This window comes from Mucilaginibacter kameinonensis, from assembly GCF_003675385.1.
Taxonomy (GTDB): Bacteria; Bacteroidota; Bacteroidia; order Sphingobacteriales; family Sphingobacteriaceae; genus Mucilaginibacter; species Mucilaginibacter kameinonensis.
Genome location: NZ_RCWZ01000004.1, coordinates 865,072 through 922,742 on the forward strand (window position 1 = coordinate 865,072; position 57,671 = coordinate 922,742).

Annotated in this window: 50 protein-coding genes and 1 riboswitch (2 of these 51 only partly in view); of the genes, 22 read left to right on the top strand and 28 right to left on the bottom strand. The window is 43.0% G+C overall.

What is annotated here, in order from left to right; genetic code table 11:
* Both trhO and EAH55_RS21915 read right to left on the bottom strand, forming a co-directional pair.
* Positions 1-907: the 5' portion of an oxygen-dependent tRNA uridine(34) hydroxylase TrhO gene (gene trhO, locus EAH55_RS21910; protein ID WP_121811748.1), read on the bottom strand. The gene continues 50 nt to the left of window position 1, outside the view; only the first 907 of its 957 coding nucleotides appear in the window; its start codon is at positions 905-907; its stop codon lies off the left edge, out of view.
* A 168-nt stretch (positions 908-1,075) separates the two neighbouring features.
* A complete protein-coding gene (locus EAH55_RS21915; protein ID WP_121811531.1) occupies positions 1,076-3,556 on the bottom strand; it encodes a DUF5686 and carboxypeptidase regulatory-like domain-containing protein in 2,481 nt (826 codons plus the stop codon).
* Positions 3,557-3,686: 130 nt separating this feature from the next.
* On the opposite strand from EAH55_RS21915, the gene kbl reads away from it, so the two are divergent.
* From kbl to EAH55_RS21935, 4 genes are all read left to right on the top strand, one after another.
* Positions 3,687-4,877 carry a glycine C-acetyltransferase gene (gene kbl / locus EAH55_RS21920; RefSeq protein ID WP_121811532.1) on the top strand — a complete coding sequence of 397 codons (1,191 nt, stop codon included), beginning with the start codon at positions 3,687-3,689 and terminating at the stop codon, positions 4,875-4,877.
* A 102-nt stretch (positions 4,878-4,979) separates the two neighbouring features.
* On the top strand, positions 4,980-6,014 hold the full coding sequence (gene pheS, locus EAH55_RS21925) for a phenylalanine--tRNA ligase subunit alpha (RefSeq protein ID WP_208644903.1): 1,035 nt from the start codon (positions 4,980-4,982) through the stop codon (positions 6,012-6,014).
* Complete coding sequence (locus EAH55_RS21930; RefSeq protein ID WP_121811533.1) at positions 6,011-6,424, top strand: Rieske (2Fe-2S) protein; 414 nt, start codon at positions 6,011-6,013, stop codon at positions 6,422-6,424. The genes pheS and EAH55_RS21930 overlap by 4 nt, the downstream gene beginning before the upstream one ends.
* On the top strand, positions 6,424-7,005 hold the full coding sequence (locus tag EAH55_RS21935) for a TetR/AcrR family transcriptional regulator (protein ID WP_091220479.1): 582 nt from the start codon (positions 6,424-6,426) through the stop codon (positions 7,003-7,005). The genes EAH55_RS21930 and EAH55_RS21935 overlap by 1 nt, the downstream gene beginning before the upstream one ends.
* Here the strand turns inward: EAH55_RS21935 and EAH55_RS21940 are convergent.
* Complete coding sequence (locus tag EAH55_RS21940) at positions 7,002-7,442, bottom strand: hypothetical protein (protein ID WP_121811534.1); 441 nt, start codon at positions 7,440-7,442, stop codon at positions 7,002-7,004. The genes EAH55_RS21935 and EAH55_RS21940 overlap by 4 nt on opposite strands.
* Positions 7,443-7,623: 181 nt before the next feature.
* Here EAH55_RS21940 and creD point away from each other — a divergent pair, with 181 nt between their 5' ends.
* The 6 genes from creD (at position 7,624) to EAH55_RS21970 (ending at position 12,606) form a co-directional block, all read left to right on the top strand.
* Complete coding sequence (gene creD / locus EAH55_RS21945; protein WP_121811535.1) at positions 7,624-8,958, top strand: cell envelope integrity protein CreD; 1,335 nt, start codon at positions 7,624-7,626, stop codon at positions 8,956-8,958.
* A gap of 543 nt (positions 8,959-9,501) precedes the next feature.
* A complete protein-coding gene (rlmD, locus tag EAH55_RS21950; RefSeq protein ID WP_121811536.1) occupies positions 9,502-10,914 on the top strand; it encodes a 23S rRNA (uracil(1939)-C(5))-methyltransferase RlmD in 1,413 nt (470 codons plus the stop codon).
* Between the two features lie 132 nt (positions 10,915-11,046).
* Positions 11,047-11,442: a hypothetical protein gene (locus EAH55_RS21955; RefSeq protein WP_121811537.1), complete on the top strand. Its 396-nt coding sequence runs from the start codon at positions 11,047-11,049 to the stop codon at positions 11,440-11,442.
* A gap of 85 nt (positions 11,443-11,527) precedes the next feature.
* Positions 11,528-12,040 (top strand): phosphoribosyltransferase family protein, encoded by a 513-nt coding sequence (locus tag EAH55_RS21960; RefSeq protein ID WP_121811538.1) that lies wholly within the window; start codon positions 11,528-11,530, stop codon positions 12,038-12,040.
* A gap of 31 nt (positions 12,041-12,071) precedes the next feature.
* Positions 12,072-12,308, top strand: coding sequence for a hypothetical protein (locus EAH55_RS21965; protein WP_121811539.1), 237 nt, complete (start codon positions 12,072-12,074; stop codon positions 12,306-12,308).
* Positions 12,301-12,606, top strand: coding sequence for a hypothetical protein (locus EAH55_RS21970; RefSeq protein ID WP_114936509.1), 306 nt, complete (start codon positions 12,301-12,303; stop codon positions 12,604-12,606). Before EAH55_RS21965 ends, EAH55_RS21970 begins: the two co-directional genes overlap by 8 nt.
* Here the strand turns inward: EAH55_RS21970 and EAH55_RS21975 are convergent.
* From EAH55_RS21975 to EAH55_RS21990, 4 genes are read right to left on the bottom strand one after another with little or no spacing between them, the layout of a single operon-like run.
* Positions 12,593-13,102, bottom strand: coding sequence for a shikimate kinase (locus EAH55_RS21975; protein ID WP_121811540.1), 510 nt, complete (start codon positions 13,100-13,102; stop codon positions 12,593-12,595). The genes EAH55_RS21970 and EAH55_RS21975 overlap by 14 nt on opposite strands.
* A 10-nt stretch (positions 13,103-13,112) precedes the next feature.
* Positions 13,113-14,171, bottom strand: a complete 1,059-nt coding sequence (locus EAH55_RS21980; protein ID WP_121811541.1) for an ABC transporter permease — start codon at positions 14,169-14,171, stop codon at positions 13,113-13,115.
* A gap of 1 nt (position 14,172) precedes the next feature.
* Entirely contained in the window at positions 14,173-15,339 is a 1,167-nt protein-coding gene (locus EAH55_RS21985; RefSeq protein WP_121811542.1) for a BT_3928 family protein, read from the bottom strand.
* Between the two features lie 5 nt (positions 15,340-15,344).
* Positions 15,345-15,836 carry a DUF1599 domain-containing protein gene (locus tag EAH55_RS21990; RefSeq protein ID WP_112572565.1) on the bottom strand — a complete coding sequence of 164 codons (492 nt, stop codon included), beginning with the start codon at positions 15,834-15,836 and terminating at the stop codon, positions 15,345-15,347.
* Positions 15,837-16,019: 183 nt separating this feature from the next.
* Here EAH55_RS21990 and folP point away from each other — a divergent pair, with 183 nt between their 5' ends.
* Positions 16,020-16,892 (top strand): dihydropteroate synthase, encoded by an 873-nt coding sequence (folP, locus tag EAH55_RS21995; RefSeq protein WP_121811543.1) that lies wholly within the window; start codon positions 16,020-16,022, stop codon positions 16,890-16,892.
* Positions 16,893-17,081: 189 nt separating this feature from the next.
* Here the strand turns inward: folP and EAH55_RS22000 are convergent, their stop codons facing one another.
* From EAH55_RS22000 to recJ, 3 genes are all read right to left on the bottom strand, one after another.
* Entirely contained in the window at positions 17,082-18,602 is a 1,521-nt protein-coding gene (locus tag EAH55_RS22000; protein WP_121811544.1) for a GH3 auxin-responsive promoter family protein, read from the bottom strand.
* 6 nt (positions 18,603-18,608) lie between these two features.
* Positions 18,609-19,349, bottom strand: a complete 741-nt coding sequence (lptB, locus tag EAH55_RS22005) for an LPS export ABC transporter ATP-binding protein (RefSeq protein ID WP_112572569.1) — start codon at positions 19,347-19,349, stop codon at positions 18,609-18,611.
* 151 nt (positions 19,350-19,500) lie between these two features.
* On the bottom strand, positions 19,501-21,198 hold the full coding sequence (gene recJ, locus EAH55_RS22010) for a single-stranded-DNA-specific exonuclease RecJ (RefSeq protein ID WP_121811545.1): 1,698 nt from the start codon (positions 21,196-21,198) through the stop codon (positions 19,501-19,503).
* Positions 21,199-21,281: 83 nt separating this feature from the next.
* Here recJ and EAH55_RS22015 point away from each other — a divergent pair, with 83 nt between their 5' ends.
* Positions 21,282-22,052 (top strand): MBL fold metallo-hydrolase, encoded by a 771-nt coding sequence (locus EAH55_RS22015; protein WP_114936503.1) that lies wholly within the window; start codon positions 21,282-21,284, stop codon positions 22,050-22,052.
* Here the strand turns inward: EAH55_RS22015 and EAH55_RS22020 are convergent.
* The 3 genes from EAH55_RS22020 to gcvP all read right to left on the bottom strand — a co-directional run bounded on the left by EAH55_RS22020 (position 22,049) and on the right by gcvP (position 25,981).
* Positions 22,049-22,468 carry a response regulator gene (locus tag EAH55_RS22020; RefSeq protein WP_091172136.1) on the bottom strand — a complete coding sequence of 140 codons (420 nt, stop codon included), beginning with the start codon at positions 22,466-22,468 and terminating at the stop codon, positions 22,049-22,051. The two genes, EAH55_RS22015 and EAH55_RS22020, sit on opposite strands and share 4 nt — an antisense overlap.
* A gap of 203 nt (positions 22,469-22,671) precedes the next feature.
* Complete coding sequence (locus tag EAH55_RS22025; RefSeq protein ID WP_121811546.1) at positions 22,672-23,034, bottom strand: antibiotic biosynthesis monooxygenase family protein; 363 nt, start codon at positions 23,032-23,034, stop codon at positions 22,672-22,674.
* Between the two features lie 55 nt (positions 23,035-23,089).
* Positions 23,090-25,981 (bottom strand): aminomethyl-transferring glycine dehydrogenase, encoded by a 2,892-nt coding sequence (gcvP, locus tag EAH55_RS22030; RefSeq protein WP_121811547.1) that lies wholly within the window; start codon positions 25,979-25,981, stop codon positions 23,090-23,092.
* 401 nt (positions 25,982-26,382) lie between these two features.
* On the opposite strand from gcvP, the gene EAH55_RS22035 reads away from it, so the two are divergent.
* Positions 26,383-28,737, top strand: coding sequence for a gliding motility-associated C-terminal domain-containing protein (locus tag EAH55_RS22035; protein ID WP_121811548.1), 2,355 nt, complete (start codon positions 26,383-26,385; stop codon positions 28,735-28,737).
* Here EAH55_RS22035 and EAH55_RS22040 read toward each other — a convergent pair.
* A complete protein-coding gene (locus EAH55_RS22040; RefSeq protein WP_112572403.1) occupies positions 28,734-29,450 on the bottom strand; it encodes a pyridoxine 5'-phosphate synthase in 717 nt (238 codons plus the stop codon). The genes EAH55_RS22035 and EAH55_RS22040 overlap by 4 nt on opposite strands.
* 111 nt (positions 29,451-29,561) lie before the next feature.
* On the opposite strand from EAH55_RS22040, the gene EAH55_RS22045 reads away from it, so the two are divergent.
* Positions 29,562-30,560 carry a polysaccharide deacetylase family protein gene (locus tag EAH55_RS22045; protein ID WP_121811749.1) on the top strand — a complete coding sequence of 333 codons (999 nt, stop codon included), beginning with the start codon at positions 29,562-29,564 and terminating at the stop codon, positions 30,558-30,560.
* Positions 30,561-30,643: 83 nt separating this feature from the next.
* Here the strand turns inward: EAH55_RS22045 and EAH55_RS22050 are convergent, their stop codons facing one another.
* The 4 genes from EAH55_RS22050 to EAH55_RS22065 form a co-directional block, all read right to left on the bottom strand.
* Positions 30,644-31,240 (bottom strand): hypothetical protein, encoded by a 597-nt coding sequence (locus EAH55_RS22050; protein ID WP_121811549.1) that lies wholly within the window; start codon positions 31,238-31,240, stop codon positions 30,644-30,646.
* Between the two features lie 421 nt (positions 31,241-31,661).
* Complete coding sequence (gene ahcY, locus EAH55_RS22055) at positions 31,662-32,978, bottom strand: adenosylhomocysteinase (protein WP_121811550.1); 1,317 nt, start codon at positions 32,976-32,978, stop codon at positions 31,662-31,664.
* A gap of 263 nt (positions 32,979-33,241) precedes the next feature.
* Positions 33,242-33,625, bottom strand: coding sequence for a bactofilin family protein (locus EAH55_RS22060; protein ID WP_112572413.1), 384 nt, complete (start codon positions 33,623-33,625; stop codon positions 33,242-33,244).
* A gap of 140 nt (positions 33,626-33,765) precedes the next feature.
* Complete coding sequence (locus EAH55_RS22065; protein ID WP_121811551.1) at positions 33,766-34,635, bottom strand: M23 family metallopeptidase; 870 nt, start codon at positions 34,633-34,635, stop codon at positions 33,766-33,768.
* A gap of 200 nt (positions 34,636-34,835) precedes the next feature.
* Here EAH55_RS22065 and EAH55_RS22070 point away from each other — a divergent pair, with 200 nt between their 5' ends.
* Entirely contained in the window at positions 34,836-35,246 is a 411-nt protein-coding gene (locus EAH55_RS22070) for a BrxA/BrxB family bacilliredoxin (RefSeq protein WP_112572417.1), read from the top strand.
* 243 nt (positions 35,247-35,489) lie between these two features.
* Here the strand turns inward: EAH55_RS22070 and EAH55_RS22075 are convergent, their stop codons facing one another.
* The 4 genes from EAH55_RS22075 to EAH55_RS22090 form a co-directional block, all read right to left on the bottom strand.
* Positions 35,490-37,883 (bottom strand): ABC transporter permease, encoded by a 2,394-nt coding sequence (locus tag EAH55_RS22075; protein WP_121811552.1) that lies wholly within the window; start codon positions 37,881-37,883, stop codon positions 35,490-35,492.
* Positions 37,884-38,004: 121 nt separating this feature from the next.
* Positions 38,005-40,365, bottom strand: coding sequence for an ABC transporter permease (locus EAH55_RS22080; RefSeq protein ID WP_121811553.1), 2,361 nt, complete (start codon positions 40,363-40,365; stop codon positions 38,005-38,007).
* A gap of 89 nt (positions 40,366-40,454) precedes the next feature.
* A complete protein-coding gene (locus EAH55_RS22085; protein WP_121811554.1) occupies positions 40,455-42,884 on the bottom strand; it encodes an ABC transporter permease in 2,430 nt (809 codons plus the stop codon).
* A gap of 158 nt (positions 42,885-43,042) precedes the next feature.
* On the bottom strand, positions 43,043-45,826 hold the full coding sequence (locus tag EAH55_RS22090; RefSeq protein ID WP_244228296.1) for an ABC transporter permease: 2,784 nt from the start codon (positions 45,824-45,826) through the stop codon (positions 43,043-43,045).
* Between the two features lie 331 nt (positions 45,827-46,157).
* On the opposite strand from EAH55_RS22090, the gene EAH55_RS22095 reads away from it, so the two are divergent.
* Complete coding sequence (locus tag EAH55_RS22095) at positions 46,158-47,204, top strand: sterol desaturase family protein (protein ID WP_121811555.1); 1,047 nt, start codon at positions 46,158-46,160, stop codon at positions 47,202-47,204.
* Positions 47,205-47,255: 51 nt separating this feature from the next.
* Here the strand turns inward: EAH55_RS22095 and EAH55_RS22100 are convergent, their stop codons facing one another.
* Entirely contained in the window at positions 47,256-47,810 is a 555-nt protein-coding gene (locus EAH55_RS22100; RefSeq protein ID WP_121811556.1) for an arylesterase, read from the bottom strand.
* A gap of 13 nt (positions 47,811-47,823) precedes the next feature.
* On the bottom strand, positions 47,824-48,033 hold the full coding sequence (locus tag EAH55_RS22105; RefSeq protein WP_091175047.1) for a hypothetical protein: 210 nt from the start codon (positions 48,031-48,033) through the stop codon (positions 47,824-47,826).
* 101 nt (positions 48,034-48,134) lie between these two features.
* Here EAH55_RS22105 and EAH55_RS22110 point away from each other — a divergent pair, with 101 nt between their 5' ends.
* Positions 48,135-48,884 carry a YdcF family protein gene (locus EAH55_RS22110; protein WP_121811557.1) on the top strand — a complete coding sequence of 250 codons (750 nt, stop codon included), beginning with the start codon at positions 48,135-48,137 and terminating at the stop codon, positions 48,882-48,884.
* On the opposite strand, the gene EAH55_RS22115 is transcribed toward EAH55_RS22110, so the two are convergent.
* Both EAH55_RS22115 and EAH55_RS22120 read right to left on the bottom strand, forming a co-directional pair.
* Positions 48,885-49,109 carry a hypothetical protein gene (locus EAH55_RS22115; RefSeq protein ID WP_121811558.1) on the bottom strand — a complete coding sequence of 75 codons (225 nt, stop codon included), beginning with the start codon at positions 49,107-49,109 and terminating at the stop codon, positions 48,885-48,887.
* Between the two features lie 69 nt (positions 49,110-49,178).
* Complete coding sequence (locus tag EAH55_RS22120) at positions 49,179-50,183, bottom strand: nucleoside hydrolase (protein WP_121811559.1); 1,005 nt, start codon at positions 50,181-50,183, stop codon at positions 49,179-49,181.
* A gap of 751 nt (positions 50,184-50,934) precedes the next feature.
* Here EAH55_RS22120 and EAH55_RS22130 point away from each other — a divergent pair.
* The gene (locus EAH55_RS22130; protein ID WP_121811560.1) at positions 50,935-51,672 is read left to right on the top strand and encodes a peptidase; all 738 of its coding nucleotides are present in this window, start codon (positions 50,935-50,937) and stop codon (positions 51,670-51,672) included.
* Between the two features lie 4 nt (positions 51,673-51,676).
* Positions 51,677-52,525 (top strand): transglutaminase-like domain-containing protein, encoded by an 849-nt coding sequence (locus EAH55_RS22135; protein WP_121811561.1) that lies wholly within the window; start codon positions 51,677-51,679, stop codon positions 52,523-52,525.
* Positions 52,526-52,910: 385 nt separating this feature from the next.
* Here EAH55_RS22135 and EAH55_RS22140 read toward each other — a convergent pair whose 3' ends face one another.
* Positions 52,911-53,315 (bottom strand): transmembrane 220 family protein, encoded by a 405-nt coding sequence (locus EAH55_RS22140; RefSeq protein WP_121811562.1) that lies wholly within the window; start codon positions 53,313-53,315, stop codon positions 52,911-52,913.
* 238 nt (positions 53,316-53,553) lie between these two features.
* Here EAH55_RS22140 and EAH55_RS22145 point away from each other — a divergent pair, with 238 nt between their 5' ends.
* The 3 genes from EAH55_RS22145 (at position 53,554) to EAH55_RS22155 (ending at position 57,644) form a co-directional block, all read left to right on the top strand.
* Positions 53,554-54,999, top strand: coding sequence for a DUF3943 domain-containing protein (locus EAH55_RS22145; RefSeq protein ID WP_121811563.1), 1,446 nt, complete (start codon positions 53,554-53,556; stop codon positions 54,997-54,999).
* 154 nt (positions 55,000-55,153) lie between these two features.
* A riboswitch (SAM riboswitch) is annotated at positions 55,154-55,268 on the bottom strand.
* Between the two features lie 461 nt (positions 55,269-55,729).
* On the top strand, positions 55,730-56,491 hold the full coding sequence (locus tag EAH55_RS22150) for an SDR family oxidoreductase (protein ID WP_121811564.1): 762 nt from the start codon (positions 55,730-55,732) through the stop codon (positions 56,489-56,491).
* A gap of 217 nt (positions 56,492-56,708) precedes the next feature.
* Complete coding sequence (locus tag EAH55_RS22155; RefSeq protein WP_121811565.1) at positions 56,709-57,644, top strand: DUF72 domain-containing protein; 936 nt, start codon at positions 56,709-56,711, stop codon at positions 57,642-57,644.
* Here EAH55_RS22155 and EAH55_RS22160 read toward each other — a convergent pair.
* Positions 57,636-57,671: the 3' portion of a hypothetical protein gene (locus EAH55_RS22160; protein ID WP_121811566.1), read on the bottom strand. It continues 468 nt past the right edge of the window; only the last 36 of its 504 coding nucleotides appear in the window; its start codon lies off the right edge, out of view; it ends in the stop codon at positions 57,636-57,638. The genes EAH55_RS22155 and EAH55_RS22160 overlap by 9 nt on opposite strands.

Below are 57,671 nucleotides of genomic sequence, written 5' to 3' on the forward strand. Positions count from 1 at the left end.
CTTTTACATAATAACCGGTGCCATCATAAACACGTTTGCGCGGATGCTCTTTACAAGCGTCACTGCAGCAGCCATCCATGGCGGTGCCACATTCATCGCACTGGGTAAAATGCTCATTGCACTCAGGGTTGGCGCAATTGATCATTTTTGGCGTTGTTTTACCGCAATTGAAACAGGTTGAAATAACAACCGGGTTAACGTTGTTCACATCTACCGAAAGGCGATTATCAAACACATAACATTTGCCTTCAAAGTCCTCGCCGCCCGCTTCCTTACCATATTTAATGATACCGCCATGCAACTGGTACACTTCAGGGAAACCTTCGTGCAGCAACAAGGCAGATGCTTTTTCGCATTTGATACCACCTGTGCAGTAAGTCAGGATCTTTTTATCCTTGTACTGGGCAAGCTGGTTGATCATATCCGGAAAGTCGCGGAAGTTATCGATATCAAGCGTTACCGCGTTTTTGAATTTGCCTAATGAATGCTCGTAATTTGACCGTACATCAAGCACAACCACATCGTCCCTGTCTTTCATCGCCAAAAACTCTTTTGGTTCCAGGTGGATGCCGGTTTTTTGTTTAGGGTCGATAACGTTAGGATCGCGCAGACCTGAGTGTACGATCTCTGATTTATAACGCACATGCATTTTCACGAACGAAGGAGTATCTACCTCGTCGATCTTAAACTCGGTTTTGGCAAAACGCTCGTCGGCGTGTATGGTATCCATATAGGTTTTGCAAGCCTCAACAGAACCCGAAACGGTACCGTTAAGTCCTTCGTCCGCCACAATAATGCGCCCGGTTAAACCTAAGCTTTTACAAAATTTTAAATGATCGGCAGCAAATTGCTCCGCATTAGCTATTGTTGAATAACAATAGTATAGTAGGGTATTATACATTTCCATAAAATCATTGATACTGCTGCAAACAGTGTTAAATGAGCGGCGCAAAGATACATTTTTGAGCTGAAAGCTCAAAATGAGGTGAAAGGCAAAAGGTTAAAGGCGAAAGGTAGCTGCGACTTTCTGGTTTAGATAAAAAAACCTTTTACCTTTCGCCTTTATCCTTTCACCTTATCTTATCCCGTAAAATATCCTGAAGCCCTGGATGTATTTTTGATTGCCGGCATAGGAGATACCATAGTCGACACGAAAGATGAGGCGCTGCACACCTATGTAAAACTCGCGGTAATTGCGGTTGTTTTTTGTGGTGAGGTAGTTGGCGCCTATGATTTCTTCCAGTTTGGCCTTGCGTAAAAAAGGAATGTGATTAAATAACGATCCGGCAAAGTTATGTTGATAGTGTGCCTCTAAAAACGCGCCGTTGGTGCTGTAGGTATAAAACGGCAGGAAATGGAAGCTGCCCACATAGGTAGGGTCGAATGTTGTACCCTGGTTACCTAAAAAGTGGTTGTAATCCATGTAGTACAATTTTTTATTGTTAAAAAAACCGCCACCTGATATTTTAAACGACGAATAACCAGACAAGCCAACCTGTATATGATCCTGCGAAACATCAACAGAGGCAAAGTCATAATCCACATCCGAGCCTAAGATATTCTTAAAACCTTTACGGTAATTAACTTTTACCATGGGGTACCTGGACGGCAGATTGAACTTGCCGGTTGGCCGGGTTTCATACCGCTGATCGAACGTAAATAAAGCTGAAGCGTTAAACACCAAAGCCTGGTTGTCCGGAAAAAGGAACGAATGGTCATCGGCCGGGGTACCCGGAGGGGCCAGCGGGTTATTGGAGGTAAACTCCCGATCTTTAATATCCTTTATCTTACTAAATGATGTATTATACAATTGCGAACGGCTTGAATAAGATAGCCCGCCTTTTAATAAAACCCCGTTTACCACTTCGCGCTGATACCCAAAATCGCCGTAATGGCTGCGGTAATATTTTACATAGTTGTTTTCGCTCAGCAAGGTACTCAAGGTATTGAAATATAATGAACGCGTACCCACGTTGTTCAAATCAAGCACATCGCTGCCGAAATCGGCATAAAACTTAGCTGCATGGAAAGGATCATTCAGATATTCCGTAGCCACGTTGGCGCTGAATATCTTGTTAGAGAAGCCGTAGCGTACCGCCGGCGTTATAGTAAGCGAATGAAAATCATCATAAGTACGAATATAACTTACCTTGGCGTTGATACCAAAACCCTCAACCGTGTTGTAATAAAAAGTTTGGATAAAAGGGAATATGTACAGCGAGTCGCGGGCGCTTTTGTTACTTGCGGCATAGCCAAAAATTAGGTATCCCGGGTAATTGATACGATTTTTATGATGCTGTAATGAGTCGATGTACCTATCGGTTTTCTTGTATTCTTCAAACGCATCCTTCTTTTTATAATCGCGCGTTTCATAAGCCGTTAAAGGGATAGGGCGTGCATTTTCCCAATACTCGGGCTTTTTACTGTTTGCCACAGTATCAATCTTTAATATCTCGCCGGTAAAAAACCCATCCGGGAAGGTGGGATTAATTTTATAGTTGTTGTATACAGCGGCGTAGTATCCGCCAAACTTAAAGCCTAATACCGCTCCCTTAAAGTTATACTGGGTTGAGGCTGGCATCCAAACACTATCGGTAATGGCAATGTATTGCTGCCTGATATTTAAAGTATCTACCAGGTTAAGGTTACTTACTTTGTTATCGATAAAAAAATCAACGCTGTAAATACGCCAATCGCCTTCAACAATATAAATATCGCCCTGAAAATACTGCCCGTGGCTGTGTTTAGGCGTAATACGGATCTTATCGATGGCATGCCCGTTCTCGACAGAAGTCCCCAATAATTTATAATTGTAAAACCGCGGGCCATAAGCCGCTACCGGCGATACGAAGCCCCTTGAAGCTAAACCGGGAATAGTAAAAACATTTTCGTAAAAATTAGCCTGCAGATCAGATGCTTTTTTATAGCCGAAAGCTGTGTTCTGACCGGCCATTCTATTGGCAATGGTTATTTCCCTGATCTTATCGGGCTTTTGAAAGTTATATTCGGACAATGATTCGGACTGATAAAGGATACCGCGACCATTGGAGTCAAGATCAAGTGTTCGCTGCACCTCCTGCCCTATCAGTGATTTTGGCACGCCCAGCAATTTTTGCACACCTTTAATATAAACCGCGCATGAAAATGAGGTGGCCTCTTCCATGTAATACTTGCGTTTTTTAATTACCTGCTTAATGATGGTATCCGCGGCATCACGATTTTTCCTGTAAGTTTCCGATACTCGTTCTGTGCTAAACTGTTCATCTGCCATTTGTACGTTATGTTCCTGGGCATTATCGCCTATGGTAACCTCTTCAATTTTTTCGGTATAACCAACGTAGCGGTAAATCACATTATAAGTACCCGGGTTAAGCTTAAGCTGATAAACACCATTTTCGTTTGCTGTGGTGCCGTAGGTTGAGTTGCGGATATAAATAGAAACGAAAGGGATAACCTGTCCATTTTTGTCGGTTATCTTCCCTGTTAAAAGGGATTGCTGTGCAGAGGCTGTTATTACGCTGAAAGCAATGATTAATAGTAGTATATATTTTCTCATATGTTACTTATGTGTAATGCTTTATGGCTTAAAAATGTTTTATTATGTACTTAATAATTATTTAAGGTTTAATAAACCCCATCAAGTGCCTGCGAATGCTTAATTTTGTACCCTTTAAAACACGCACACTATGTACAACACACTACAGCCGGTTTTACAGCAGGAATTAACCGACATTGAAAATGCCGGGTTATACAAAAAGGAACGGATCATTACTTCGCCCCAGGGTGCCGATATCACCGTACAAAGCGGTGCCGAAGTAATTAATTTTTGCGCTAACAATTACCTTGGCTTATCAGGTAATGCCAAAGTTATTCAGGCTGCCAAAGATGCTATGGACACCCATGGCTATGGCTTGTCGTCTGTACGTTTTATATGTGGTACTCAGGACATTCACAAGGAACTTGAGAAAAAGATTGCCGAATTTTTAGGTACCGAAGATACCATTTTGTACGCCGCAGCATTTGATGCCAACGGTGGTGTGTTTGAACCTTTATTTAACGACCAGGACGCTATTATCTCTGACGAGTTGAACCACGCCTCGATCATTGACGGTGTGCGCCTGTGCAAAGCACAACGCTATCGTTATAAACACGATGATATGGCCGACCTGGAAGACAAGTTAAAAGCTACCCAGGAGCTTCGTCACCGTATTATTGTAACCGATGGTGCTTTCAGCATGGATGGCACTATTGCTCAACTGGATAAGATTTGTGATCTGGCCGATAAATACAACGCGCTGGTAATGATAGATGAAAGCCATTGCTCTGGTTTTATGGGCAAAAGCGGTCGCGGAACACATGAGCATCATAATGTAATGGGAAGGATTGATATCATTACCGGTACATTAGGTAAAGCATTGGGTGGCGCGTCGGGTGGTTTTACCTCTGGCCGCAAAGAGATCATTGATATGCTGCGCCAGCGCTCGCGTCCGTACCTTTTTTCCAATACATTAGCGCCTGCTATTACAGGGGCTTCAATTGCAGTGCTGGATATGTTGAGCGAAACCACCGAATTACGCGATAAACTGGAAACCAATACGCAATACTTCCGTAAAAAAATGACGGAAGCAGGCTTTGACATTAAACCTGGCGTGCATCCTATAGTCCCAGTGATGTTGTATGATGCCAAGCTGGCCCAGGAGTTTGCCGCAAAAATGCTTGATGAAGGTATTTATGTGATAGGTTTTTACTACCCGGTAGTACCTCAGGGTAAAGCAAGGATCAGGGTACAGATCTCAGCAGCGCATGATATGCACCACCTGGATAAAGCTATCGCGGCGTTTACTAAGGTTGGTAAGGAGTTAGGAGTGCTTAAATAGTCGTATATTTGCCGTCCTGCGTGTAAAGATCAACTCATATATCTCTGAATCCGGCCAGGAAGCAGCGATGACAACAAAAAGAATTACAAACAATACATTATAATGCAAGCTCAGATAGACCAATATACCGCCGAGATCAACGCCTTTTCGCCAGCCAATGCCGACGAACTGGAAGCGTTCCGTATTAAGTTTTTAGGCACAAAGGGGATCATTAAAGACCTTTTTGAGCAGTTTAAAAGCGTTAGCCCGGAAGAGAAACGCACCTTTGGTAAGGTACTTAACGAGTTTAAACAACTGGCCGAGGCTAAGTATAACGAACTGAAAGAAAACATTGGCGCAGGTGATCAAAGCAAAGGCAATGATCTTGACCTTACTTTACCAGGCGATGGCTTCACCGTTGGATCACGCCACCCGCTATCACTGGTTCGTAACGAGATCATTGACATTTTTAAGCGTTTAGGTTTCGTTGTTGCTGAAGGCCCGGAAATTGAAGACGACTGGCATAACTTCTCGGCACTGAACTTCCCCGATGAGCACCCGGCCCGTGATATGCAGGATACCTTCTTCATTAAAAAGAATAATGGTAAAGACGATATTGCCCTGCGTACCCACACCTCATCGGTACAGGTACGCATGATGGAAGCAGGTAAACCGCCGTTCCGCGCTATTATGCCCGGCAGGGTTTACCGTAACGAGGCTATTTCGGCCCGTGCGCATTGCTTTTTTCACCAGGTTGAAGGTTTATATGTTGACGAGAATGTATCTTTCTCAGATCTGAAACAAACCCTTTACCACTTTGTGCAGGAGCTTTACGGCGAAGGTACGAGGGTACGTTTCCGTCCGTCATACTTCCCATTCACCGAACCATCGGCCGAAATGGACATTTCATGTACCATTTGCGGTGGTGCCGGCTGTAACATGTGTAAGCACAGTGGTTGGGTAGAGATTTTAGGCTGCGGCATGGTTGATCCTAACGTTTTGGAAAACTGCGGTATCGACAGTAAAAAATACACAGGCTTTGCCTTTGGTATGGGTATGGAACGTATTGCCAACCTTAAATATGTGATCCGCGATTTGCGCCTGTTCTCAGAAAACGACGTGCGCTTCCTGAAACAGTTCCAAACTGAAATGTTATGAGGAAACTCACAATAATATTACTGGTAGTTATCAGTTGCTTTTCGTGCGGAAAGGCATCTGATAACGTACCAAGCATACCTGTTAACTTTCAGGCAGCATTAGGCACACCGGCTTTAAGCCCGCTTAACGTTTCGGGCGGGGCGGTAGCTATTAACGGCTATGGCGTAGCCGGGTTGATCATTTACCGTAAAGTAAATGGTACTTATGCCGCGTACGACAGGTGCAGCAGTTACCAGCCCGAAAAAAAATGCGCGGTAACAATTGATAATACAGGCTTTACAGTAACCGATCCCTGCAGCGGTTCAAAGTTTAGCCTTGAAGACGGCACACCGGTAAAAGCTCCGGCAACAAAAGCATTAAGGTCATATAGGGTAGCCGTTACCCAGTTTGAAATTCAAGTAACTAATTAATGGAAGCCGATAAAATAAAAGATAGTATTAAGCGGGCAGCACAGGAACTTTTCCGCAAATTCGGGTACCATAAAACCAGTGTTAATGAGATTGCAAAAAAGGCTAAAATAGCCAAGGCAACTATCTATAAATACTTCGATAGCAAAGAAGCCGTGTTACACGTGCTGCTTATGGACTATATTAAAGCCAGTGTTGACGACCTGGTACAGGTCAATTCAAACGATATTGATGAAGAGGCTTATCTCAACAACCTCATCATGAAAACCTGCCGCCTCTCCTACACCGTTTGTAATGAGTTTATCGGCTGGGATTTCATCCGCGAATCAACCAACTCCCAGGATTTTTTAAAGAACCTATCTAACGAGCTGGAAGAACTGTTGATGGCATCGTTTATCCAGTTGCCCGGTATCCGCAAACACGAAACTTATCAGCAACGCTTACGCTTTCTGATCAAATGCAGCAAAAGCATCGTGTTCAGTTTCGCTTTTACCTCGGTAAGCGATTCGGACGTGAGGAAAAATTTTGTTTCTTTTCAGAAAGAGATCCTGCCTTATCTGGTGAAGGCTGCGGTTTCGGTTTAAGCGTTTAATTGGCAGCACATTAACAAGGCATTGTGCAACAAATTATGTGCATAACCATCATATGTGTGGAATACATACCTATTGTTTTGTTTATCTGATATTGTCAATTCATCCCATTCTAACTTATTCTTCTTCGTTATCTGAAATGGATAGGTCTCAATTTCAGATATATCCTGAAAATTGAGGCCGAACACATTTTCCCCTGAGTAACCCACAACACGTTTTGTGCAAAGCAAAGTCCATTGATTTGAGGGTTTGGTAAAGAAAATCACAGGTATGCCGCTTAAATCTTCATTAAGATTAGATTTTAAATATCTTTTTATTGATTCAGGAAGCTCATCGAAGAAAAATGTGTAACCATTTGATCTCTTAGGAAATCCATGCTTGACGGCTTTCCATTTAATTCGATTCAACATGTATTCATCTGTCTTTTTCATTAATGATAAAACTATCAAAAAATAATAATCTGATATTATCAAAGTACTGAACTCACCATACAAAAATTTATCATTTACTTTGAAATACAAAGTGCTTTATACATATTTGTCACGGGCTTAACCAAGCCTATCTTTTTAAACAATAACTTTGAAAAACAAAGTACTTTATATCTAAACAATCATGATCGGGGAACAATTTCCAAAACAAACAACAACAGACTGGCTCAAGGAGTCGGCGACTTTTAAATTGATCTTTATCGGGGTATTGGCGCTTTTATTGTTAATCCCTTCGGCCTTCATCCAAAACCTTGTAACCGAACGCACCAGCAGGCAGGATGAAATGGCCAAAGAGGTATCAGACAGCTGGTCGGCCAGCCAGATCATTAAAGGCCCGGTGTTAGTTATCCCTTATAAAAAAGGAATAAACATAACTGACACCACTAAGCAGGCACCTGTCGAAAACCTGTACATACTACCCGATAATCTGCACATCAAGGCGGGCCTTGCAACTCAGGTCCTACACCGGGGTATTTTTGATGTAGCAGTATACAATACCCAGGTAAAAGTGAGTGGTAGTTTTGCCAAACTTAATCTTTCATCATTGGGCATCAATACAAATCAGCTTCTTTTAAATAAAGCCAGATTTGAGTTTAGTGTAAGCGATCTGAAAGGTTTAAAAAGCAACCCGGTTATCAAAACAAATCAACCTATACTTAACACCGAGCCCTCGTTTGAATCTGTATTTGGCAACGGTTTGCAGGCCCCTGTTGATCTTTCATCTGTAAACGATAATGAAATTCCTTTTGATTACACGCTTGATTTAAAAGGTAGCGAAGGTTTAAGCTTCCTGCAACTTGGCAAAACTACCGATGTGCAGGTAAATGGCAACTGGAGCAGCCCCAGCTTTGACGGAAACCACCTGCCCGACGAGCGTAAAATTGATACCGGCGGTTTCAGCGCCGGCTGGCGAATGATGTATTACAACAGGCCTTTTCCCCAGCAATGGGCCGGTCCGCAAAAAACATTGGATAACGACAAGAAACTTGCAAACGCTACTTTTGGCGTAAAACTTCGCCTTCCGGTTGATCAATACCAGAAAACCATGCGTACCAGCAAGTATGCCATATTCATCATACTGCTCACCTTTATCTCTTTATTTTTAACGGAGATTATCCGCAAGCAGCCGATACATATGTTCAATTATATATTGATTGGCGCCGCTATGGTCATTTACTATACCCTGCTGCTATCCTTTTCGGAGCAGGTTGGTTATAACATGGCTTACCTCACAGCCTCTGTATCAACAATAGCGCTGATATCCGTATTTATTTCCTCCCTGTTAAAAAACAGCAGGGCGGCCTTGCTATTCGCTTTTATTTTGGCCGTGTTTTACGCGTTCATCTTTGTTATTATCCAGTTAGAAGACCTTGCTTTGATGGTTGGCAGTATCGCCCTGTTTATCATTATAGCAGTGCTGATGTATTTTTCGCGCAAAATAAACTGGGATAAGAATTAAGCATTGCATAAGCTAACCGGCAGAGGATTCAGTATTCTTTGTCGGTTAATAAATATACCTTATACTATTTTGGTTTTTAGTTTAAAAATTACTATGTTAGCATAGTAATTTTTTATTTTATGAGCCGCGAACTAACAGAACTTTCCGACCTGATTGATGAGCAATTTGAAATAGAAGATATTGATGTTGACGACAACGTGGTTAATTATCTGCTAAGCCTTTTTGCTTAACAATCTTACTTCGACATGTTGACGCCTTTTAAAGGCGACCGGGTATCTTTTGCGCTTCCCCGGGCGATTCGCTTTTAGAACGAGGCACCTACGGAGCCCCCGATGTTGCGTTTATCCAAGCTATAAACACGGGACTCCGCTGGAGTCACTCATCTAATGTTTACAACTCCAGCGGAGTTGCGTGTTTATAGTAAAAGCAAGTCGGATTTTCGGGCTCCGTAGGTGCCTCGTATATTTCGTTGAATTTAAAACCGATTAACGGCCTCCCCTCCCATTTTCAGGATTAAATAAATAGGGTTAACTTTGCAGCCTGATGAGTAAAGCTAACAAACCAAAGTTTTTTGAGAACGTACAGATCATTGATATTGCCGAAGAAGGCAAAGGTGTAGGCAAAGCCGATGATTTTGTACTTTTTGTAGATAAGGCCGTACCCGGCGATATTGCCGATGTACAAGTGTACCGTAGTAAGAAAAACTTCGGCGAAGGTAAGATCACCGAATTAAAACAAGCTTCTGAATACCGCACCACTGCTTTTTGTGAGCATTTTGGTACCTGCGGTGGCTGCAAATGGCAGCACATGACCTACGAGGCACAGCTTAAATTCAAACAAAAATCGGTTGTTGATGCATTAAGTCGTTTGGCTAAGATCAACGTTGAGGGCATTATGCCTATCGTTCCCTCTCCTGCCGACAGGTATTACCGCAATAAACTCGAATTTACCTTCTCCAACAAACGCTGGCTTTACGATGGCGAAAACAAGGAAGATGGCACGCTGAACATGAACGCTCTGGGTTTCCATATCCCCGGCCGTTTTGATAAAATATTAGATGTAAACCATTGCTATCTGCAAGCCGAACCATCCAACAGTCTGCGTAACGAGATCCGTGATTTCACCGTTCAGCAAGGTTATACTTATTACGATTTGCGTAATCACAGCGGTATGCTCCGTAATTTGGTTGTACGCACCTCATCAACGGGCGAGATCATGGTAATTGTAGTTTTCGCTTATGCCGAGCAAAGTGAGATTGATAAGTTGATGAGCCACGTTGATGCCCGTTTTCCGGAGATCACCTCATTGCTGTACATCGTAAATCAGAAAAAGAACGATACCATATTTGATCAGGATGTTATAGCCTTTAAAGGTCCTGAATATATCCACGAAGAAATGAATGGCATCAAGTTCCGCATAGGTCCTAAGTCATTTTATCAAACCAACTCGGTACAGGCACTACGCCTATATGAAATAACCCGTGATTTTGCAGGTTTCAAAGGCGATGAACTGGTATATGACCTTTACACCGGTGCAGGCACCATTGCTAACTTTGTTGCCGGTCACGTACGTGAGGTTGTTGGTGTTGAATATGTACCAACTGCCATTGAAGATGCAAAAGTAAACTCGGCCATTAACAATATCACCAATACCAAATTCTACGCGGGCGATATGAAAGATGTGCTGGTAGCCGATTTCGTAGCCGAACATGGCAAGCCAGACGTGATCATCACCGATCCCCCTCGTGCAGGCATGCACCCGGATGTAGTTGCCCGCCTCATGGAAATTGAAGCGCCTAAAATTGTATACGTAAGCTGTAATGCTGCCACTCAAGCCCGTGATTTGCTGGTATTGAAAGAGAAATACGATACGGTTAAAATTCAGCCGGTAGATATGTTTCCGCATACCCAGCACGTGGAGAATGTGGTGTTGCTGGTTTTGAGAGATTGGAGATAAGAGATTAGTTTTTTAGCAAATGGTTCATGGATCATAGTTCATAGCAAAAAGCCTTGATCAGCGCAATCAACGAAATCAAAAATCATCAACGGTCAAAATCGGTGTAATCCCCAAAAATAAAAATCAACGGTCATGAACCCTGAAGAACTGCTTAACGAAAGTAACGAACGCAATAAACCGGCGGCGGATAGTCCGCTGATAAGTTTGGAGCGCGACCTAAAATATTTTAATGAATCAATTAAAGAGGTAGCCGAAGAGATCATCAATGAAGGCCTTTCCTCTTACCCTATTTTTATTGCCCACCAGCATGAACTAAGCTTAGGCGAATTGATACTTGACCGCCACGACTTAAACTCCGAATGGAGCATTCATGCTTCAACGCTGGAAGAGTTTGTAGAACGTGACGTTATAAAACCTGTATTAAAGGAACGTTTTGTCAATAGCTACAAAGATCCGTATCAGTACATGTGCGTATTTGTGGTGGTACCCGAGGGTGCAAACTTTGTGTTTTTCCCTTACTCGAAATAATTATTGAAAGTTAAAAACTGTGGGGTTGCTTGTATGAGCCTTACTTGTATATTTACCACTGTTTAGCCAACGTTACAACAATAACATGCCTGATAAAAAGCTTCTCATATTAAATAAGCAACAGATCCAGCAAAAGCTTGATAGGATGGCCTACCAGATACTGGAGGATAATTTTGAAGAGGATGAAATACTGATAGCTGGTATCCTGCCCCGCGGTAACCACATTGCCGAACGCCTGAAAACCATACTTGATGGCATTGCACCCTTTAAAAGCCGCATATTGACTATCGAACTTGAAAAACAAAGCAGCAGCCTAAGCGCCAGTATTGATTTTGAGGTAGAAGAATGCAGTAATAAAGTAGTGATACTTGTTGATGACGTATTGAACAGCGGCAAAACCCTTGCTTATGGCTTTGGCGTATTTTTAGATGTACCGTTAAAAAAACTTCGCACCGCTGTTTTAGTTGACCGTAACCACAAAAGTTTCCCTATCACTACCGACTTTGCCGGCGTAGCCCTTTCAACCGTTATCAAAGAGCATGTTGATGTAGTGCTTCAAGAGGAAGATGCAGAAGAGGATGCGGTTTATTTGAGGTAGAATAATTAAATTCGTATAAAACAAATATATCATGTCGGTAGCTGAATTAAATAAAACAAAATCAAACCTTATAGCATGGATTGAGCAGCTTTCAGACTCAAATATGCTTACTTTTTTAGAAGGCATTAGAAGTTCTAAGTCGGACAAAGATTGGTGGGAGCAATTAACAGATGCTCAAAAGCAGAATATAAATGAAGGCGTTAATGATGCAGAAAATGGTCGTGTTATGTCTTCAACAGAATTTTGGACTAAGCTAAAAAATGGCTAAAGACACTTTGCCAACAGTATTTTTCACAACTCGTGCATTTGCAAACGCTGAAACAATTAAAGCATACCTCCTATATAAATTCACGCAAAAAGAGGTGAATAAATTTTATGAGTTATTAGAAATATTTGAGAACATTATTGTAAAGTTCCCTCAACTCTATCCTAAAAGTGCTATTAATAGCAAAGTACACAGAGCGGTTTTAAGTAAACAGCTTTCTGTATTTTACACAACTTCCAAAAATAAAATCTCAGTTGTAGCGATATTAGATAATCGGATGAGTGATACTAAATGGCCTTAACACCCAACGCTTCTTCCAGCTTCTCAACCGACATATCTATCCCTTCAACAATATTTGTTGCCTGCAGATAAAAATCCTCACGTTCGGCCAGTTTGCCGGTTATAAATTCAACCAGTTCATCGCCTTTTTTTCCTTGCAATACCGGGCGAATAGTTTTGCTGTTCTCCAACCTGTCGGCTAAGGTTTTAGGTGATAGTTTAATATACAGCGTTTTGCCGTTAGCTTTCATCCAGTCCATATTATCAAAAAAGCAGGGCAAGCCTCCCCCTGTTGATACTACTATATTTTCAGGGTAATCGGTTTCTTTCAGTACCTGCGATTCCAGTTTACGGAAAGCGTCTTCGCCAAAAGATGAAAAATATTCGGCTATACTCATGCCTGCTTTGGCTTCAAGCACATGATCAAGATCAATAAATTCATAGCCCCATTTGGCGGCCAGTTTGCGGCTCCAGGTTGTTTTGCCACAGCCCATAAAGCCCACAACAAAGTATTTCATAAAAATTTCTTCAGCTTAATTTTACCCGCGGGTCTATCCAAACATAAATTACATCCACCAGGATACTGATCACTACAAATATAAACGCGATAAACAATATAGAGCCCATCACCACCGGAAAATCCGACATTTCCAGCGCATCAACAGTCGCTTTACCTAATCCGTTGTAACCAAAAATGTATTCCACAAAAAACGAACCTGCCAATAACGATGCAAACCAGTTGGCAATGGCAGTAATAACCGGGTTCATGGCATTTTTTAGCGCGTGGCGATAAATGATTGTCCGGTTACTTAATCCCTTGGCTTTTGCCGTACGAATATAATCCTGACCTAAAACATCAAGCATGGCATTACGGGTAAGCTGTACAATAATAGCCAGTGGCCGCAAGCCCAAAGTAATGACTGGCAGTACAAGATTTTTTAACGTGATCACTTCGCCTTTAAAAGGATCATAGCTATACAAACTACCCGACATGTTGAGATGTGTATAATTGCTCAGCACAAAACCAAATATCCAGGCTATGATGATCCCCGCAAAAAAGGACGGAGCCGATATACCTAATGTCGAAAAACTCAGCGCCAGTTTATCAATCCAGGTATCTTTATTTACCGCGCTCGCTACACCTAAAAACACCCCGATAATGATAGCGAAGATCATGGCAGCCGCGGCAAGCACCAACGTATTGGGGATCACATCCATCAGCAATGAAGCCACATCCTTACGGTTTTGGTATGAACGCCTCAGGTAAGGCCATTTCAGCGCTAACACTTTGCTTTTGCTTACCGGGAACAGTTTTACATAGCCGTAGCGCTGTTGCTCGTCAGCCGTATTAAGATGGATCCCTAAAGGCGAAAGATCATTCAGATAATACGCAAACTGCACGGGCACGGGTTTATCCAACCCAAACTCTTTACGTACAGCCTGCAATGACTGCACATCGGCACGCTGCCCCTGGGTCATGCGGGCCGGGTCGACAGGCAGGATATTGAACAGAAAAAAAACAACAACCACTACCCCCAGCATTACTGCCAGTCCGTATACTAATTTTCGGAGCAGGTAGGGAATCATTTTATTGTTTCTGCAGGTACTGTTTTACGATATCCTCATATTTAGGTACCGAATGATAATGCCATTTATTAACCACGGTACCATTCTTAATCAGCAAAACACCCGGGTTTGAACGCACCATTGATTTCAGCGGAACACCATCTGCATAAAATACCTCGCTGATCAGTTTGTGCTCCTTCGCGAAAGCTTTTGCATCAGCAGCCGAGTTTGAAGTAAGCAATATGGTACGGATATTATAATTATCGGTAAGATTGATGGCCAGCGCGTTTAACCGGTTGATGGCATCTTTATCCGTTTCGCTCAGGTCATAGGCTACTATGAACAGGCTATAGAAGGGGCTCGAAAGTAATTCTTTAGTATAATCGTTCCGTTGTGCATCCTGGATAGCCAGGTCACGGATCTTTGGTTCATATCCTTTTTTCACCAGGCGATTTTCCGGATCGCCGATCACTTCCCAGTTGGCATCTTTCCAGATATTAGATTTAAGGTATTCCTTATCATTCATCACCTTGGTAGCACCTGTTTTTTTGTTTTTGAGGTGATAGGTCAACTCAAATTCATCAAGCGGGGCACCCGGCGGAATCTTCATTTCATCGGGCAGGTTAGCGCCTATTTTATATGGCAGAAAATCAATAATCGGCGAAAAGTTGTAGGTGTACACACCAAACCCTATCGAAACAATTGCAGCACAGATTAACCATTTATCGCCAACTTTTGCGTTAAACAAAGGCGTAATCTGCTTACGTTTAACAAACAATATCAGCACCAAAGCCAACAACACCATATCCTTACTGAACGATTGCCATGGCGTTAACGGAATAGCATCACCAAAACAACCACAGGTTTGCACCACTTTAAAAAATGCAGAGTAAAAAGTCAAGAAGCCGAAAAAGATGATCAGCAACAACAATCCCCAGGCCACCTTAACGGCACGTGCCCCAATAAGCAGGGCAAAACCCAGCAGCATTTCAAGCGCGCACAGCACAATAGCCATAGTAAGCGCCAGGCCGTTCAGGAACGTCATATGAAAAACCTCAAAGTATTCTACCAGCTTGTACGAAAAACCAAGCGGATCATTAGCCTTGATCAGTCCCGAAAATATAAACAGTAAGCCCACCAATAAGCGGGGAATCCATATAACGGCGCTGTTTGATGATGTTTTTTTCATAAGCCTTATTTGCCCAGGTGTACATTAAGCTTGATGAGCGCGAAAACAGCATAATTCAGCATATCCTGGTAATTAGCTTTCACGCCCTCCGATGCCTCGGTAAGGCCTTTATTATCTTCTATCTGTTTCACACGAAGCAGCTTCATCAGTATCAGATCGGTCAGTGAACTGATACGCATATCGCGCCAGGCTTCGCCGTAATCATGGTTTTTGGCAAACATTAGCTCTTTAGTCTCGTTTACCTTCGCGTCAAACATTTCGCTTACATGATCCGGGTTAAGTTCAGTCGACATTTCAGGGCCGCATTCCAGCTGCATCATGGCAATCACGCAATAGTTAACAATGCCGATGTATTCGCCGGTAATATCATCCCCTACTTTTGATATTTTCTTTTCTTCGAGGGTGCGAATCCGTTGTGCTTTGATAAAAATCTGATCGGTGATGGATTGCGGACGAAGGATGCGCCAGGCGGTACCGTAATCACGGGTCTTTTTCATGAAAAGGCCTTTACATATATTAATTACGCCTTCGTATTCTGCTGCTGTGTCTTTATTACTCAAAGGATGATGTATTTTATTTGTTGTAACGTTGTAAAGCTTAAATGTTGGAAGGTTTTGAAGCCTGCGCCTGTAAAGTTAGTTAACTTTGCCGTATTATAACTTTGCAACACTTAACTAACCGTGACTAAAAATACATTTTTCCGTAAAAAAGTTACTATCAATGCCGGCGGCAAACTAATCGATCTGTCATCGCCAAAGGTGATGGGCATCATCAATATCACCCCCGATTCGTTTTTTGCCGACAGCCGCAAACCCGGTATTGATGAGGCCTTACTTCAGGCGCAAAAAATGCTGAGCGATGGCGCCACATTTTTGGATATCGGAGCATATTCATCACGCCCCGGAGCAGTTGATATTTCAGCACAGGAAGAAACGGACAGGCTGTTACCCGTTGTTGAGGCCATTGCCGCCCAATTCCCGGAAGCCATTATGTCGATAGATACTTTTCGCGCGGGCGTTGCCGAAGCTGCGATTAAAGAAGGTGCGCATATCATTAACGATATTTCGGGCGGCATGCTTGATAGTGATATGTTTACCACCGCTGCCAGCTTAAATGTGCCCTATATCCTGATGCACATGAAAGGCACCCCGCAAACCATGAACCAAATTGCCGATTACGATGATGTATTTAGCGAGGTATTCGATTATTTTGTATCCAAATGTGGTGAGCTAAAACGGCTTGGCGTTCACGATGTAATCCTTGATCCTGGCTTTGGCTTTGCCAAAAAAGCAGAGCACAGCTATGCCTTAATGAGCCGTATGAATGAGTTTGATTTACTGGGCTTACCTGTACTTACGGGTATCTCCCGCAAAAGGATGATCTATGGCTTGTTAAATAATACAGCTGAAGAGGCATTGAATGGCACAACAGCTTTAAATACTATCGCGTTGATGAAAGGAACCAGTATTTTGAGGGTGCATGATGTTAAGGAAGCTGTAGAAGCGGTAAAGGTTTGGGAGGCGGTTGAGGGACCGCCAGAAGCTGGACAATAACAACTGACATTTAATAAAACCATGTCATTGCGAGGAGCGAAACGGAAATGAGCCCGGACGCGACGCGGCAATCGCATGCTATACAGGGCGGATATACTTCCGTGCGATTGCCACGCTACGCTCGCAATGACATGATTTTTATTTATTTCTCCCGCAACTTTTTTATATCTTTCCTGCCTCCAACTACATCTACCCCACCAGCTCCATCATCTTCAAAATAGCGTCAACATACTCCCTGTCATTAGCCAGGCGAGGCACCTTATGCTGACCGCCCAGCTTTCCTTTTTCCCGCATCCAATTAAAAAAAGTACCATCGGGTGCGCGGCGCACCATTGGCCGGCGCAAGGCAAGGTCTTTAAAACGTTTGGCATCATAGTCGGAGTTGATACGGCGCAGGGTTTCATCAAGCAGGTCGACAAAACGTTCAAACTCGGCAGGTTTCTTTTCAAACTCAATGATCCATTCGTGGGCACCGCAATCATCCCCATTAAAATAAACCGGGGCAGCGGTATATTCTCTGATAATGGCACCTGTTTGCGTACAGGCCTCTTCCAAAGCACGTTCGGCATTATCAATGATCACTTCCTCGCCAAATGCATTAATAAAATGCTTTGTGCGGCCGGTGATCTGGATCCTGAAAGGCGCAAGCGATGAAAACTTGATGGTATCTCCTATCATGTACCGCCACAGGCCCGCGTTGGTTGATATGATGAGCGCGTAATTTTTATTTAGTTCCACCTCATCCAGGGTGAGGGTTTCAGGGTTCTCGTCGTGCAGGTGTTCGAGTGGTAGAAACTCGTAAAAAATACCATAGTCGAGCATGAGCAGCATATCGCCAGGCTCTTTGGTATCCTGTATCCCGAAGAAACCTTCGGAAGCGTTATAATTTTCGAGGTAATACATTTCCTCGTTTGGGATCAGCTTTTTAAACTGCTCGCGGTAAGGCGTAAAGTTAACCGCGCCATGAAAGTACATCTCCAGGTTGGGCCATACTTCAAGCAGGTTCTTTTTACCCGCTATCTCCAATATGCGTTTAAACAGCACCAGGTTCCAGGTAGGTACGCCGCTGATGCTGGTAACGTTCACATCCTTGGTAGCATGGGCAATCTTTTCAATCTTTTCCTCAAAGTTTTCGAGTAGGGCTATATCTAAATGCGGCGTACGGTGAAACTCGGCCCACATAGGCAGATTTTTCATGATCACCGCCGAAAGATCACCGAATGAAGTATCCGCGCTCAGCTGACTGATCTGGTGACTGCCTCCAAGCGTCAAGATCTTCCCCGTAAACATGCGAGGATTGGGCTGGTTATTAAAATAAATGGTAAGCAAGTCCTTACCTCCTTTAAAGTGGCATTCTTCAAGCGCCTCCTCACTTACCGGGATAAATTTGCTCCTGTCGCTCGTAGTTCCCGATGATTTGGCAAACCAGCGAATCTCCGACGGCCACAACACGTTTTTTTCGCCCTTCAGCATCCGCTCAATAAAGGGCTTTAAAGTATCGTAGTTTTGTATAGGGACCCGCTCCTTAAACTGGCTCAGGTTTTCAATACTTTTATAATGGTATTTTTTACCCCACTCGGTATTTTCGGCAACCGACACCAGTTGCTCAAACCATTCTTCCTGCACTTCATTCGGATATTTCATGAAAAGCTCAATCTGGTGGATCCGCTTTTTCATGAACCAGGTAAATACGGAGTTAAAGAGGGTCATAGGCTGTTATTGAGGAAAAACCTTTCTTTTAAGTACAAAGTTAGCCCCAAGATACACTTTCCTCACCATTTCATTCTCAGCCAATACCTCAGGAAATCCCGACTCTAATATTTTACCTTCAAAAAGCAGGTACGCGCGGTCGGTAATCGACAATGTTTCCTGCACGTTGTGGTCGGTTATCAAGATACCAATATTACGGGTACGCAATTTAACCACCATCGACTGGATCTCTTCTACCGCTATCGGGTCTACCCCGGCAAAAGGTTCATCAAGCAGGATAAAGTTAGGCTCGGCGGCTAAAGCACGGGCAATCTCCGTACGACGACGTTCACCGCCCGATAGGAGGTCGCCCCTGTTTCTGCGTACTTTATGCAAACTGAACTCGTCTATCAATTCTTCCAGCTTATCTTTTTGCTTATCCTTGGGCATGTCGCCCATTTCCAGTACAGCCTTAATATTGTCCTCCACCGAAAGTTTACGGAATACCGAAGCCTCCTGTGCCAGGTAACCTATCCCCTTTTGGGCGCGACGGTACATCGGATCCTGGGTTATGTCTTGGTTATCCAGGTGGATACTGCCCTCATTAGGCTTTATCAAACCCACTATCATGTAAAAGGAAGTTGTTTTACCGGCACCATTAGGCCCAAGCAAACCAACAATTTCACCCTGCGCCACATCAAACGATACATCGTTTACAACGGTACGCTGCTTGTATTTTTTAACTAAATTATCTGCTCTTAGTATCATTTTTTGTCTGAACCATGATTTATGGGATTCATGGATTACCCTGATATTTGACCGTTGATAGCTTTTTGATTTCGCTGATTCCGTTGATTAAGACTTACGGCTATGAACCATGATCCATCAACTATGAACCTAACTCACCAACCTCTAATCTCTAAAACCTAATTCCCTTCACATTTAACTGTATCGTTCTTCTTTCGCGCCAAACGTTTTCTTCTATCGAATAGCACATTTCAAACGGCACACCAGGTCGCAATTGTTCCAGGTATTGGCCGTGGTTAAAGGCTATGCAGTCAAACGCTGCCGATCCTTCCTGCATTACGCTCATTTTAATATGCGAGCCGCCTACCAAACCGGCGTTACCACTAACATACACATTTTTACTTATGAAAACGGGGGCCATATTTTCAGGCCCGAAAGGCGCAAACTGATTCAAAATCCTGAAAAATTTGGGTTCTATCTGGCTTAAACGTAATTCGGCGTCAATTTGTATTTGCTGTATCAATTGTTCCGGTTTTATGGTTGAGCTTACCACCTCTTCAAACCTTTCAATAAAGGCTTCGAGGTTTTCTGGCTCCATAGTTAAACCGGCAGCATATTTGTGCCCGCCAAACTGAATCAACAGGTCTTTACAGCCGCAAAGCGCCTCGTATAGGTCATAGCCTAAAACAGAACGTGCGGAACCTGCTACATGACCATTAGAACGGGTAAGCACAATTGTTGGGCGATAATATTTTTCGGTAAGGCGCGATGCTACTATACCGATAACGCCCTTATGCCAGTCTTCGTTAAACACCACGGTTGATTTACGGGCGATCAGCACCTCATCATTTTCAATCATACCAAGCGCTTCATCAGTAATAGAAAGATCATGCCCCTTCCGCTCGGTATTGCGCACGTTGATCATCGCGCTTTTCTCCTTAGCGGCATCCTTATCTGTCGCTATCAGGAGTTCAACGGCATGTTTGGCATCGTCTATCCTGCCGGCTGCATTGATACGCGGACCAAGCAAAAATACTACATCCGATATCGTATAAGGTCCCGTCCTGCCTGCTATCTCCATTAACGCTTTAACGCCAATACATGGGTCGGTATTTATTTTTTGCAGACCGAAATGCGCCAGTACCCGGTTTTCGCCCGTGATGTGTACAATATCACAGGAGATGCTGATCACTACCAGGTCGAGATAGCAGTTTACTTCCTCAATCAGGATATCATTCTTTTCGGCGTATGCCTGGATCAGTTTAAAGCCTATACCGCAACCGGACAATTCTTTATATGGATATTCGCAGTCTTCGCGCTTAGGGTCAAGCACTGCCACCGCGTTAGGAATATATGTTCCCGGCAAGTGATGATCACAAATGATAAAATCGATCCCCTTTTCATTGGCGTAATCAATTTTATCAATTGATTTAATGCCGCAGTCAAGCGCTATGATCAGAGTAATATTGTGCTCAGCGGCGTAATCAATTCCCTGTGTTGAGATGCCATACCCTTCCTTGTAACGATCGGGGATATAATAATCAATATTGTTATAAAGCTTTTTGAAAAAACTGTAGGTAAGCGCCACGGCTGTAGTACCATCCACGTCATAATCCCCGTAAATCATGATTTTTTCGCCCGCGGCTATGGCCTGCTCAATACGCAGTATCGCCTTTTCCATATCCTTCATCAGGAAGGGGTCATGCAGGTGCCGGTGATCGGGCCTGAAAAAATAGCGGGCATCTTCAAAGGTGGTAATACCGCGCTGCACAAGCATGGTGCTTAAAACGGTATCGATATTGAGTTCGGCGGCTAATTTTATTACATCATCATGGTTTGTATTATCCTTTAGCGCCCAACGTTTATTCATATCTTTGCAGCTTGAAACAGTAAATATACTTATGCTCTGTTAAAGAGCCAAAGTTACATTCAAAATCTGATACTACGTTTACTATGGAATTTTTTGCTTTAGGTGAAGGCTCTTATTCGGTTGATGCAACCAAGAAATTTATCCCGTTCAACCCGGAAACCGATAACCCCAAAGATCGCCCGGCTTCGTTGTTTATCCACGTTAACCCTTTCCTCATCAAAACAAAAACCGATTTGATAGTATTGGATACCGGTCTTGGTTTTAAAGATACCCGCGACGAATTAATGCTGCACCAAAACATCCGCAATGCGGGCTTTGATCCGGATGATGTTACCCTCGTAATGATGTCGCATCTGCATTATGACCATTCAGGCGGTTTAGTGGTTGAACGTAATGGTAAATTAATCCCAAGCTTTCCGCAAGCCGAGCACGTGATCAATAAACAGGAATGGGAGTTTGGTATGAGCGGCAAAGGCTCATCATATCACGTTGAAATATTTGAGGCTTTACAGGCAAGCGCTAAGATCACTTTTATTGAAGGCAGCGGTGAGTTTAAGCCGGGGATAAGGTATGAGCATTCGGGCGGTCACTGCCCGGCACACCAGGTATTTTGGTTTGATATGGAAGGCGAAAAAGTGTTTTTTGGAGGCGATGAACTTCCCGAACCCGAACAGTTGCTAAGAAAATTCATAGCTAAATACGATATGGATGGCCGCAAAGCCATGATGCTGCGCGAAGAATATGGTAAAAAAGCCGCCGCCGAAGGCTGGAAATGCCTGTTTTACCATTCCAAGTCATTTGCCATTGGAACGGTAGAAACAGAAGGTGACCATTTTAAAGTTAAACCTTTTTAATTTTCGGCAGCTACTTCAAAAAGCTCTTTTATTTTTTCAACATTAAGCGGCTTAGAGATAAAATCCTTCACCAGTGGGTATGAACGCGCTTTGTTAATATCATTGCTAAAAACCGACGACGAAATAATGTAGATCTTGCTTTTGCCCAGCGGGTCGAGGTTGAGGCGCTTATACTCATCCAAAAATTCCCAGCCATTCATGATAGGCATATTAATATCAAGCAAAATATAATCGGGCAGTTTATTGGGGTCTTTACGCTGAATATCTGAGAGTTGCTCAATAGCATACTTTCCGTTCAGGCAGGCCATAATTTCCGTATTCAGTAAAGCTTTCTTGATCAGTTTTATGGAGATGAAGTTATTTATTTCGTCATCATCAACCAGTAATACACTAATGGCTTTATTGTTAATGTTCATATCTATAATTTAAGCGCTCCCTCTTTATACGAGGCTACAATTTAAAAAGTTATATTCCTTTTAGTTGTAAATACTAAAAAATAATATCTCTCACAAATCCAGTTAAATAACCCATTCGGGGCCATTTTATTTTATTTTGAAAAATAAATAAAGTCAGCAAAAAAGGAAATTAAAGGCAAAAACTAACCGTTGAATATTATTTTTTAAAAAGTATAATCACGCTCAACCTTACAAATACGTACCGTATAATTTTGATACCACTTTTCGCGCCCCTGCTGCTGAGCAAACAGGTGACGGGCATTAGCTTTCCAATTTTTAATCGCTTCTTCCGATTGCCAATAAGACACCGTTATCCCGACATTGTTACGGGCCGATTCAACGCCAAGAAAACCTTCCTGCTGCCGAGCCAGCCTCTCCATTTCAACAGCCATATCGCCGTAGCCTTCATCTCCCGGAGTGCGTACCGAAGTAAATATCACCGCGTAATAAGGCGGTTGAGGAGTTGGAGCGATAAGCTCTTCTGAGTCCTCACTAAAGAGAGTAGCATTTGAATTATCTGAACTCATATTTTAATAATTTACATAAAACAAAAACCCCCGCTTTGAGGCGGGGGTTTTAAAATTATTCTATCACACTTTCTTCAAACTCATACTCTTCTAACGGAGGGCATGAGCAGATCAGCGTTCTGTCGCCATAAGTGTCATTAACCCTGCCTACCGAAGGCCAGAATTTATTGGCAGCTACGTAAGGCAGTGGGAATGCCGCTTTTTGACGGGTATAAGGGTGTTCCCATTCGTTGCCGGTAATTACCGCAACTGTGTGAGGCGCATTTTTTAACGGATTGTTTGTTTTGTCGGCCAGGCCATCAACTACATCAGCAATTTCATGACGGATAGAGATCATGGCATCGCAGAAACGGTCAAGCTCATGCTTAGGCTCAGATTCGGTTGGCTCAACCATCACTGTACCCGCAACCGGGAACGATACAGTTGGCGCGTGGAAACCATAATCCATTAAACGTTTGGCGATATCGGTAACTTCGATACCTGCCGATTTAAATGAACGGCAGTCCAGAATCATTTCGTGCGCACAACGGCCATTAGCTCCGGAATATAATACCGGGTAGTGTTCCTGCAGCCTCGCTTTAATGTAGTTGGCATTCAGGATAGCGTAACGGGTTGCATTGGTTAAACCTTCGGCACCCATCATAGCGATGTAAGCATGTGATATAATCAGGATAGAAGCCGAGCCCCATGGCGCTGCAGATACAGCATGGATTGATTTACCTCTATCGATATCAACCACAGCGTGGCCTGGCAAATAAGGCACCAGGTGTTTTGCAACACCGATTGGGCCCATACCCGGACCACCACCACCGTGAGGGATACAGAATGTTTTATGCAGGTTAAGGTGACAAACATCGGCACCAATGTTGGCTGGGCTTGTTAAACCTACCTGTGCGTTCATGTTAGCACCGTCCATATAAACCTGGCCGCCATTTTCATGAATAATCTCGCAAATTTCAATGATGCTTTCTTCAAACACACCGTGTGTTGATGGATAAGTAACCATCAAACATGAAAGCTCGTTTTTGTATTGCTCGGCTTTGGCGCGCATATCGGCAACATCGATGTTGCCATTATCGTCGCATTTAACTACAACGATCTTCATACCGGCCATAGCTGCAGAAGCAGGGTTGGTACCGTGGGCAGATGAAGGGATCAAAGCGATGTTACGGTGTGTATCGCCCCTGTCGTTATGATAAGCACGGATCACCATTAAACCGGCGTATTCGCCTTGCGCACCGGCGTTTGGCTGCAAGCTCATGGCCGCGAAACCGGTGATCTCGCTTAACCAGTTATTGATCTCGTCAAATAGCTGCATATATCCGCCAATCTGATCGGTTGGGGCAAACGGGTGAATTTTGCTGAATTCGGCCCAGGTAACAGGAACCATTTCGGTAGTAGCATTCAGCTTCATGGTACATGAACCCAAAGCTATCATGGAGTGGCAAAGCGAAAGATCTTTTGCTTCTAATGATTTGATATAACGCAGCATTTCATGCTCAGACCTGTGGGTATTGAACAAGCTGTGTGTTAAGTAAGCCGAAGTACGCTGAAGCGCTGTAGGAATAACCGTTTCAAGGCTTGCGTTGGCACCATCGAAATCAACATCATTAATGGTTTTACCTTTTACTTTGGCAAAGAACCTCACAATGGTTTTGATATCCTCAACCGAAGTTGTTTCGTCGATAGAGATAGTAACTATTGAACCTTCGTAGTTAAGGTTCATTTCGTTATTTAAAGCTTCAGAATGAATTGGGCCTGCAAGGTGGGCTACATCAAACTTAACGGTATCAAAGTATGATTCGTTAAGCTGCTCGTAACCAAGCTGTCCTAAAGTTTTGGCTAATAAAACTGCTAAGCCGTGAATACGTTCGGCAATCAACTTAATACCATCCGGACCATGATATACGGCGTACATACCGGCCATGATGGCCAATAAAGCCTGAGCGGTACAGATATTTGAAGTAGCTTTATCACGGCGGATGTGCTGCTCGCGGGTTTGCAAGGCCATACGTAGGGCGTAGTTATTGGCGCTGTCGATAGTAACACCAATGATACGGCCCGGGATAGAGCGCTTGTATTCTTCTTTAGTAGCGAAGAAAGCGGCATGCGGGCCACCAAAGCCCATTGGTACGCCAAAACGTTGTGATGAGCCAACTACAATGTCGGCGCCCCATTCGCCCGGAGGCGTTAACAGGGCAAGGCTCATGATATCGGCAACAACGGTTAGTTTAATTCCTTTTTCGTGACCTTTAGCGGCAAAGTCGGCATAGTTATAAACAGCGCCGTCGCCTGCAGGGTATTGTACAATGGCGCCAAACATATCGTCGGTTAATTCAACGGTACGGTGGTCGCCTATTCTAAGCTCAATGCCATAAGGCTCTGAGCGGGTTTTTAAAATATCAATGGTTTGCGGGAACAACTCTTCAGAAACGAAGAATACATTAGCGCTGTTGTTTTTACGCAAGGTGTATTGCATAAACATAGCTTCGGCAGCGGCAGTACCCTCGTCAAGCAATGAAGCGTTGGCAATTTCCATACCGGTAAGATCAATGATCATGGTTTGGAAATTCAACAAAGCCTGTAAACGGCCCTGTGCAATTTCTGCCTGGTACGGGGTGTATTGTGTATACCATCCCGGATTTTCAAGAATGTTGCGCTGAATAACGCCCGGTACAATTACATCATAGTAACCTTTGCCGATAAACGACTTGAAAACTTTGTTTTTTGAAGCAGTTTGCTTTAAAGTGTTCAGGTAATCAAACTCGCTTTTTGCAGCTGGCAAATTAAGCGGTTGGGTAAGCCTGATCTTTTGCGGTATTGTTTGCCCTATTAATTCATCAAGCGTACTTACGCCGATGGTTTTTAACATTTTGGCCGTGTCGGCCTCGCTTGGAGCAATGTGCCTCGACTGAAACTGCTCCTGATAGGTTGTATTCAACTTCATGAATTAATCGTCCCTCTTAAATTTACCGCAAAGGTACGGTTTTACAAATTGAGTAACAATGAGGTAATATGATATTGACAATGCATTTACAGGAAAAAAATGTAATTTGCCTTATGAATACCCAAACATGACGGGCAGGCGAGTTTTACTTTTTATCACGATTTTTCTTTTCATTCCCGGCAAAAACCCAAACCAACTTCCGGAAGCCTGTCAAGCATCAGGTAAATATCAGAATTCCCTCCTGCTACAGTTGGTAAGTTAACTCAATATTTCACAAAGCAGTAACAACCTGTTTGGTACTGTAGCGTTATTGCCAACAAAACCGTAACTTACTAACGGACAATATCAACCAATTTATTGCCAATTAATTATAAACTAACATTCATACCCAAATTGCAACCATGAAACAAAGGTTGTTGCTGTTTACGTTATTCCTGGTACTGGCCGGATCGCGCGCTATGGCTGCTGTATTTATTGTAACCAGTAATGCCGATGCCGGACCGGGTACGTTACGTGAGGCCCTCACCCAGGCAGCCGCCAACGGAACGGTTCAGCAGGATGTTATTAATTTTAATATCCCGGGCAATCCAACTATAACGCTGTACACGCAGCTTCCGGAAGTTACCTCAAATTTAATTATCGACGGCAGTACGCAACCCGGGCCCAAATTTGGCCGGAGCGATGCCAGGGTTTACATCATACCTGATGTGAGCTATACCTTTCCGGGCACTAAGGCCGCCGCGTTTCTCATGACCGAAGTTACCGACGTTAGTATTTATGGCTTATGTGTAAAAGGCTACAGTAGTAAACTCACAAACTTTAACGGCAACCTGCTTTTCACTGCTATATCGGCTTATGATTGTACAAATATCACTATAGGCGCACCCGATAAAGGCAACGTTTTTTGCGATAATATTTATGGCGTTTACTGCGGTACAAACTCGTTAACCGATTCAAAGAACAACGACAACATAGTTATCCAATCAAACTTTATCGGTTATGACGAGTCGGGAATTAATGTTGTTGAATTGGGCTATGCGCTTGACATCACTGCAGATAACTCGTTGATAGGTGGCGCGTCACCAAAAGAACGAAACTATTTGGCTACCGCTATAGCCCTGAACGGGATCGATAATAAGTTTATTAACAATTCGCTTTCGCTTGATGTAAACGGACAGGATAACCGTGGTAATTCATCTATTTTGTTACGGTTTCAGGGAAGTAACGCACTGATAACTGACAATGATTTTTGCGCTACACAGTTTCAATTTGTTTCAGTAAACAGATTCCTGTTTGTACGGAATAAACAAAGCAGTATACAGGGCAATTCAGGCATGTCCTTATTTAAATGCAATAATGCTTTTATTGGCGATAATAATGACAGCGATATCAATATTTTCAGAAATGATGGCGGCGCGTTTTATGCCGTGCAATCAACCAATATTACTATAGCTAAAAACAGTATCATGTGCAATACTGTACCTTATCTTATTTCGCAAGGCACAGCAATACCTGATATTAACGTACTCATCAGCAATGCCGATGAATTTTCAGGAACAGCATCGCCCGGGGCTGCCGTTTACATTTATAATGATAATACAGATTGCGATGTTTGTAACCCGGTTCAATACATAACCACAATTATTGCCGATGCCAACGGCAAATGGAAGTTTACCGGCGACCTGCACAATAAAAAATTGGTAGCAAACGCTACATTTAACAACAGCTCGTCTGAATATACCCAGCCGGTTATTTCAACTTTAGCAGCTGATTATATTAAGGTTAATCCCACCTGCTTTAAAAATAACGGCTCAATTACCCTGCAAAATTTAAAGAATGTGATTGGGGTTGATTGGTATAACGATCAGGATCACCTGGTACAATCCGGAGGCCCTAAACTGGAGGGCGTAGGTATTGGCACCTATTATGCCAAATGCTATAATGGCAATTGCTTTGCAAAATCTATCCCGATAACATTAACCAGCTCAAATCCCGGGGTTGATGATTCAGGAATACAGAAAGTTAATGCCTCATGCGATGCCGCAAACGGCAGCATCAGCAACTTAAAAATCATAAACACCAATGACGTTGTACCACCATTAAAGTGGACAAACGAAGCAGGCGATGTAATACGTACCACTCTTGACGTGGATAAACTTCCGGGCGGAACCTATACACTTACCATTGATCCTGACGGATGCGTTGTGCAATATCATGTTACCATTCTCAACCAGGAGCTTATTCTTGATCCGCCGGTGGTTAAAAATTTTCAACTATGCGGCCCCGGCGAAACCATTATTCCGGTTAGCAACCCAGTGGCAACATCAACCTACAGGCTTTATGATAACGAGACTGATGCTACTCCGCTTGATGAGGAAACCAATGGCAAGTTTAAGGTAAACGTTACCGCTAACAGGAGTTATTACATAAGCCGGTTTAGTAATGCCTGCGAGAGCACCCGTACTAAGGTTGATGTAAGTGTAGGCCTGTCCAACCTCAATATTGCCAATGTGATTACCCCAAACAATGATGGCGTAAACGATTACTGGCAAATAGCAGGCATGGAAAATTATCCTTTGGCAACGGTGAAAATATTTAACCGTTACGGGAAAGCCATTTTTGATTCAAAAGGATACAGCCATCCCTTTAACGGCATGTATAATGGCCAAAAATTACCCTCCGGTAGTTATTACTACATCATTAACCTTAGTGCGGGTTGCGGCCTGCTATCAGGCAACTTAAGCATTATCCGCTAAGCCAGTTGTCTTAAATACATCTGGATGGTATTTTCCAAACCGTAATACAGGGCATCGCTTACCAAGGCATGACCGATACTTACTTCAAGCAGACCCGGTATATTTTCGGCAAAGTATTTCAGGTTGTGCAAATCAAGATCATGACCGGCATTTAAGCCCAGGCCTGCTTGCTGAGCGGCTTTCGCAGCTTCAACGTAAGGAGCAATAGCCAATTCTTTTCCTTGTGGGAAATGGGTAGCATAACCTTCGGTATACAGTTCTACGCGGTCGGTACCAGTTTTAGCGGCACCTTCAACCATTGCGGGAATAGGGTCAACAAAAATAGATACACGGATACCGGCTTCTTTAAACACCGCTATCATATCTTTTAAATAATGATAATTGGCGATAGTATCCCAGCCGTGGTTTGAAGTGATCTGTCCCAAAACATCGGGCACCAGGGTAACCTGTTCGGGCCTATTGGCCAATACCAGGTCGATAAATTTTTGTTCCTGGCAATTACCTTCGATATTAAACTCGGTAGTAACAATTTTCTTAAGCTCAAACACATCGTTATAACGGATGTGACGCTCATCGGGACGTGGGTGCACGGTGATACCCTGCGCACCAAAACGTTCACAATCTTTAGCAACCTGTATCAGGTCGGGGTTATTACCACCGCGCGAATTACGCAAAGTGGCTATTTTATTGATATTGACAGATAGACGGGTCATATTTCAAAGTTATATATCATTTAGATAAAATGCCCGATATATTTAACTTTAAACCATGAAGCCTAAAACAAATTGCTATCCTTACCGGCAAAAACAGGAAAACAAATACTCATGAACAAACACTTTCTTAAAATATTTCTATCATTTTTCTCCCTGATATTTTGTTGTTATGAAGCATCAGCCCAAACTATCTACCGCAAAATAGAAAACTACAAAGTTTACTACGGCTGGGCGCATAACTATCCTCAAGATTGGATGATCCTTCGCCGTTTTGATAATGAAGGGCGCAATTATCTGTTGATGGTAAATCCGCAAACGCTCGAAACCAAAATAAATGAGAGCAGCTTTTACCAGATCAAACCCATGACGATGGAGCAGGCGCGTGATTTTTTCAAAAGTACGCCCTATCAAAAGGCATTGGCCAAAGCTGAAAAACAATCCATAAATATCCAGGACGCGGGTATTGAAAGCGGCATTCCCAAACAAACAGGTATCAGCCTCACTGCTGATCTTTGTCCCTCTCACCGTCCGCTGGATAAACGTATTTTCACCGATATTTTTACTGAGTTTAAAAAAGTGGAGCGCCCGGTTCCTATCGCACTTTCGGTAACCGGTATCTGGATGCGCCAACACCCGCAGGACCTGGCCTGGCTGAAGCAAATGCAGGCGAACCGCGAGATCTTCATCACCTGGATCAATCACTCTTTCAATCACCGGGTGAGCCTGAAGGCTCCACTCAAAGAGAACTTTTTATTGGAACCCGGCACTGATATCAGTTACGAAGTACTGGAAACAGAACAAGCCATGTTACGGAACGGACTGTTACCATCAGTATTTTTCCGCTTTCCGGGACTGGTGTCTGACCAACAACTGGTTTACCAAATCACCAACTTCGGATTGATACCAGTTGGTACCGATGCCTGGCTGGCTAAAGGACAGCAGCCGCAAAACGGCAGCATTGTGCTCATCCATGGCAATGGCAACGAACCTGTTGGCGTGAACGATTTTATTAAACTGCTGCAATCAAAAACGCGATCTATAGCAGGGAAGCAATGGTTGCTGTATGACCTTCGTGAAAGTGTAGATGAAGAGTTTAGCGAAGCGCCTTGATTTCAGTGGCAGTTGCAGCTTGTAGTTGCAGTACTATGCAGCCTTACGAAGTTTTGAAAACTTCGTAAGGCTTTTTTAACATGTTATAAACTTTTATCAAGCGCGTCCAACTGTACCCAAACTTTATGATCGTATGATTGCGGCGATGCTTCAAAATAAACTGCGGTTGCATCACTGCCGGATTTAGCTTTTTTAACGTGGATACGAAAGTTGAGGATTAGCGGATCCTGCGTCATATAATCAGTCATTGCCGCCTTACCTTCAAAAGTCTGAGTATCCTTCTCAGCTGTTTTGATATTTCGAAGTTTTACTTTTACGGGTGCAGCAATCGCGGTATCAATTTTTGCTTCTTTGAAATTGGCCTTTAACAGGCCTGTATAATAATCGCACATGTATTTTTCAAGTTGTGTTTTGGTAAAAGTGGCCTTCCCGGTAATTATCCATAAAAAAACATAAGTCCAGTAACCTTCCGATCCCTTTTTTGCCCAGTCAGGTGAAAAGCGAATGTCCTCAGTACCTTTAAAAGGCAAGCTATTTGCAAACTGCGGAGGCAACAAAAAAGTTTCGGTATGCCAATTTTCGGGTTTAATTAGCGCATATCCTGGTGCGGCTTGCTGGCCATAGCAAGCGCATTTCAATAAAACGATGAACAAACACGTAAAAAACGTTTTGAAATGCATAATAGTTTAGATTTATGATCAAAGTTAAGGTAAAGCAACCTCGGTATTTGTTAAAAAGAGTTAAGAGCGCGGGTAAAATAAAAGCCCCATAGCACTCGCTGCATGGGGCTTTAAACCTAAACCTTATCACAAATCCGGGTGTAGATACCCGTTATTGAATTGTAAATATAATATGAATTTTGATAATTGTATCACGTTTGTTACAATTTTTCTCGTTTATATCATATCACATCTATTGTTACGGATTTCTTAGTTTTTTGTTACGATTAGCAAAATATTTGTACTAAAAGTTGCATAAAAGTATAGGCATGTAAGTCCTTATCCGCTTATGTTACGGTAGAAATAAACCAAAAAAGGCACAGTTCTTAAAACCGTGCCTTTTATATTTAAATAGCAAAAACCTTTCAGCTTTCGCCTAAATTTAGTAACGGTAGTACTCAGGTTTAAACGGACCTTCAACAGTTACACCGATGTAATCAGCCTGATCCTGGTCAAGTACTTCCAGCTCAACACCAATTTTAGCAAGGTGCAGACGGGCTACTTTTTCGTCAAGATGTTTTGGCAGGGTGTAAACTTTGTTTTCGTAAGCGGCACCGTTTGTCCAAAGCTCTAACTGGGCCAAAGTTTGGTTGGTGAACGAGTTACTCATTACAAAGCTTGGGTGACCGGTAGCGCAACCTAAGTTAACCAAACGACCTTCGGCTAATACAATAACGTCTTTGCCATCGATGGTATATTTATCAACCTGTGGTTTAATTTCAACTTTAGTATTGCCATAAGCACCGTTTAACCAGGCCATGTCAATCTCATTATCAAAGTGACCGATGTTACAAACGATAGCTTTATCTTTCAAGGCACGGAAGTGTTGCTGACGAACGATGTTTTTGTTACCAGTAGCAGTAACTACGATATCGGCTTCAGTTATAGCAGTGCTTAGTTTTTTAACCTCAAAACCTTCCATTGCAGCTTGTAAAGCACAAATAGGATCAATTTCGGTAACGATAACACGCACGCCAGAGTTACGTAATGAATCTGCCGAACCTTTACCTACGTCGCCATAACCACAAACAACAGCCACTTTACCGGCCATCATCACGTCAGTTGCACGACGGATAGCGTCAACCAATGATTCGCGGCAACCGTATTTGTTATCAAATTTTGATTTGGTAACCGAGTCGTTAACGTTAATTGCCGGCATTGGCAGGGTACCTGCTTTCATGCGCTCATATAAACGGTGTACACCGGTAGTAGTTTCTTCTGATAAACCTTTGATAGCAGCAACCAGTTCAGGGTATTTATCCAATACCATGTTGGTTAAATCGCCACCATCGTCAAGGATCATGTTAAGCGGCTGGCGTTCTTCGCCAAAAAATAAAGTTTGTTCAATGCACCAGTCAAACTCTTCGGCATTCATACCTTTCCAGGCATACACAGAAATACCGGCAGCAGCGATAGCGGCTGCAGCGTGATCTTGCGTTGAGAATATATTACATGACGACCAGGTAACTTCGGCACCAAGTGCAATCAGGGTTTCAATTAAAACAGCGGTTTGGATGGTCATGTGTAAACAACCGGCAATCCTTGCGCCTTTAAGCGGCTGGCTCGGACCGTACTCTTTACGCAAAGCCATTAAGCCAGGCATCTCAGCCTCAGCCAGTTCAATTTCCTTGCGACCCCACTCTGCCAGCGACAGATCTTTTACTTTGTATTTAACGAATGCAGTTTCTACTGATGACATATCGATTTTTATTTTTGAGAGTGCAAAGTTAACTTATATCCTTGTGAAAATGAAATGTTTGGTTTCCCCCTAAAGTATTATCGATTTTGGGGTTGCACCTACGGAGCAAAAATCCGATTGAGTACTTTGAACTATAAACATGGTACTCCCACGGAGTTTTTAGAAAACCATGCTAACACTCGGTAGGAGTATCGTGTTTGTGGTATTAATATAAACGGCAATTTGGCTCCGTAGGTGCCTCCTTTCTTCATTATCTCATAACCCTACGCCTGTAGCTGCTTTTGCACCTCTGCCTGCTGCATGGTAAGGTTGCCATTGTAAACGCCGCCATTTTCTACGGCCAGGTTCTGTGTTTTGATGTCGCCGGTGATACGGCCGGTAGCTTTTATTTCGAGAGATGAAGTATTGATATCGCCCCTTACCGTACCGTAAACAAATATCTCTTTGGTACTTATATTTCCCTTAACCTCGCCCTTTTCGCCAAGTATCAGGCCTTCATCAACGGTTACATCGCCATTAACTACGCCGTCAATGCGCGCAAAAGCCGGGGCTTTTAAATTACCTTCCAATACACTGCCTTCACTAATGAGGGTTGAGATTGCCTGCAGGTCGAGCGCAACCTTCTCTTTTTTAGAAAAAATAGCCATGTTGTTTTTAGTCTTAAGTTCTAAGTAGGTAGTCGTAAGTCAATGGTTTCAAATCTTAAGTTCTAAATTTAAAGTAATAAATAACCGGTCGCCGACTTAGGGCTCACGACTTAAGACTCAGAACTTCAGACTAAAAAAACCTATTTATTAAGGGTTAAAAAGTTTACAGGATTAACTGGTTTGCCGTTTTTGCGTACCTCATAATGCAGGTGCGTACCGGTTGAATGGCCTGTTGAACCCACCTTGCCAATGTTGTCGCCAACGGTAACCTGCTGACCAACCTTTACTTCAATTTTTGAAAGGTGACCGTAAAGCGTTTCCAAATCATTGATATGTTTTATACGGATGCAATTACCGTAACCACCGGCCCATCCTGCAAAAACAACTTTGCCGCTGGCAGTACATTTTACCTCGTCACCGCGACGGCCCTGAAAATCGATACCCGGATGAAACTCGGCATGTTCCGAATTAAAAGGATCGCTCCGGTAACCAAAAAACGAGGTGAAAGAACTGATCCTCGGGTAACCCATTGGGGTAAACGCTATGGTGCTGGTTAAATGTTTTAAATAATCGTCATACAGGCTGTACGCCTCGGTATCTGGAAGGTTAGCCGCCTCATTATTACCGCTGCCCCCGGTTCCTTTAATGGCGAAGCCTTTAAGGCCTCTTCTCTTCAAATATTCGTTTATTGTTTTAAGCTTTACTTCGATAGATTGAATATATGACTGCGCAGTAACTTTGGTATTTACTACAGGGCCCTGAGCTACCGGAATAGCACCCTTAAGCTTAGCAATTTGTGCCTGTAACTGCAGGTTTTGAGCTTCCTGTTCGGCACTTTTATGATGCAGATAAAACACCAGGCCGCCAAGTACTGCTACAACTGCTGCAATACTCCATGCATAGTGTTTTAACCTGTCAAGATGTTTGGTTTTTATTTGTAAGGATTTGGTTGGTTGCTGGTTTTTGTTGATGATAACAACGGTACTAATATCAGATGTTTTACGCTTCATCAAGTTTAAATAAATTAGGGAATGCAAGTTATAAATTACCGATAATAAAACAATATTAAATGTTTGTAAACAGGTTATCAATAGAATAGCCTTGTACGCTAATCGTCAACCAATTGTTATTATTAAGTTTTTATAAACGTAAAACAAGTATCATTTCTTATTTTTGTAATACTGATTTTATTGTAAAGCAAAAAGAAATGATGTATCCTGAATATTTAGTAGCCCCGATGCGGGAAGACCTTACCAAGGTTGGATTTGAGGAATTGAAAGATGCAGATGCTGTAAAAAACGCTATTGAAAGCGAAGGTACAGTATTTGTAATGGTTAATTCGGTATGTGGTTGTGCTGCAGCTAATGCACGCCCTGCTGCTAAAATTGCTGCCGCTAACGGCAAACATCCCGATAAACTGGTAACTGTGTTTGCCGGTATGGAAAAAGAAGCTGTTGATACTGCACGTAACTACATGTTGCCTTACCCACCGTCATCACCAGCTATGGCGCTGTTTAAAGATGGCAAACTGGTACATATCATCGAGCGTTACCAGATTGAAGGTCGCCCGGCGCAAATGATTGCCGATAACCTGATCGACGCGTTTGAACAATACTGCTAATTAAGCTTAGAACTGAGAGAATAGCTAAAAGTTGAAAGCCTAAAGCAGAAAGCTAAAAAACAAAAAAAAGAGCTGAGGGAAAATCCTTCAGCTCTTTTTTTTGTCTGTCTGAACTCGAATTTATTGGATTAAAGAATTTATAGAATTCTCTGTTCTTCTATTCTGATAATTCATTAATTCTAAAAATTCAGGTTCAGACAATTCCGAAATCCATCTAACCTCTAATCTCCAATCACTAACCTCCTACTCCGTTTTCAAACTTTTTACCGGGTTCATAGATGCCGCTTTTATACTTTGATAACTTACCGTAAGCAGCGTAATCGCGATGGCGCCTATTGCTGTAAGCCCGAATATCCACCAGGATAGCTCGGCCTGATACTTATAATCCTTCAGCCAACCTGCCATAAAGTAGTAAGCTGTTGGTATAGCGAACAATAAAGAGATACTCACCAGTACCACAAACTCCTTCGACATTAATTGCCACAGGCTGAATACAGACGCGCCCAGTACCTTGCGTACCCCAATTTCTTTGGTACGCTGTTCGGCCATGAACGATGCCATGCCAAATAAACCCATACAACTGATAAAAATAGCCAGCAGGGTGAAAAAACCGGCCAGTTTGCCTATCCGCTCTTCGTTGGTGAATTTACGGGCATATTCCTCGTCGGTAAATTTATATTCAAACGGACTTCCAGGGGCATACTGTTTAAAAACCGGCTCTATTTTGGCAATAGCGTCGTGCGCGCTCATTTGTGGATTTAACCGGATATCTACAAGCCCGCCCGGGTCATTATCCAGCAAAAATATCGACGACTTGACCGGCTCGTACGGCGATGACATCACCATATCCTTTACTACACCTATGATCTTAAATTTTTTGCCCCAGTCTATTGTTTCACCTACCGCATGCTTAAAATTCATAAAACGGGCGGCAGTTTCATTTACAATCATGCTTGATGAATCGCCCAATCTGTTGCGTTCAAAATCGCGGCCTTCAACCAACTTCCACTGAGCAACCTTGCCAAACTCCGGACTAAGCGTTATCGTCGCGAAGTCGTCCTGTAAGCCGGCTGGTTTGCCTCGCCAGTTTAATCCGCTGTTGTTTGAATACACTGCAGTAAGCGGACTACCCGACTCGGCAATTTCAATAATAGCTCCAGATTTAAGCAAATCGTTCCTTACGGCTTCAAAATGTTTATGAATTTCATCGGTACGCATATCTATCTGTACCAACCCGGTACGTTCATAACCGATGGGCCTGTTTTTGGTGTACTGCACCTGCCTGAAAACAATGATGGTACCTATGATCAGCGTAACCGATACAGCAAACTGTAGTACCACCAGTATTTTACGTGGCACCGCGGCATAACGCCCTGCCTTAAATGTACCCTTAAGTACTTTAACCGGCTGGAATGACGACAGATAGAACGCCGGGTAACTGCCCGCTATTAAGCCGGTAGTGATACTGAAGCCTAATCCAAGTAGCCAGAAAACAGCACTGCTCCAAAGGATATGCATAGTTTTGTCGGCAACGGTATTGAACCATGATAGCGTAAGCTGAGCAAGCAAAATCGAAATAAGAAAAGCAAACAGCGCCAATATCACCGACTCGATAAAAAACTGGCTAATGAGCTGGCTCCTTAATGATCCAACCGTTTTACGGATGCCTACTTCTTTTGCCCGCTTTTCGCTGCGGGCAGTGCTCAGGTTCATGAAGTTAATACAGGCCAGCATCAATACAAATACACCTATGATGCCAAACATCCACACAAATTTGATATCTCCTCCGGTATTAAAACCATCCTTAAACTCAGAGTGCAGATGCCATTTACTCATTGGGTGCAGGAATACTACCGGTTTAAAGCTGGCCCCTACATCGTCGCCCTGGGCTTTGATAGCATGCAATTTAAGGTCTTTGATTTCGGCAGAAACTTTAGCGGCGTCAACACCGGGTTTCAGCTGCGCGAATATTTGCCAGGAGTTATTACCCCAACGTGTTTCAGCTCGTTTTAACCATGCAGCGGTGGTCATATATAAATCCCAGGGCGCTATAAAACCCAGTTCGCGAAATTCTGAATTATGAGGCATGTCCTCATAAACGCCGGTTACTTTAACATTCCATACGTTATCAATTTTGATGGTTTTAAGCATCGGATCAGTATCACCAAACAAAGCCTTAGCCAATGAAGCAGAAAGTAAAACAGATGATGGATCTTTCAAACCCTCACGTGTGCCTCTCAGCATTTTTAACGTAAGCATATTGGGCGCTTCGGCTTGCATATAACTTCCGTCCTTAGTGAGCTTTTTCTCACCATAGGCCATAATGTGTCCGAAATTCCAGGAAGAAAGCACTACGTATTTAAAATCGTGTTTATAATCATCCCTTAACTTATAACCCAGCGGTATAGGCATAGCCGTTTGAGACCCTGTTACACCATTGAAAGTCTGGTTTTGCCAAACCTGAACTATCCGGTCATAATTATCGAAGTTTTTATTGTACGATAATTCATCCCAGATCCAAAGGCCAATAAGCATAGCCACAGCCATCCCCACCGAAAGCCCGGTGATATTAATAAGCGTATGCGCCTTGTTCTTAACAAGATTCCGCCACGCAACGGTTAAATAATTTTTGAACATGATATTATATCATTAGGTCATTTACTGCGCGTCATTAAGTCATTTTTTTGCTCCATTTTGTTTTGGTTATCGTCATACAAAAATGACTTAATGACGCAAAGCGAATGACTCAATGAAAAGTTTATTCTGATCTCAAATTCTTCACCGGATTAGCCAGTGCCGCTTTTATGGCATGATAACTTACGGTTAGCAATGTGATTACTATAGCACCCACTCCTGATGCCGCGAAGATCCACCAGGTTATGGCCGACCGATATTCATACCTGTGCAGCCAGTTGTTCATGTAATAATAGGCAACCGGTATAGCAATAAACAACGATATGGTAACCAATACCACAAACTCCGTCGAGAGCAAGCGCCAAAGGTTGGCTACCGATGCGCCGAGTACCTTGCGCACTCCTATTTCCTTAATACGCTGCTCAGCTACAAACGAGGCCAGGCCAAACAAACCAAGGCATGATATAAATATAGCCAGCACCGCGAAAATAGTAGCCAGGTTGCCGATGCGCTGCTCGTCCGAAAACTTGCTCGCATATTCATCGTCATTAAATTTAAAATTGAAGGGGCTACCGGGATTATATTTTTTAAACACAGGCTCTATCTTTTTTAATGCTTCCTGCATTGGCATGGTTGGTTTAACCCTCAGGGTTATAAAGTTAACCCAACCCGGAATCATCATAAATATGGAAGCTACAGGTTTGTTATAGGGCGATTCCATGATCATATCCTTAACAACTCCGGTAACCAAATGAGGCCTACCTCCCCATTTGATCACCTTGCCTACCGGGTTTTTAATGCCTGTCATTTTTACTGCCGACTCGTTCATAATAAAGCCGCCGGTATCCGTAGGGAAACTTCTTGAAAAATCACGTCCCTGGATAATTTTCCAGCCTACAGTATTTCCATAATCATAAGTTACAGCAATTGATGCAAAGGTAGGTTCAAACTTAGGATCTTTACCCTCCCACTCGAAACCGCCGTTGCGTGCCCATATCTCATTAGTTGTACTGTTAGATTCGGCCATATCTTCAACAGCTCCGGTTTGGATCAGGTCGTTGCGCATGGCTTCATAATGCCCATAAATTTCAGGGGTATTCATGTCGATAGTTAACAGTCCCGCGCGCGAATAACCAACAGGCCGGTTTTTGGCATATTGAATCTGCCTGAAAACAACAATGGTGCCGATGATGAGCATTATTGAAACCGTAAACTGCACCACCACCAATACTTTACGGGGCATTGAAGCTAAACGGCCAACCTTGAATGTGCCCTTTAACACCTTCACAGGCTCGAATGACGATAGATAAAAAGCCGGATAACTTCCTGCTATGATCCCTGTAAATAACGTAAAACTTAAAAGCATCAGCCAAAACCATGCATTACCCCAGGGCAGCGCTATCTGCTTATCGGCGATGTGATTGAATGACGGCAACGCTATCAAAACTATTCCGAAGGTAACTACCAATGCCAGGCAGGAAAACATGACAGATTCACTCAGGAACTGATTAATTAGCTGTGAACGTAATGAACCAATAGATTTCCGGATACCCACTTCTTTCGCCCGCTTTTCACTGCGGGCTGTGCTCAGGTTCATAAAATTGATACAAGCCAGCAGCAATACAAACACACCGATAATACCGAACAGCCAAACCATTTCAATAAGGCCGCCTACGGGTTTCCTATTCTTAAATTCGCTGTATAAATGCCATTTGCTCATGGGATGAACCTGTATAGTTTCATCAAAAGGCTTAAAATGGGCTTTGGTAACGTTGCGTATTTTGGCCGAAACTTTATCAAAGTCAGCATTATCTGCCAGTTGAACATACAACGAGCAGCCATGGTTATCCCAGGCAGCGGTTTGTGTACTCCACCAGTTGTCTTTGTTAAAAAAAGGCATCAGGAACCTTGTTTCGTAAAACGAAGTATTACGTGGCAGGTCTTCATAAACGCCAATAACTTTAAGGTTTGTTTTATTATCAGCCTTAATGGTTTTGTTAAGCGGATCGGCATCACCAAAAAGCGACTTAGCTACCGACTGCGACATGATCATTGACGATGGATCTTTAAAATCGGTATAACTACCCTTAACCATTTTCAGCGCCAGCATTGCCGGCATCCCCTCTTCGGCCCAGCCACCGGTTTGTGTTATTTTTTTATCACCTACAGCGAGGATATGCGCCCCCGGCCAGAAAAGAGAAATATGTTTAAAATCGCTGCCATAGCGGGTACGCAAATCGGCACTCAATGGCACCACGGTTGACCGGAAGGTTATCACATCGTCATTACCCTTCTGGCTCGTCATGATCTGCCCTACACGGTTATAGGTGCTGTGGTACTTATCAAACGACAGCTCATCCCAAACCCAGAGACCGATAAGCATAGCCACCGCCATCCCTACCGATAAACCCGCAATGTTAATAAAGGCATGCACCTTGTTTTTAACAATATTGCGGAACGCGATTTTAATGTAATTCTTTAACATGACATTTCATTCATTAGGTCATTGAGTCATTATTTCATTTTGCCCGCTCAATGACTCAATGACGCGAAGCAAATGACGGAGTGACTAAACTACTCCGCTTTTAAACTCTTCACCGGGTTCATCCTTGCTGCCCTGATGGCTTGTGAGCTTACCGTGATAAGGGCTATTACCAACGCCAGTATACCGGCCAGGGCAAACATCCACCAGCTAATATTCACACGGTACTCAAAGGCCTGCAGCCATTTGCTCATACCCCACCAGGCAATTGGAGTGGCTATTACAAGTGCTATCAGTACCAGCTTTACAAAATCTTTTGATAACAGCTGTACAATACCGGTTACGCTGGCTCCAAGTACTTTGCGTACGCCAATCTCTTTGCTGCGCTGCTCGGCGCTGAATGCTGCCAGGCCAAACAAACCAAGGCAGGAAATCACGATAGCCATCAGCGTAAAGGAGTTGATGATTTGCGACAGGGTAACTTCACTTTCATATTGCTTTTGTACTTCGGCATCTAAAAACGAATATTCAAATGGCGCATCGGCAATGTCTTTTCGCCACAGGCCTTCCATTTTGTCAAGCATCGATTTATAGTTTTTGCTACTGGTTGATACTACCATTACATTGAATTGCCGCGGATCGTTCCGGTAAACCAACATAAATGGCTTTACTTCCATATGCAGGGAGTTGTAATTAAAATCTTTCATTACACCGGCCACCTCAACAAAGGTTACCGGATCCGGTGCATATTGGGTATAAAGTCGGGTGCCCGGAGCAGCGTCGGGTTTTATTCCTAATCGTTTGCATAAAGTTTCATTGATAAGTACGCGGGTAGTATCGCCTATACGGAAATCCCTGCCGGCAATTATTTTAATGCCGTTTGCTTTGGCAAAAAATTCATCGGTAACAATATTTTGGGCGTCGGTAGCAGTAGCCATGTTGCCCCCTGCGGTATAAACTCCATGGTCGTGAGGTACAAACTGGCTCAGGTAATTATCGGCATTGCTTACGGTCTTTACCCCAGCCAGCTGCCTTAAATCGTTTGCAAAATTTTTCATTTTGCCCTGGGTGGTTTCGGTATAAAAATTAAAGATCAGCTTCTGGTTCTGGTCGAAGCCAAGATCTTTATTCTTCACGAAGTTAAGTTGGCTATATATCACAATAATGCCGGTTATGAGTACTATCGACAATACAAACTGGAATACCACCAATGATTTACGAATGCCTGCTGCCGAAATATGATTGGTAAAATTCCCCTTGATAACTTTAATGGCTTTAAATGCAGACAGGTAAAAAGCCGGGTAGCTGCCCGCCACAAAGCCGGTAACCACTACCATACATACCAGCATTATCCAAAGCTTGTAATTGCTAAAAAATGATAAGTGAATATCGGTATGGGTTACCTGATTTAAGAACGGAAGCAGTACTATCAGCAATGGCAGGGCTATAGCCACGCCAATGAGTGTGAGCATAAATGATTCGCCCAAAAATTGTTTCATCAAATCGCCCTGGCCGGCACCTATTACCTTACGCACGCCAACTTCCTTAGCCCGTTTTGATGCACGCGCGGTTGAAAGGTTCATGAAGTTAATACAGGCTACCACCTGAATTAACACGGCTACCAATATCATGATATACAGAAATGCCGGATCAAGCGTTTTGGTAAGCTCATGCTCGTGGCCGGGCGTTGTATGAATGGTGGTTACCGGCTGCAGGTGCAATACCTTTTTCATGCCGATGGCTTTCAGTTGCTCGGCACCGTATTTATTTAAAAAGTCGGGGAGCTTTTTTTCAAGCGCGGCAGCATTGGCATCCGGACGAAGTTTTACATAAGCGTATAAAAAGTTATTGCCCGCCCAGGCAGTATTTTGTCTTACATACTGGCCTAAGCCACCACTGTTCATAGCTAAAAACATACTCACCTTAATGTGCGACTGGCCTGCACTCTCATCTACCACCCCGGTAACCTTAAAATCATGCTTACCAAATGAGTTGTCAATAGAGATCATTTTCCCTACCGCGTTTTCAGCGCCGAAAAGTTTATCGGCAACAGGTTTCTGCAGTACAATGGTATAAGGTTCTGACAATACTTTATTAGCATTACCGCTAACAAAATGAAAGTTAAATACATCAAAAAAGGTAGAATCAACATAAGCTGCGTTCTGCTGATAAAATGATTTTTCCTTGTAGCGCAACAGGTGTTGTTTAGCGCCAAAGCCTTCGGTAGTTACCAGGCGGGTATATTGCAATACCTCGCCAAAATCGTTCTTCATAGCCGGAGTAATCGGCGGCGAACTGGTGGCGCTATTATGTTTGTCACCGGTTAGTTCCAACGCGGTGGTGACGCGATAAATATCTTTAACATCCTTATGTTGTTTATCGTAACTGTACTGATCCTGCACATACAGCAAAATGTAAAGGCAGCAAAGCGTACCAGTAGCCAAACCCACTATGTTAATTAAACTAAAGGTTTTGTTTTTTAACAAAAACCGCCATGCTGTTTTTAAATAACTTTTTATCATTTTACTTGGTGTATTCGTTCAATGGTTCATTCAAATATGTCATTGCGAGCGAAGCGTGGCAATCGCACGGAAGCAGGGCCGCTCTGTATATCATGCGATTGCTTCGTCGTTCCCCCTCGCAATTACATGTATTATCATTTCTTAATTCCGAAATCCAATCACTCCGTTTTCAAACTCTTTACCGGGTTCATTAACGCGGCTTTTATGCTTTGGTAACTTACCGTGGCCAGCGCTATCATGATAGCCGCTACGCCTGCAAGGGCAAACATCCACCACTTCAGCTCTACCCGATAGGTAAAATCCTGTAGCCATTGTGTCATGGCGTAATAGGCTATCGGCGTTGCTATTAAAATGGCGATGAATACCAGTTTCACAAAATTCATGGATAGCATGGTGGTGATGTTTCCTATAGTAGCGCCCAGCACTTTACGGATACCTATTTCCTTGCTGCGTTGCTCGGCCATAAAGGCGGCTAAAGCAAACAAGCCAAGACAGGCTATGATGATAGCCAATACCGCAAAGCTGGTAAAGATGCGCCCCATACGCTGTACATCGGCATACATGCTGGCAAAACGCTCGTCCATAAAAGTATAGCGGATTGGTTGGTTAGGAGCAAACTGCTTCCAGGTAGTTGTGATCTGCGCGAGGGCGTTCTTTACATCTCCTGCTTTTATTTTTACAGACACTATTGATTCGCTGGCTTCCAGGTGGAGTACCATCGGCTCTATGCCATCGCGCATCGATTCAAAATTAAAATCCTGAACCACACCAATAATAGTTCTGCCAGCCCCGTAATTGACAATCTTTTTACCTATCGGATTTTTGAGCCCCAGTTTGCTCGCCATGGTTTGGTTAATGATCACCGCCTGCGAATCAGTTTTCATATCAGGGTTAAAGTCACGGCCTGCCACCAGTTTAATACCTAATGTTTTCAGGTAATCATGGTCAACATCCCAAAACTGGCCGCCAACGCCGGCTTCCGTTTTTTGCTTGCCATCATTAAAAAACTGGTTGCCATTACGCTTGGTACCTGATACCGGCAAGAAATCACTGATAGAAGCGCTTTTAACTGTAGGAAGTTTTACCAGCTCATTCTTAAACGCTTTCACCTGGTTATCAAGCGTGTTTGTACCCTGAATCATTACAACCTGATCTTTCTCAAAACCCACCTTTTTATTCAGAATAAACTGCATCTGGTTGTAAATAACTACGGTGCTTATGATAAGGATAATTGATGTTGTAAACTGAAAAACTACCAACACGTTTCTGAGGCCCGAGCTTTTGCTGCCGGTGCTTAGTTTGCCTTTCAGCACATCAGCCGGTTTAAAGCCCGACAGGTAAAACGCGGGATAAATACCGGCTATAATGCCGATAAGGAAAGCCGAAGCCAATACCACAGGTACCAGCCACCATTGTGCCCATGGCATATGCAGCGATTTGGATGCCAGAATATTAAAGTAAGGCAACATAACCCAGGCCAATATCAAGCCTAAAACAAAAGAGAAAAAGCTATATAGTAATGACTCGGTAAGGAACTGCCTGATCAAGCCGCTCCGTTGCGAACCAACAACCTTACGCAAACCTACCTCCTTGGCCCTGTTGGCCGATTTGGCGGTTGAAAGGTTAATAAAATTGATACAGGCAATCACCAAAATAAAGCCTGCTACCGCGCCAAACAACCAGATAAACCTCATATCCCCGTGCGACATGCCATCATGGATATCGTAAGAACGCAGGTTGATATCCTGGATATTTTGCAGCTTCATGCTAAAAATATCCATTACCCGGCTCGCCCGCTTATCCCCATTTTTGGTCATGTTGGGCACATAGTAGTTTTTAAGAATATTGGTGCTTACCTTTTTTTCAAACTGAGCTATGTTAGTACCGGGTTTCAAGGCCATATAAATATGGTAATTGTTAGCATCCCAGGTGGCTTGCTCACCATTCCAGAATTCAACCCCGGCAAGAGTCAACAAAAACTTAAACTCGTGCAGATGCGAGTTATGCGGCATATCCTGCATTACTGCCGATATTTTAAAAGGCTTGGTTTTGTTATTATTTAGGTAGATCACTTTGCCTATCGGGTTTTGACCGGGAAAGTATTTATCGGCCTTGCTTTTCGAGATCACTATGCTCAAAGGCTCTGTCAGGGCATGTTTAGGGTCGCCGTAAACCATGGGCACATTCAAAATATCAATCAAGCCCTGGTCGGCATAGGCAAAACCTTCCTCATGGGTGTTATCGGCCTGATCCGCTCGCTTCAGTTCATTGCTGCCAGCACCCCAGAAAAGCGAATTAGGCATCAGGCGGCCCGATTTTTCCACCTCTGGAAAATCCTGCTTAATCACTTTCCCCATAACCGAAGGCCAGTCGACACCTTTTTCGTGCGAACCGCCATCGTGATAGTCGCCAATTAAACGATAAATATTATTGGCATTAGGATAACTTTTGTCAAAGCTTAGCTCGTCACGAATGTACAGGGCTATTAAAAGACAGGCTGCAATACTAAACGCGAAACCACCAATTTTAATAGCGGTATACATCTTTTGCTTACGCAACTGCCTAAAAGCTACTTTCAGATAATTTTTGATCATGGCTGTACGGTTAAAAAACGGACTATATGATTTTAATTCCCTATCGCTGTTATAATTAGGCTGTTTGTGCACTGACTTCTTAACCGTGGATGACTCTCCAACTGCAGGTTGGGGCGAAGCACCAACCTCAATGTCTTTGATCTTGGCCTGGATCCTGCCAAATAAGGCTGAGCTGGTATTTTCAGGCTTTTCTTCTCCTTCATCCCACCATTTAGACATCAACTTTAACTGACTATGCAGTTCGGGATTTTCGGCCAATAAAGCGTTCAGCTCGCGCAAGTCCTCATCCGAAGCTTCGCCGGCCAACTTCTTTGAAGCCAGGTTCCAAACGTGGTCATCTAAGTTCATATCCCAAACAGGTTATCAGTTTATCAAAAGGCAGTACACAACTACAGTTACTAAATAAAACATGTGCCATTTATACAACTTATTAACTATCAGATATTTAAACAAAAACAAATAGTATTACTGTACGAAAGCGTACATGCTGCGTCCGCTTTTATAACAAACTGCATAGTTACCCGAGTTACGGGCTGTTAAAAAGCTTAAAGCATTACGCTCATTTACAACACACTTAAAGAGACGTTATTTTCTAAAAAAAGTAACATGTACCTACATACATACAAATAAAATTTATAGATTTGGAAAAACCTTTTACCGGTTAACCTAATTTTTCAAAATGGATTTTTTAAAAGCGATATACGATCATATTACAGGATTTTTTGGCTTAGGCGGATTATACGACATCGTCAAATCTGGCGATTACGGCAAACTGCTCACCTATGATGGCATCACAGCCTTATTGGGGCCCATGCTGCCTGTACTCCTGGTATTCGAGATCATCAGGGGCGCTTTTTATAAAAAATTCAAAGTGATCCATTATAAGATCTCGTTTTGGACATATGTGCTTAATGCTTTTATTGGCAGCGTACTATCCATAGCTATGGTGGGTTTCTGTATCGGCTTTTTTTCAAGGTTTGCGATATTTAAAACCACATTTACCTGGTACTGGTTCATTTACGGTTATATCGTATGGGAGTTCGCGCATTTCTGGTACCATTATCTTGCGCATAAAGTAAGGATCTTATGGTGCCTGCACTCAACCCACCATGCACCAGAAAGCATGAACCTTTCGGTTACCTTCGCGCACTTTTTCCTTGAAGCACCTTATGCCGATCTCATCCGCACCAGCATTTGCATTTTACTTGGGGTAAACCCGCCCATGCTGTTTGTGATCATGTTTATAGATGGTTTCTGGGGATCAATGATCCATATCGGCGAAAACCTTATTCAAGACGGTCGCCTTGGCTTTTTGAATAACATTGTTCTTACACCTTCGCACCACAGGGTACACCATGCGCGCAACCCATTATATATGGATACCAATTTTTGCAACCTGCTGCCTATATGGGACAAAATATTTGGTACTTTCCAAAATGAAGACCGCAAAATCCCTATTGAATATGGCATCAGCAGGCCTATGATTAAAAACAGCTTTTTAGATGCTTACTTTGGCGAGATCATAGCCCTGGCTAAAGATGTGCGCAAGGCCCCGGGTATCAAAAACAAATTCCTGTACATCATCATGCCTCCCGGCTGGAGCCATACCGGCGATCATAAAATGACAACCGTAGTTAAAAAGGCCTACTTTGAATCGCTTGAGCCAAAAGATCATCAACAGGAAAAGAAAACTGTAGAGCAGGGTAAAAAAGAAGAAGTGGTATAAAAGCTGAAAGCAGAATGCTTAAAGCCTAAAGCCAACACATTCAGTATTAATTTACAGCAACTTTTTTATCACCGGCCAAACGTTATCGGCTATAATCTTATAGCCTTCGGCATTGGGGTGAAGCCTGTCGGGCAGGTTAAGGTGAGCAATACCGGCAACACCCTGTAAATAAAACGGGACAAAAGCCGTGTTATTTGCTTCTGAGAGTTTTCGGAAAATGGCTTTAAACTGTGCCGCAAATGTACCTGGAATAAAGGCGGGGATCTCCATACCCATTAAAGCTATCTTATCGTGAGGATGCCTTTGTTTAACCCTGTCAATTATGGTTTGCAGGTTATGCGCTGTAGTTTGGGGCGGGATTCCCCTTATGATATCATTAATACCCAGTTCCAACACAAATACAGCTATAGGCCGGTTAATCCAGTAGTCAAGTCTGTACAGGCCACCCGAAGTGGTATCACCGCTGAGCCCGCCGTTAATTGTATGATAGGCCAAACCCGCGGCATCAATTCTTTGCTGGATCAGTGCAGGTAATGATTCCTTTTTTACATCGTTAAGGCCATAGCCCGCCGTAAGGCTATCGCCAAAAAATAATATATTATGCATAAGCAAGGGTAAGTTAACGCCTGCTGTTATCCCTGAAATTTTGAGTGCGTACGGCAATTTGCTCTAAAGTAAGCTCACCGTATTTTTTAGCGCGATCTGCCCATTCAGGGGCATTGTCAACCAGGTTATCGATGATCGATTTACCGTCCGGTCCTTTTTTGGTTACGTAATTTATGCCGTAAGCAACTGCAGCACCTATAGCAAGAGTTTTGATAAAGCCCATTTTAATTTTCTTTTCTGATATATGACAATGATAATGCCAGTTTGTTACCCGGTTTACTAAAAGCTTCTATATTTGAAGTACTTAAACACAATAGCCACAATATGTTTTTTATATTTTCAAAAGTGCTTTCATTTATAATGAACCTGCTTTTATGGGTATTTGCATTTTTACTGATAGCCCTTTTTTCAAAGAACGTAAAACGTAAACGGAAATTTTTGCTTATCGGTATTATTGCACTTTATATTTTCTCCAACCCGCTGGTAATTAACTTTGTAAGCTGGTGCTGGGATATCAGGGAAATAAATGTACCGGCAGACAAAAAATATACTTGTGCTATTGTGCTGGGCGGTTTCAGCTCGGATGATGGCAACGGCGGAGGCTTTTTTAACGCTGCTGCTGATAGGTTTATCCAGGGTGTACGGTTACAAAAAACCGGCCAGGTTAGCCATATTTTGGTAACAGGAGGAAACGGTCTTTTGATGCCTTCGGCATTCAGGGAGGGCGATTGGACAAGGGAGCAACTTAGGGAAATGCAGGTACCCGACAGTTGTATACTTAGCGAATCCAAATCGCGTAACACCATCGAGAATGCTGCATTTTCAAAAGTAGTACTGCAACAGCACAAACTTAAAGGCCCCTATTTGTTGGTTACCTCGGCGTTTCACATGCGCCGCTCTATGATGATATTTAAAAAGCAAGGGGTTGATGTTATCGCGTACCCATGCAATTTTTCCAGCCGGAGATTTGCCGTATCATTCGATGACTTCCTGCCCAATGCCGGCGCCCTGGCCGGTTGGGGAACGTACATAAAAGAAGCCATCGGCTACGTGGTAACCCGCTATTTTAAATGATCAGCCATGCTTTAGCTGACTGGGTACAATTATTTTAGCATCGCGCTTATTATGCTTATTCCAGTTGGCAATATCAACCAAACCCGGCGGAGTTTGATAATGATCCGGATTGGCACCGCATCTCACTATAAATTTACCCTTGGCCTGTGCAATTACAGGTCTGCTGCCGCAAATGATGCAAGGCTCGCAAAAAATTGATACCTGAATTTTAATTGGTTTGCTCATAATTTAAAACTAAGGTGCCACCAATCGGCCGAAAATTCAATACCAAGTAGTTGGTATTTTTAGTAGCAACTACCGTTTGGCCTTTTTTAAAGGCTGATGCATCATCAGTTGTTCAATATCTTTTGCAACAGCTCCCGGTTCCATGGCAAACTGAAGATATAAAAACCGTTCGCCGGGTATTACCACGTCGGTACCATCATCCTTTATCTCCATATTAAGCTTTCGGTACGTAAAATAGGGCTTAGGCCCTCTGATGGCAGTTAACACAGCTGTTTCGTCCCAACTGTTACGGCCTATTGTATTTTTATCCCTGTCCAGCGCAATCTGAAAGGCATCCTTTATCGGGCTATTTTGTATCGAATAATTATGGGTGAGCTTAATTCCTGTCAGGATCTTTTCGCCTATTTCAAAACCGCTTAGGGTTATCGGCGTAGGCCAGTTTTTAAATACCTCCTGCGCCGAAGCTGCATCTACATTTACATTATACTCGCTAAATGTTTTACCATCAGCACCTATGCCGGTAGCCATAGATACCAGGTTTTTCACTTTCTGTTTTACCAGCTGCACTCCCGTTAACTTGCTGTATTTATCAGCTCCTGAACGAAGCAGATCGGCCAGGTTGGTAAAAAAACCTACCGAAATAATGGTTACACTGCCATCGGCCTGGCTTGCCAGTATTTTGCGATAAAGCGACACCGCCTCAACTGCCTGGCTGTTTGATTTAATTTTATGCGGATATCCGGCTATGATAGCTTGTGCCCATCGTTGCGCGCAGTCTTTATTGGGTTTATCTTTTTTTACAATCCCTATCGGGATATCGGGCCTGCCAAAATAAGTATTGATCACGCTGATGGTTGGCGCGGTGGTTTCAAAAGCATTGCATGATATCGTTGCTAAGATTTTTGCCTCCCCTTTATCGGCAAAGGCATGCAGCAATGCCATCGCCCCTACATCGTCATAATCGCCGGCAATATCAGTATCAAAAATAACAGGGATCGGATTGTGTTTTTGCGCTTTGGAAAAGCTCAACGTAAAAAATAATAGCAAGGTGAGGGATGCTGATCTAAGGTTCATTTTTTACAATAAAATTTTTAGGCAGATACTATTAATAATTGGTTATTAACAAGTTACGATACTATAAATCTAAGAAATTAATTCGCATTTATTAAAATGATTATTCTAATCAATTAATATTAAATGCGCGGTAAAAAGAAAAATATAGATCCCGCCCCGAATTATTTAAAGAGCCATGTTATGCATTTGCAGTTATGGATTGTGTTCTTTAGCTAAGTCCCTCGTCGGGGTGCTTTTTTAATCTCTTATCATCATATTAAATTGATTTTCGATTGTAGTTTTTTTTGTATCTAAAATTTGTCTTAAATGCTGCATGTTAACTATAGCCGCAGAAAGTTCATTAACCCCGACGCTATCTATAAGAAATTGTACGTGACCTTGAATAAGGAGTATTGAAAACTTGACATTTTTAGTCATCCCAAATGAAAACTTCAAATTATATTTCGACGTGGAGTCTTGATAGCAAAACTTTTCATAAAATTTGTTCTTATTGAGGTTGGTTAAAATCGGTTGTATTTCCTGTTGCGAGTAGTGCATGGAGATAGATTTTAAACAAGGTAGGAATATTTTTGCGCAAAATAAGCTTTGTGAACTTTCTTTTTAGGATAGGATATTATATCTTAAGGCAGTTAATTAAATTCAAATTCAACTTCAGGAATTCCTAAAAGGCTGCGATGGCTTTTTAAAGGTTAATTATCACATTATTTGACTACTTTGGCAGGTATTAATTTATAACGAACTCGCTAAACAAATGACTTATTGCCTGGGAATTAAAGTTAAAGAGGGATTGCTGGCCATTGCCGACACCCGCATAACTTCGGGGACCGATACTACTGTAAAAAAGAAGATCACTATAGAACAAAAAGATCACTTCTCGCTGTTTATCATGACAAGTGGTTTGCGCTCGGTACGCGATAAGGCCGTGATCTATTTTAATGAACTCCTGGAAACAGCCGAGTTCAACAAAATGTACAAAGCCGTAAATGCCTTTGGCGAACAGGTGAAACGCGCTGCCCAGGAAGATAAGGAATCGCTTGATGCCTCTGGACTGCGATTTGACCTGAATACCATCATAGGCGGGCAATTACGCGATGACGATGAGCACAAGCTGTTTTTGCTTTATCCCGAAGGGAATTGGGTAGAGTTGGGACAAGGTGCGCCTTATGTGGTTATCGGCAATTCTGGCCATGGCAAGGCTATCCTTAACCGGATCCTTGATGAAGATTCGAGCCTGAAACTGGCTTTGAAAACAGGCTTCCTTTCGTTCGATTCGACAAGGGTGAGTTCAAACAATGTGGATTTCCCTATAGATGTGGCTGTCTATAAAAAAGACAGCTTCAATATTGTTGAGCAGCGCTATAACAAGCAAGACCTGGAACACATCTCGACCCAATGGGCCGAAGAGCTGAAGCTTGCCCTCGACCATATATCGGAAGACTGGATGGACGCGACATTTAACAAATTAGAAAAAATAAAAACAGAAAGCTGATAACATGAAATTCGATGTGTTTTCCCAAATGGAATATGTGGTGCGGTCGCCCGGCACATTGATTTTAAACATACATGCATTACGCAGCCCTAATCAAACCATACTAAGCGAAGAATTTAGCTTAGAGCCTTACATTAAGTTTGAAGAACTGCAAACCTTGCAGGGCGAAAACCGTTTGGTTCGCTTTGATGTGAGTGCAGATACACCCGATATTAAAGTCACTTACAAGGCAGTAGTTGATAATTGCTATGAAGTAACCGATTTTAGCGAGCTACAGGAAACCCACGTTTCGGAACTGCCTTCGCCGGTGCTGCCATATCTTAACCCGAGTAGATATTGCCAGTCGGACAAGTTATATCGCCTTGCGCATAACATGTTTGGGCATATAACCAACCCTTTTGAACAGGTAGTTGAATTAACCAACTGGATCCATAAAAACGTGCAGTATTTAAGTGGTTCAACTAATTCACAAACATCAGCTTTCGATACAGTGACCGAGCAGGCTGGTGTTTGCCGGGACTTCGCGCATTTAGGTATAGCCCTTTGCCGCGCTTTGACTATTCCGGCAAGATATTTTACAGGTTATGCCTATCATCTCAAACCTGCTGACTTTCATGCCTGCTTTGAGGCATATCTTGGCGGCAAATGGATCTTGTTTGACGCTACACGGCTGGTGCCATTAAACGGCCTGGTCAAAATAGCCACCGGTCATGATGCCGCAGACTCGGCCATAGCCAACATTTTTGGCGACGTTACCTTTACAACCATGCAGGTAAGCTGCGAACTGGCCGAAGACGGCTTTGAGCCATTTTATTACGTTGATGGTGAGTTTAAAGGATTGTCGTATTTGTAAAAGGAAAGCACTGTAAACCGTCTATCTATTTGTCATCCTGAGCGACAGCGAAGGATCTTCTTCAGTAGACAAAGTCGCTGTACAGAGCGAAGAAGATGCTTCGTACCTCAGCATGGCAAAACTAAAAAGAGGGTGTCGAAAATGTCATTTCGATAGAGCAGCGGTTAGATTGATATGCAGGGGCGAAAGAGAAGTCTTATACGCCTTGCATAAACGCTAAACATACTTTAAAGCAGGATGTATAAGATTTCTCCTCACGGCTACCACACATTCCTCTGTCTGTTCGTCAGAAATGACATCGCTTATTTATTTAAGATTTGATTTAAAAATAACCTATGCAGTAGTTTTTCGAAGATGTTGAAGAAGGCTATCTAACAATCCTTTTTTACTTCTTCCCTTTTTTCTTAACCAATACTTTTTTGCGCTCTTTCACCGCATACACCCAATTGGCCCCCAGTACCGCTATACAGATCACTAATCCAAAAAACTCACGTACTTCTTCAACCCATGGCTTTTCGGCTTTCATGGTTTCAACAAGGCTTTCGGCGTGGTGATTTTCAAACCAGTCTATGAGGCCATTATTGTCAAATATTTTATAAATAGCATAGCCTGTAAAAACGGCGATGCCTACCGCATATCCTATTGGATAAAATTCCTTCTTAGCTGCAAGGTAGCAGAACCAGGCGCAATACAAATAAATAGGCATCCAAAGGTATGGGTCGGGATCATTATACTGTAAACCCGCGAAAATGATAAAAAGTACAACCCATACAATGTTGAAGATTTTCATAAGTAAAAAGCAATTGCAATAATTTATACTGGTTTCGGCGCCTAATATGCAGGTTAAGCAAGGCTAAATATAGGAAAATATGTTTCGGTTTTTATAGGCAAAAAACAATTGAAAATTTTCAATTCTAATGTTAAGCCTCCGCCTGCTTAACATTAATTAAACATTGTTCAAACATTTTTTCAGATATCGCACTTCATCCTTTATAGCTTTCTGCAGCCCATCCTTATATAGCTAAAATATGAGCTCAACAAATACCTATTTTAATAAACAACGACTCCGAAAATTTATAACTGCAGCCTCCGCTCTTTTGATCTTGATATTTATTTGCGCAAAGAGCGCCCATGCCCAGGTTAATATATTTGATGTACGTAAGATACAAGATACCACCACCCGCTTTTCGGATCCGGTAAAAAAGAAACGCTTTGGCCGGGCTGTTCTTGAGCTTGGCATTGCCGAACTTACGCCGTGGACATATGACCGCTATATTGCCAAAGCCGATTATGCCCGCATTTCCTGGAAAACGGCAGGACACAATTTAAATCCCACAAGCTGGACATGGGATAACGATCCTTTTCAAACCAACCAATTTGGCCATCCCTATCATGGAAGCATGTTTTACAGCGCTTTTCGTACCAATGGTTACAGCTTCTGGCAATCAGTTCCGGCTACTATGGCCGGCAGTTACCTGTGGGAAACTTTTGCTGAAAACCAGGCTCCTGCCCCTAATGATTTTATCAATACCAGTTTTGGAGGCATCGTATTGGGTGAGATGACCTATCGCCTTTCAAACAAGATCATTAATAATCATCGCCGGGGTTTTAAACGACAGGCGAGCGAGGTACTTGGTTTCCTGGTGAACCCCATGAACGGGCTCAACCGCATTATTGACGGTAAATGGGGAAAGGTTGTTGGTATGGCTGATAAATCACATGATGACTCATCAAAAGTAAGCGCCGAATTTGACCTGGGCGCACGTAGGTTTAACAGCAAAAACCAGGGATTGTTAACTCACGGACGCTTTGGCTGGTTTGGCAGGGCTAAGCTGCTTTACGGTTCGCCGAATGAAAACCTGCATACCCCATTCAGCAATATCTCTATCACCGCCGAATTTGGTAAGGATGACAGCAGCGCGGTTAATGTGGTCAGCGTTTATGGTTCCCTTGCTGGATGGGATATGTCCATGTCGGATAAGGTAGAAAACCTGATCATCATATCGGCCAATTATGATTATATACGTAACGCGGCCTTTTTTTACGGGGGACAAAGCGTAAAGGCCAATTTAATATCGGAGTTTAAATTATTGAATGGCTTTAAAGTGAACACTGCCGTGGGTGCAGGTTTTATTCTGTTAGGGGCCGCGCCTGACCCTTATTTGTACCGGGGACGGAATTATGATTACGGCTCCGGGTTCGCCGTAAATGGGAGTGCGGGGTTCAGCATCAGCGATAAATTTTATTACAGTATCAATTATCGTGGCGGGTGGTTGTTAACAATTAACGGAAACAAATCACATTACTTTTTACATACTTTAACCAGTGAACTTAATTTCCGGGTATATAAAGATCTGTCCATAGGTGCGGAGCCAGGGTATTTCAGGCTGGAAGGAAACTACAAAAATCATCCCGACGTAGATAAAACGTATCCGTATTTGCGGGTTTCAACGCGGTACAGGGTTAACCTTTAAGTTATAAACAGGAAATGGTTGGAGAAATTTGATGTCGCGGGCAGATTCGAACTGCCGTTTAGGGTATTGCGGACCCCCACCTATCCTCTCGGTCACGCGACTTGAAAACTATAGAAAAAAATCACTTAATCAGATCGGTTGTGGGGTGTAGATATAATTATCTCTCTCCCGTTTTGCACAGGAGCAGGAATTAGCACCTTTTACATTATGCGGATGTACAGGTTGCTAAGACGTCTTTGGGCCTTTCCCTCAGTCTTTCTTGATAAGTTATAAAAGAACGCTTTGTCGTTGTTGACAGTGCAAATGTAATAATTAATTATATAAATCCTATAGTTTTAGTAGTTTAATTTTATTTCTCTTTGTTTTATATTGATTTTGAGGGAGATAAATTTAGGATGGGAGTAGTTGTGATGTCTTTTTCTTGATACAGGATAGCCATTAGACCATAAAAAGGAAGAACGCGGGCCGTGCGATTCCCTCCTTGGGAGGGTGTAGGGAGGGGTTCAGCGAGATGCCGGTCATTGCAAAGACGTGTAAGCCCGTCCCTGCCAATACGCAACCCTAACGCAACCCTCCCCGGGGGAGGGAATTTCCGATATCTTCACTTTGTTTTTTTGGTACTCCCCCACTAAAAAACTTAAACGGTCACCATTTAATCTGAAGTAGTCACCATAATTTTATTAGCTAACCATTGCACCTTTGTATTGTTAAAACATTAAAACACACCATAATGAAAACAAACAAAATAGCATTAATAACCGGCGGTAGCCGCGGCCTGGGCAAAAACGCAGCAAAACACATCGCCCAAAAAGGCATTGACGTTATAGTTACCTATCGCACCAAAAAAGAAGAAGCAGAAGCTGTTGTTGCCGAAATAGAATCAATAGGGCAAAAAGCCGCCGCTTTGCAGCTTGATACGGGCATTGTATCAACCTTTGATGCTTTCATTACAACACTAAAGGCAACCCTGAACGAAAAATGGGGACGTGATACTTTCGACTTCCTGATCAATAACGCGGGTATTGACGCGGCCTCACCATTTGCACAAACCACCGAAGAGGATTTTGACAACCTGTTTAACGTGCATTTTAAAGGCGTTTACTTTTTAACCCAGAAAAGCCTGCCTGTAATTGCCGATGGTGGTCGGATCATCAATTTTTCGACCGGGTTGGCCCGCTTCTCAACTCCCGGATATGCCGCCTATGCTTCCATGAAGGGCGCTATTGAAGTATTTACCAAATATCTTGCAAAAGAACTGGGCGGTCGTGGTATAGCCGCAAACGTTGTAGCCCCGGGTATTATCCAGACCGATTTTACCAAAGCAGCATTTGATTCACACCCCGGTTTGGAAGAAATGATGTCGAAATCAACAGCTTTGGGAAGGGTTGGCCAACCGGATGACATCGGAGGCATAGTAGCTTTCCTTTGTACAGAAGATGCCCGCTGGATCAACGCGCAGCGTATTGAAGCTTCGGGCGGGATGTTTCTTTAATTGGTGAATGGTTGATTGGGTTTATTAGGTGAGTGGTTGACTGGGTTGATTAAGTGAGTAGTTACAGGCGGGATGCTTGTTTGTGAGCTTTCAACATAATCAACTACTCACTTAATCAACCCATTCTCCAATTCCCCTAATCAACTATCCACTCAATCAACCATTCACCTAATCAACCATCAATCCAAATCACTATCTTTCCCACAAAAAAGAGCAAATGGAATTTGGTAGAGTAACAGATGAGGAATTAGCAAGGGTTGATTTTACCCTGCCGGCAGATCCGCAGATAACTGCTGAAACGCTTGCCGCCGCCAAAAACGATGTGCCTCTGCAGGTACACGTTGGCTGTGCTAAATGGGGACGTAAAGAATGGATCGGCAAAATCTATCCGCCAAAAACCAAAGACGCTAATTTTTTAGATGAATACGTTAAGCACTTTGATTGCATAGAGCTTAACGCTACCTTTTACCAGGTTTACGGCCCCGACACTATTGCTAAATGGAAAACCAAGGCAGATAGTAATCCCGGTTTTAAATTTTGCCCTAAATTTTCGCAAAGCATCAGCCACATTCGCCGTTTAAAAAACGCCGATGATATTACCACTACCTACTATGAAGGTATTTTAGCCTTCGGCGAAAAGCTTGGTCCGCTGTTTTTGCAGTTGAGCGATAACTATACGCCCAAAAGCTTCCTCGAGCTAAAAGCCTACCTGGAACAATTGCCAAAAGATATCCCGGTATTTGTAGAACTGCGCCACAAAGATTGGTTTGCCGTTACCGAAAACCGCGACAGGGTATTTAACCTCTTCCGCGAACTCAATATTGGTTCAATTATAACTGATGCCAGCGGCAGACGCGATGTAGTGCACATGGCTTTGCCCACACCGCATGCCTTTATCCGCTTTGTAGGTAACAGCCTCCACCCTACCGATTACGCCCGGGTTGACGAGTGGGTTGAACGGATTAAAAACTGGAAAGATCAGGGCCTTAAATCGGTATGGTTTTTTATGCACCAGCACGATGAGCGCTACTCGCCCGAACTGGCCGATTACGTGGTTGAAGAATTAAACAAAGCGCTGGGCACGCAGTTAATGCGCCCAACGTTTATCCAACGCGACGATAAGCCAACCGCACAAACCTCGCTCTTATTGTAATGGCTCGGTAGTAGCAGGCGGAATTTT

What these genes read in the sequence shown, in the direction of transcription:
- EAH55_RS21915 (WP_121811531.1), bottom strand. Translation starts at nt 3,556, where the DNA reads ATGAGAAAATATATACTACTATTAATCATTGCTTTCAGCGTAATAACA.
- EAH55_RS22075 (WP_121811552.1), bottom strand. Translation starts at nt 37,883, where the DNA reads ATGTTCAAAAATTATTTAACCGTTGCGTGGCGGAATCTTGTTAAGAAC.
- EAH55_RS21940 (WP_121811534.1), bottom strand. Translation starts at nt 7,442, where the DNA reads ATGAAAAAGACAGATGAATACATGTTGAATCGAATTAAATGGAAAGCC.
- kbl (WP_121811532.1), top strand. Translation starts at nt 3,687, where the DNA reads ATGTACAACACACTACAGCCGGTTTTACAGCAGGAATTAACCGACATT.
- EAH55_RS21955 (WP_121811537.1), top strand. Translation starts at nt 11,047, where the DNA reads ATGAACCCTGAAGAACTGCTTAACGAAAGTAACGAACGCAATAAACCG.
- EAH55_RS22020 (WP_091172136.1), bottom strand. Translation starts at nt 22,468, where the DNA reads ATGAACATTAACAATAAAGCCATTAGTGTATTACTGGTTGATGATGAC.
- lptB (WP_112572569.1), bottom strand. Translation starts at nt 19,349, where the DNA reads ATGATACTAAGAGCAGATAATTTAGTTAAAAAATACAAGCAGCGTACC.
- EAH55_RS22155 (WP_121811565.1), top strand. Translation starts at nt 56,709, where the DNA reads ATGGAATTTGGTAGAGTAACAGATGAGGAATTAGCAAGGGTTGATTTT.
- EAH55_RS22090 (WP_244228296.1), bottom strand. Translation starts at nt 45,826, where the DNA reads ATGAACTTAGATGACCACGTTTGGAACCTGGCTTCAAAGAAGTTGGCC.
- EAH55_RS22060 (WP_112572413.1), bottom strand. Translation starts at nt 33,625, where the DNA reads ATGGCTATTTTTTCTAAAAAAGAGAAGGTTGCGCTCGACCTGCAGGCA.
- EAH55_RS22085 (WP_121811554.1), bottom strand. Translation starts at nt 42,884, where the DNA reads ATGATAAAAAGTTATTTAAAAACAGCATGGCGGTTTTTGTTAAAAAAC.
- EAH55_RS22040 (WP_112572403.1), bottom strand. Translation starts at nt 29,450, where the DNA reads ATGACCCGTCTATCTGTCAATATCAATAAAATAGCCACTTTGCGTAAT.
- EAH55_RS22110 (WP_121811557.1), top strand. Translation starts at nt 48,135, where the DNA reads ATGTTTTTTATATTTTCAAAAGTGCTTTCATTTATAATGAACCTGCTT.
- EAH55_RS22050 (WP_121811549.1), bottom strand. Translation starts at nt 31,240, where the DNA reads ATGCATTTCAAAACGTTTTTTACGTGTTTGTTCATCGTTTTATTGAAA.
- EAH55_RS22150 (WP_121811564.1), top strand. Translation starts at nt 55,730, where the DNA reads ATGAAAACAAACAAAATAGCATTAATAACCGGCGGTAGCCGCGGCCTG.
- EAH55_RS21975 (WP_121811540.1), bottom strand. Translation starts at nt 13,102, where the DNA reads ATGAAATACTTTGTTGTGGGCTTTATGGGCTGTGGCAAAACAACCTGG.
- EAH55_RS22025 (WP_121811546.1), bottom strand. Translation starts at nt 23,034, where the DNA reads ATGAGTTCAGATAATTCAAATGCTACTCTCTTTAGTGAGGACTCAGAA.
- creD (WP_121811535.1), top strand. Translation starts at nt 7,624, where the DNA reads ATGATCGGGGAACAATTTCCAAAACAAACAACAACAGACTGGCTCAAG.
- EAH55_RS22105 (WP_091175047.1), bottom strand. Translation starts at nt 48,033, where the DNA reads ATGGGCTTTATCAAAACTCTTGCTATAGGTGCTGCAGTTGCTTACGGC.
- EAH55_RS22000 (WP_121811544.1), bottom strand. Translation starts at nt 18,602, where the DNA reads ATGACCCTCTTTAACTCCGTATTTACCTGGTTCATGAAAAAGCGGATC.
- EAH55_RS22065 (WP_121811551.1), bottom strand. Translation starts at nt 34,635, where the DNA reads ATGAAGCGTAAAACATCTGATATTAGTACCGTTGTTATCATCAACAAA.
- pheS (WP_208644903.1), top strand. Translation starts at nt 4,980, where the DNA reads ATGCAAGCTCAGATAGACCAATATACCGCCGAGATCAACGCCTTTTCG.
- EAH55_RS21930 (WP_121811533.1), top strand. Translation starts at nt 6,011, where the DNA reads ATGAGGAAACTCACAATAATATTACTGGTAGTTATCAGTTGCTTTTCG.
- EAH55_RS21985 (WP_121811542.1), bottom strand. Translation starts at nt 15,339, where the DNA reads ATGAAAAAAACATCATCAAACAGCGCCGTTATATGGATTCCCCGCTTA.
- EAH55_RS22120 (WP_121811559.1), bottom strand. Translation starts at nt 50,183, where the DNA reads ATGAACCTTAGATCAGCATCCCTCACCTTGCTATTATTTTTTACGTTG.
- EAH55_RS21965 (WP_121811539.1), top strand. Translation starts at nt 12,072, where the DNA reads ATGTCGGTAGCTGAATTAAATAAAACAAAATCAAACCTTATAGCATGG.
- EAH55_RS22080 (WP_121811553.1), bottom strand. Translation starts at nt 40,365, where the DNA reads ATGTTAAAGAATTACATTAAAATCGCGTTCCGCAATATTGTTAAAAAC.
- EAH55_RS22145 (WP_121811563.1), top strand. Translation starts at nt 53,554, where the DNA reads ATGAGCTCAACAAATACCTATTTTAATAAACAACGACTCCGAAAATTT.
- EAH55_RS22095 (WP_121811555.1), top strand. Translation starts at nt 46,158, where the DNA reads ATGGATTTTTTAAAAGCGATATACGATCATATTACAGGATTTTTTGGC.
- EAH55_RS22070 (WP_112572417.1), top strand. Translation starts at nt 34,836, where the DNA reads ATGTATCCTGAATATTTAGTAGCCCCGATGCGGGAAGACCTTACCAAG.
- EAH55_RS21980 (WP_121811541.1), bottom strand. Translation starts at nt 14,171, where the DNA reads ATGATTCCCTACCTGCTCCGAAAATTAGTATACGGACTGGCAGTAATG.
- EAH55_RS22140 (WP_121811562.1), bottom strand. Translation starts at nt 53,315, where the DNA reads ATGAAAATCTTCAACATTGTATGGGTTGTACTTTTTATCATTTTCGCG.
- EAH55_RS22035 (WP_121811548.1), top strand. Translation starts at nt 26,383, where the DNA reads ATGAAACAAAGGTTGTTGCTGTTTACGTTATTCCTGGTACTGGCCGGA.
- EAH55_RS22135 (WP_121811561.1), top strand. Translation starts at nt 51,677, where the DNA reads ATGAAATTCGATGTGTTTTCCCAAATGGAATATGTGGTGCGGTCGCCC.
- EAH55_RS21970 (WP_114936509.1), top strand. Translation starts at nt 12,301, where the DNA reads ATGGCTAAAGACACTTTGCCAACAGTATTTTTCACAACTCGTGCATTT.
- EAH55_RS21990 (WP_112572565.1), bottom strand. Translation starts at nt 15,836, where the DNA reads ATGAAAAAGACCCGTGATTACGGTACCGCCTGGCGCATCCTTCGTCCG.
- ahcY (WP_121811550.1), bottom strand. Translation starts at nt 32,978, where the DNA reads ATGTCATCAGTAGAAACTGCATTCGTTAAATACAAAGTAAAAGATCTG.
- recJ (WP_121811545.1), bottom strand. Translation starts at nt 21,198, where the DNA reads ATGAATAAACGTTGGGCGCTAAAGGATAATACAAACCATGATGATGTA.
- EAH55_RS21935 (WP_091220479.1), top strand. Translation starts at nt 6,424, where the DNA reads ATGGAAGCCGATAAAATAAAAGATAGTATTAAGCGGGCAGCACAGGAA.
- EAH55_RS22045 (WP_121811749.1), top strand. Translation starts at nt 29,562, where the DNA reads ATGAACAAACACTTTCTTAAAATATTTCTATCATTTTTCTCCCTGATA.
- EAH55_RS22115 (WP_121811558.1), bottom strand. Translation starts at nt 49,109, where the DNA reads ATGAGCAAACCAATTAAAATTCAGGTATCAATTTTTTGCGAGCCTTGC.
- EAH55_RS22015 (WP_114936503.1), top strand. Translation starts at nt 21,282, where the DNA reads ATGGAATTTTTTGCTTTAGGTGAAGGCTCTTATTCGGTTGATGCAACC.
- EAH55_RS21960 (WP_121811538.1), top strand. Translation starts at nt 11,528, where the DNA reads ATGCCTGATAAAAAGCTTCTCATATTAAATAAGCAACAGATCCAGCAA.
- EAH55_RS22100 (WP_121811556.1), bottom strand. Translation starts at nt 47,810, where the DNA reads ATGCATAATATATTATTTTTTGGCGATAGCCTTACGGCGGGCTATGGC.
- gcvP (WP_121811547.1), bottom strand. Translation starts at nt 25,981, where the DNA reads ATGAAGTTGAATACAACCTATCAGGAGCAGTTTCAGTCGAGGCACATT.
- EAH55_RS22130 (WP_121811560.1), top strand. Translation starts at nt 50,935, where the DNA reads ATGACTTATTGCCTGGGAATTAAAGTTAAAGAGGGATTGCTGGCCATT.
- rlmD (WP_121811536.1), top strand. Translation starts at nt 9,502, where the DNA reads ATGAGTAAAGCTAACAAACCAAAGTTTTTTGAGAACGTACAGATCATT.